We start from the raw sequence: 57,671 nt of genomic DNA on the forward strand, positions 1-57,671 counted from the left end.
GCCTTTTTACTCGGCAGTTGAGCCTTTTTACTCGGCAGTTGAGCCTTTTTACTCGGCAGTTGAGCCTTTTTACTCGGCAGTTGAGCCTTTTTACTCGGCAGTTGAGCCTTTTTACTTGACAGTTAAGCCTTTTTACTTGATAGTTGAGCCTTTTTACTTGATACAGCGCATTTCAAGGAAAGTGAGGTACACAACCAAAGTCTCAAACCCTGGTGTAAAAGCTGTTTTACTTCTGAATTCTGACCCCTGAATTCTGAATTCTGCTGTAGTTGAGCCTTTGAACTCCTCTCCAGTCCCCTGTCTTTGCCGAAGCTGAAGAATTTTTGGATTTTGTCCAAATGCGATCGCCTCTGGCAACTTCTGTAAAATGTTGGCAGAGAATAACACTAAATCAATTACAGAGAAAAGGTCAATATGCGATTACTACACACAATGCTGCGGGTGGGCAACCTTGAAGAGTCCTTAAAGTTCTACTGTGAACTTCTAGGAATGAAACTACTGCGCCGAAATGATTTTCCAGGGGGAGAATTTACCCTAGCTTTTGTTGGCTACGGTGACGAAAGCGACAACTCGGTGATCGAATTAACCTACAACTGGGGGGTGGAAAAGTACGAATTGGGTAATGCTTATGGTCACATTGCTCTTGGTGTTGATGATATTTACGCTAAGTGTGAAGAAATCCGCAATCAGGGCGGTAAAGTCGTGCGTGAACCAGGGGCGATGAAACATGGTTCAACTGTAATTGCTTTTGTGGAAGATCCAGATGGGTATAAAGTTGAACTGATTCAACTGGGAAGTCAACGGTCAGCAGTCAAACAGGAATCACAAGAGCAACTTGTAAGTCAGTAATTCTTAAATGTCACTTACTAAATTGCTGGATTTAGATCCCCGACTTCTTGAAGAAGTCAGGGATCTGGGGAGCAAGTTTTGCTTAAGAGCGATATCTTGAAAAGTTCAGCTACATACGGGGAGATTGATTCTTCGCGCAAACTGGTGTCTGGTGCCAGTAAACCCAGACACGCGAGACTTTTCGCTTTTTGCCTCCCTTTTTTAGGCGGGTTAGGTGATTTTCTGTGCGTAAACGACTTCTCATCCACCCCACTCCCTAACAAAAAAGACAATTGATATTAGTCGGGGGTGGAATCGTCGCCGTCCGCTCCCTATCTCCAAGAGTATGAGTACATTGAGGGTGGGGACTTCCGCGACACGTTAAATTAGAAAATAGGTAATAGATCAAACTATCATCAATTACTAATCCCAAATTGCCACCAGAGATACACGCGGATATACGCCGAGAATGTTTGGATAATTATCTGGGTACTAAGGAGTAGGGTTACAACCACTCCCCACTCCCCACTCCCCACTCCCCACTCCCCACTCCCCACTCCCCACTCCCCACTCCCCACTCCCCACTCCCTTAATAATCCCCAATCCTAAACTAAAAATCAAAATTCCAAAATTCTAAAGATGCAACCTACAGATCCGAATAAATTTACTGATAAAGCCTGGGAAGCAATTGTTAAATCTCAGGATATAGTCCGTGCTTATCAACAACAGCAACTAGATGTTGAACATTTAATTATTGCTCTGTTAGAAGAACCTACTAGTCTGGCAATACGTATCCTGGCTCGATCTGAGGTCGATCCAATCCGGTTGCAACAGCAACTAGAAGCCTTTACCCAACGTCAGCCGAAAGTTGGTAAAAGCGATCAGCTTTACCTTAGCCGCAATTTAGATGTTTTACTAGACCGAGCTGAGGAAGTTAGAACCAGGATGAAAGACTCCTACATTTCTGTGGAACACATCCTTTTGGCCTTTGCTGAAGACGATCGCATTGGACGAAAGATACTCAAAGGCTTTAGTGCGGATGCAGCTAAACTAGAAGCTACGATCAAAACCATTCGCGGTAGCCAAAAGGTGACAGATCAAAGTCCCGAATCCCGCTATGAAGCCTTACAAAAATTTGGCAGAGATTTGACAGAACAGGCAAAAGCTGGAAAACTTGACCCGGTAATTGGGCGGGATGACGAAATTCGGCGGGTAATTCAAGTCTTGTCTCGTCGTAGCAAAAATAACCCCGTATTGATTGGTGAACCTGGGGTGGGTAAAACTGCGATCGCTGAAGCTTTGGCACAGCGTATGGTAAATGGTGACGTTCCCGAATCTCTGAAAAATCGCCAACTCATCTCTTTAGATATGGGCAGTTTAATTGCTGGGGCAAAATTGCGAGGTGAATTTGAAGAACGCCTAAAAGCAGTCCTCAAGGAAGTTACGGAATCTAACGGTCAAATCGTCCTGTTTATTGACGAACTGCACACCGTAGTCGGCGCAGGCTCTACTCAACAAGGGGCAATGGATGCGGGAAATTTGCTCAAACCAATGCTGGCGCGGGGAGAACTGCGTTGCATTGGCGCAACTACTCTCGACGAGTTCCGTAAACATATTGAGAAAGACGCTGCCCTAGAACGCCGCTTTCAGCAAGTATTTGTGGATCAGCCAAGTGTGGAAAATACTATTTCCATTTTGCGGGGATTGAAAGAACGCTATGAAGTTCATCACAATGTCAAAATTTCTGATTCGGCTTTGGTAGCAGCAGCAACCCTGTCAGCGCGTTATATTAGCGATCGCTTCTTACCAGATAAAGCCATTGATTTGGTGGATGAGGCAGCAGCACAGTTGAAAATGGAGATTACCTCTAAACCAGCAGAATTAGAAACCATTGATCGCCGCCTCATGCAGCTAGAAATGGAAAAGCTATCATTAGCTGGCGAAGAAAAGGGTACCGCCCAAACCAGAGAACGTTTGCAGCGAATTGAGCAAGAGATCGCTAATTTAACCGAAAAACAGCACACATTTAATGAGCAATGGCAAGGTGAAAAGCAGCTATTGGAGGCGATAAGCGCCTTAAAGAAAGAAGAAGATGGGCTACGTGTGCAAATTGAACAGGCGGAACGTGCCTATGATCTAAATAAAGCTGCCCAACTGAAGTATGGCAAATTGGAAGGAGTACAACGCGATCGCGAAGCCAAAGAAGCGAACTTTTTAGAAATTCAAAACCAAGGTTCCACGTTACTGCGAGAACAAGTTACTGAAGCCGATATTGCCGAAATCGTCGCCAAATGGACAGGAATCCCCGTCAATCGCCTATTGGAATCGGAACGGCAAAAATTATTACAACTAGAAAGTCATTTGCATGAACGAGTCATTGGGCAAGAAGAGGCTGTAGAAGCGGTAGCAGCTGCAATTCGTCGCGCCCGTGCGGGGATGAAAGATCCCTCTCGTCCCATTGGTTCATTTATGTTCATGGGTCCCACAGGTGTGGGCAAAACCGAACTCGCCCGCGCTCTAGCTCAGTTTCTTTTTGATTCTGATGATGCCTTGGTGCGCTTGGATATGTCTGAGTATATGGAAAAACACTCAGTTTCCCGCCTTGTGGGAGCGCCTCCAGGATATGTTGGATATGAAGAAGGCGGTCAACTTTCCGAGGCGATTCGCCGCCGTCCTTATTCGGTGGTGCTGTTGGATGAAGTGGAAAAGGCGCACCCCGATGTGTTCAATATTTTATTGCAGGTATTAGATGATGGGAGAATTACTGACTCTCAGGGAAGGACGGTAGATTTTCGCAATAGCGTCATTGTCATGACCAGTAACATTGGTAGCGAACATATTTTGGATGTATCCGGTGATGATTCCAAGTATGAAACAATGCGGGTTAGGGTAATGGAAGCCTTGCGATCGCATTTCCGCCCGGAATTTCTCAACCGCGTCGATGATATTATTCTCTTCCATACCTTAAATCGCACAGAAATGCGGCAGATCATCCGTATTCAACTCAAGCGGGTAGAAAATCTCCTGCGCGAGCAAAAAATCTTCTTTGAGATATCCCAATCAGCCTGTGATTACCTTGTCGAATCAGGTTATGACCCCGTTTATGGTGCCCGCCCACTCAAACGGGCAATTCAACGAGAAGTAGAAAACCCCCTCGCCACCAAGTTATTGGAAAATACTTTTATCTCTGGAGACACGATTATCATTGACAAAAATGAAAACGGTCTGTCTTTTAACAAAAAAGCGCCTGTTAAGGCGTCAGTCCCGCGAAATACTGTCAAGTTGCTTGAGTCAGCACCCGAATCTTAACAATTCAAAATTCAAAAATAAAACTAGATCACCCTATTTTTCTGATTCATCAGGTGAGAATCAGTGATCTAGTTTTTACTCTAATAGCACTTACGCATTGACAGATATAACCAAATGTGAATTACCTCTCGTTACAAGGCTCTGCCTTGTAATGCTCTTGTGGGAGGGCTGCTGCCTCCTGTCAAACTGGGAGGCAGAGCCTCCCAGTGATCACATTCCCAGGCAGAGCCTGGGAACGAGGCATTCTGGATTCTGGATTCTGGATTCTGGATTCTGGATTCTGAATTCTGAATTCTGAATTCTGAATTCTGAATTCTGAATTCTGCTGTATATAACAAATTACAACAGTAGTTTATACAGCATTTTCGCTTGATGGTAGTGAAATCCGAATAAAATAAAGAGGTATTCCTGACCTCAAATAATTGAGAATAGGGGAAAATTGATCCTCAGAATTATCTCTGCAACTAAAACAGGCGGATAACCATGCTAGAACAAGGCACTATCAGTATTCATACTGAGAATATTTTCCCAATTATCAAGAAGTCGCTCTACTCAGACCATCAAATATTTTTGCGCGAACTGGTATCTAACGCTGTAGACGCCATCCAAAAGCTGAAAATGGTATCCCGCGCCGGAGATTATGCTGGAGATATCGGCGAACCGGAAATTGAAATTGCCATTGACAAAGATCAGAAGACTCTCTCCATCTCCGATAATGGTATCGGGATGACCGCAGATGAAGTTAAGAAATATATCAATCAGGTTGCCTTCTCTAGTGCTGAAGAATTTATTCATAAGTATGAAGACAAGTCAGATCAACCCATAATCGGTCACTTCGGTCTTGGCTTCTATTCCTCCTTCATGGTGGCGCAAAAGGTAGAGATTGATACTCTTTCATATCAAGAAGGAGCGCCGGCGGTTCACTGGAGTTGCGATGGTTCTCCAGCATTCACCCTAGAAGATTCGCCCCGAACAACTCGCGGCACTACTATTACTCTTAGCCTGCAAGGAGAAGAGGAGGAATTTTTAGAAGAAGCACGAATTAAGAATCTTGTCAAGACCTACTGCGACTTCTTGCCAGTACCGATTAAACTGGATGGCGAAGTATTAAATAAGCAAAAAGCACCGTGGCGAGAGTCTCCAAGTAATCTGAGTCAAGAAGATTATTTAGAGTTTTACCGCTACTTATATCCTTTTCAGGAAGAACCTTTGTTATGGGTACATCTAAATACAGATTATCCCTTTATCATCAACGGGATTCTGTATTTTCCCAAAATGAGGCCAGATGTAGATGTTACTAAAGGGCAGATCAAGCTATTCTGCAATCAAGTTTTTGTTAGCGACAACTGCGAAGAAATTATCCCGCAATTTCTGATGCCGATGCGCGGTGTGATTGATAGCACCGATATTCCCCTGAACGTATCCCGCAGTGCCTTGCAAGGCGATCGCACTGTGCGGAGAATTGGTGATTACATTGCTAAAAAAGTAGGCGATCGTCTCAAAGAACTTTTCCGCGATCATCGTGAACAATACATTAGCGCCTGGAAGGATCTTGGTACTTTTGTAAAATTCGGCGTTCTCAACGACGAGAAATTCAAAAAACAAATCGAAGATATCATCGTCTTCCGCACCACCGCCAAACTGACAGAAAAACCTGCTGCTGAAACTCCAGCAGTTGAGGTACAGTCTTCAGACGGCGATGCTTGGCAAGATGTGACTCCTCCCTCAACTAGTCTTGAGAACTCAGCACCCAGCGCTCCTTACACCACGCTGAAAGAGTATCTAGAACGTAACAAAGAACACCACGAAAACCGGGTTTTTTACAGCACCGATGGAGCAACCCAAGCTACCTATATAGAACTGCACAAAAATCAAGGCTTGGAAGTCCTATTTATGGACTCCTTCATTGACACCCACTTTATCAACTTCCTAGAGCGGGAATATCAGGATGTCAAATTTACGCGGGTAGACTCAGATTTAGATAATACCCTACTCGAACAAGACAAAGCTACGGAAATTGTTGATCCTAAGACAAACAAAACCCGGAGTGAGACGATCAAAGAGTTATTTGAGAAATCCCTCAACAAACCCAAACTCAACATCCGTACCGAAGCCTTGAAATCAGATGATCCTCAAGGTACACCACCTGCGATCGTGCTTTTACCAGAGATTCTCCGCCGCATGCGAGAAATGAACGCCATGATGCAGCAGCAGACAGTAGAGTTTCCCGAAGATCACATTTTGGTGGTGAATACTGCTCACCCACTGATTCAAAATCTGGTAAATCTTAACCAAGGTAGTATTATTCAAGGTGACGGTCAATCGCCTACAGATCAGTTAGTCAACTTGATTTGCCAACACGTCTACGATTTAGCGCTGATGTCTCAGAAAGGATTTGACGCTGAGGGAATGAAATCATTTGTCGAGCGATCGAATGAAGTACTCACAAAGCTGACGGAACAAGCTAGTAAATAGTGGTGAGTTTGGAGAGACGCGATTAATCGCGTCTGTACAAGAGTTTGGAGTCAGGATTTATTTCTCCCTCATCTCCCCCATCTCCCTCATCTCCCCACTCCCCACTCCCCACTTCTCTTGCCTAAGACCTAGAATGGAAAGGCTGTATTAAAATAACAATCTGGAGATACTTGCTATGTCCCGTCGCTGTGAACTAACTGGTAGGAAGGCAAATAACGCCTTTGCTGTTTCCCACTCCCACCGCCGTACTAAACGCCTTCAGCACGCTAATCTGCAAAACAAGCGTGTTTGGTGGGAAGGCGGAAATCGCTGGGTGAGATTAAAGCTGTCTACCAAAGCAATCAAAACCCTACAAATTAATGGGTTAGAAGCAATGGCAAAAGAAGCTGGCATTAACCTGAATCATTACTAAGTAATGTAGATTTTATAACCTGAGACTTGAGGGCAGGCAAGATGCCCGCCCCACAAGAGTCTTGGTTAAATTATTTTGGCAGTCCGCAGACCGAACAGCAGACCGACAGCCAAACCAAAGAACAAAGCTAAAAAGCCGATGTAAGCGACAATTGCAAACATTTATTTTTCTCCACAATACTTCCTAAATCTATTGAATCATTAGTTGTTGGGGATTGGGCATTAGTTGTTGGGCATTGGGCATTGGGCATGGGGCATGGGGTAAAACAGTTCCGAGTTCCAAGAAAAGAAATGAGATTCCCCACTTTTAACTCCTAACTCCTGTACAGACGCGATTAATCGCGTCTGTACTCCTAACTCCCCACTCCCCACTCCCCATTCCCAGATTGCGATACAATACAGCCCACGGGCGCTTGTTTGGGGTTGGGCAATGACTTTAATTAATGTAAATTTACCAGAGCAGTCTTATGAGATTGCGATAACTTCGTTGAGCGATGCGATCGCACCTTCGAGTTTAGATGATCTCGGTCAACAGATGGCCAGTCTCAATCTAGGCAAGAAGGTATTGCTGGTTTCTAATCAGACGATTTTAAAACATTTTGGCGAAAGAGCGATCGCATCCCTGACATCTGCTGGATTTGAAGTTGCTAGCTGCACCCTACCACCAGGGGAACGCTACAAAACCCTCAACTCTATCCAAAAACTTTACGATATCGCCTTGGAAAATCGCCTAGAACGTTCTTCTACTATGGTGGCTTTGGGCGGAGGTGTAATTGGCGATATGACTGGCTTTGCGGCCGCAACTTGGCTGCGCGGTATTAATGTTGTCCAAGTGCCTACCTCTCTGTTGGCGATGGTGGATTCGGCAATTGGTGGCAAAACTGGCGTAAATCATCCCCACGGTAAAAACTTGATTGGGGCATTCCATCAACCGCGCTTGGTTTTGATTGACCCAGATGTGTTAAAAACTCTTCCGATGCGCGAGTTTCGCGCAGGAATGGCAGAAGTTATAAAGTACGGTGTGATTTGGGATGCCGAATTGTTTGCCCAATTGGAAGCAAGTAAACGCCTCGACCAACTCCGCTATGTAAAACCTGAATTGATAAACAGCATATTAACACGCTCTTGTCAAGCTAAAGCTGATGTTGTTGGCAAAGATGAAAAAGAAGGCGGATTACGGGCGATTCTCAACTATGGACATACCATCGGTCATGCAGTGGAAAGTTTGACTGGTTATCGTTTAGTAAATCACGGTGAAGCGGTAGCCATTGGCATGGTAGCAGCCGGTCAAATTGCTGTGGATTTGGGAATGTGGCAAAAGGAAGACACGGAACGTCAAAATGCTTTAATTCAAAAAACGGGTTTACCGACTCAGTTACCAGCTGGGGTAGATATTGAAGCAATTATTGAGGCGTTGCAGTTAGATAAGAAAGTCAAAGCGGGGAAAGTACGGTTTGTTTTACCAACGGAGATTGGTATAGTGACAGTTACCGATGAGGTGCCATCGGATATCATTCGGCAAGTGTTACGGAAGATGTGAATAATTTGAAGAAGAATTCAGGAGTCAGAATTCAGAAGTCAGAATAAAAATTACTTGCTCTGTCCTTCAATTACGAATTACGAACTTGTACTGAGCGCAGCCGTTGGCGCAGCCTCTCGTAGAGAATTATTTATGATTCTGACTTTGAAGGGGCTAATTTTCGAGGAGCTGACCTAAGTTTTGCTGAATTTAGTCGATGTAATTTAAGGAATACCTGTCTGGAAAAAGTTATCTGGAATGATGAAAGTAGTTTGGATGGAGTGGACCTGACTGGTGCTATTGGCTTCAATCCTCGAAATGTTTGTGGATACCAAATTATTTTGCCTAATGGGGAAGAAATTGAATTTACAGAGAAACTCATTTCGCCTTAATAGTCATCTTCATAAGCCGATTATTTTTTGATAACCCAAACACATAATCTACTCTTATTTGAGACTCACCAGAAGACAGTAATTAAAAAACGGGTAACAGTAAAAGACTTGGAGCGAAGGTCGAGAAAGTTATGATTGGGGTCTGTCTTGAAAAATTGCTCTTCTTGGGGAAACCCTATTGTTAGTTCCCAGGTTGCTACCCAGTAACTATAATAACCTTGCTGGGATTAAGCGTTAGAAAACATTGTAAGCATTACTAACATAACAACTAATGCACTGATCCAAAGAGCTAATGATCCCCAACTAACTGAATCTTTTTGTACTCTTTGCCAGAAATTGGCGACTAAGTTATTCCGAATTGCCATTTTATAACCTCCAATTTTTATGAAACTTGTACTGACTCAATACATTAAGCCTGCATTGAGTAAAAAAAGTTGATCTTTGGGGATATCAGCCTTGATTTGCTGACTCCCAGAGATTAACCAACAGAGATTTAAATTAATCCATGCAGTGAGTGCCAAGGCATGTGCCTCAACGCATTACTGAAATCTCAAAACAAAAATTTACAAAAAGATATTTGTTGATGCTTAACTTGATTTTCTCATACGTAAGTATTTGCACTCCCAAATTTGGCGATTTTGAGAGAATTCTTAACGTTCTCTTAACCACGTATAAAAGTTAGTGTTCTTCAAATCACAAACTACTTAAATACTGACTCTGTTTCACTTTCACTTGTGATTTATTTAGACTTGAAAATAGACACAATTAACAGTGAAATGGCAGGTAAATAATGATGCAACAAATAAGACATAATGAAGCGCAATATATCTGTATCATTCCAGTTGAGAAAATTACAGCTAACCAAGACGAAGAAATCATGAGCTTTGGTGTATCTGCTGACGAGGCAAAAAAACAAGGCGAGGAATTATTAGCATCTACCTATGGTTGTAATCAATCGCAACTTTTGGAATTGATGCAACAAGCACGAATTGAACCAATAGCTCAGTGGTGTGCGCCTCAAGAGCGCTAAAAGTAGTTATGGCGGTCTTGGCAATAACAAGTATTAGCAACCAAAATGATATCTCCGTTTCTTTCAAGTAAGATTTGAATTGCAGTAAAGGGGGAATTGGGCATTGCGTTATTCCCCCCTGCTTATTACTTATGCGGCGTAGAAAACTAACGTCCGCAACTCGATACTCTCGCGTGGCGGGGCATCCGGCTGGCTTGTTGGGTCATCAAATGCGGTGTGGGCGGCGAACCGCGCCAAACCTGACTGTGCAGAGTCAAAGCACTTGATCAGTAGTGCCTCGTTCCGTTGCATTTGCGGAAAGTAAAACCACCGATGTTTCGGGTTGTACGTCACTGCGTAGGTTTCGCCGACGCGATCGCTATACACGAGGTCGGTAGCCACGAGGTCTGTCGGTGCGATACTTTGGGCGTCACACACCGCTAATGGAGACTCCTGCACTGGCCCCGCGATCGCTCGCCAGAGGTTAACTACACTGAATCTGTGCTGTAGAAGCTCATCGGGGTCTTCAGTACCGAGTGTTTCCAGCACGGCACGGGCGCGACTATAGCCAGATTTGGCGGTGAAGTCGTTGTGTACGCCCCTTACTGGCGTCTTTATGCCTTGCTCGCCCTGCTTCGCCCGTTCAGCATTACGGAGGTTGTGATCGAACACTATCACCCTTTGGGCACCTGTCAAATCCTTGAGGAATTGCTCGGCCTCTGGGTAGTAAACGCGGCGCACCTCATCTTGATCATAAAAGTCTTCAACAGTGCTGTGGTGTTCGGCTAAGGCGAATCCCTGTTGTTCCAAGGACACCTCTTGTGAGATCGTCCGCGCATTATAGATGGGGAGTGTATGTACCTCATACTTCCCGCTTCGCTGTGGAATACCTGGCGGTGGTTCGTAGGTGTAGTTGACAGGTTTTTCTGCTGTTGGGGTGAGGTAATTAAGTTCTCCCTCAACGTGCGGTAGTTCCTTGAACAATTGACTGTCTAAGCTCATGGGTTAAATCTCCCAGTGAATTCAACAATGTTTTACTAATGTCTACATAGGGTTTTATTCCCTACTCCCCATTCCCTGTACGGGTTTAGCATTGTGCTTTACCCCAACTCCCTACTTTTGAACAGAAGCAACGGCAGTGGGCGCACCCAGAATCTTGGCAAATCTTTCTATATAGAAACTTGCAGGATTTTCCACAGCCCGAATTGACTTGCGATCGCGTACACTATTCCACCATTTCTGCAAGCGAGGGGTTTCTGTTGGTAAGGTGAAATTGCGGAAGTGTTCCAGGAGGGGCAAGCGTTCAAACCAAGGATAGAAGCTGATATCCACTAAACTAAACTGATCCCCTAACCAATAAGGAGCATCACCAGACAGCTTACCTAGTCCTTCTTGCTCAATGTACAACAGAGATTCCAAAAACTCTCTTTGTCCCTGTCCCTGTTCTTGAGCATCTTTACCACGCAGGAGTTTGTTAAAGGCGGGTACAAAGCGAGTATTGGCATAGTCGATCCAAATCCGAGCGATCGCTTTAGCACCTGGATCGCGGGGTAATAAAGCTGGTTCTGGGAAGACTTCATCAAGATATTCGTTGATAATGGCAGACTCATAAATTTCGATATCCCCATGTTTGATCGCAGGGACTTTGCCGTAGCGCGAAATCTGTGTGTAGCTATCTGGTTTGTTTTGTAAGTCAATTTCAGTGGCGCTAAAGTCAATTCCTTTTTCCAGTAAAACCACACGGGTTCTTTGGGAGAAGGTGGAAGCTTTGGCAAAGTAAAGTTCTACGGTACTCATAAAATACTTTCCTTGTAAATATTGCGTAGATACACAGCCTTGAAGATGTCTCCGTTACTCCGGGCTTGTTGCTAGACATCGCCTAGCTTGGACGCAAGAGCGCGATCGCATACTATTAAATATACTACGATTTATCGCTCGGCTTACCGTATAACATCTCAGGAGTATTTCATAGTCTTTGTAAAAATACAAGTCCCAACAATTGTAGACAGCTTGGCAAAAGCAACCACAGCCAAGTATCGATATTCTTGATAACCACTGCTAAAGTTGATACAGCACACAACTATGATGTTATTAGTGCAAAATTTAAATCTCTAAGAACTGCAATCAAAATTAAGTCACTAAATCAGGATTTTCAAATCAATATTATGGAGCAAATTCAGCCACAACCGCGCCGCATCGCCGATCAGGTGCTTCAAGAATCCCTCGATCAGTTGGAGGATATCTTACAAGAAAATTCCATTGAGGAAGAAGAGATCCTCCAACTGCATACTAGCACTGGCACTGAAGTCGAACTCGATCAAGACTTGATAGATATTGATTTAGCGGCTCTTGAAGACGCAGTTGCTGATATTGAACAATTTCTCGAAGAAAAAAGAAAAACGAATTGAAGAAGAATTCAGAAGTCAGAAGTCAGAATTCAGAATTCAGAATTCAGAATTCAGAAACGGAGCGTCTCTGGCTCCGCTTCTGACTCCTGTACAGACGCGATTAATCGCGTCTCTCCAAACTCCAAACTCCTGTACAGACGCGATTAATCGCGTCTCTCCAAACTCATTTGCCGCCGTGCCTCGTACAACATTAAAGCGGCTGCGATCGCCACATTCAAAGATTCCACCCCAGGACTCAAAGGAATTCTAACTTGCTGATCTGCGATCGCTGCTAAATCTGCCGACAATCCAGCGCCTTCATTTCCCAGTAAAATCAGACTGGGTTTTCGCCAATCCACCTGCCAATAAGTTAAAGTCGCACTGGGTAAGGTTGCCACTACCTGCATTCCTGCCTGCTGACTTTGTTGCACTGTCGTTTTTAAATCTTCGGTTACGGCTGTTGCTAGGCGAAACCATTGCCCTGCTGAAGCCCGGAGAACTTTGGGGCTGTCTAAATCTACACTATCTCCACTTACCCACAACCCTGATGCTCCAGCAGCAGCAGCAGTGCGGATCATCGTACCCAAGTTGCCGGGATCTTGCACGGTTTCTAAAGCTAGGACTAAACCAGTAAATGGTAGTTGAGTTTGGCGCTTGCTTCGCTTTGCCGTTGCCACCACACCATCCGGTTGGACTGTGGTAGCGATCGCATCCAAAATTTCTCTACTGACTATTTCGGCGCGATCGCATCGGCTACAGGCTTCCTCCCACAGCGAAGGATGGGCTGCTTGCCATTCTGGGGTACAACACACTGTTTCTAGTGGGTAATTCACCGCACAAGCTTCCTTTAACAGGTGCGTCCCTTCCAGTAAAAATAACTCCTGCTTGTGCCGTTCCTTCGTGGAGTGGAGTTTGCGAATTTGCTTGACTAGGGAATTTTGTAAACTGGTCAACACGATTTTAAATTTTGGATTTTGGATTTTAGATTAATCCAAAATCGGCAATCTAAAATCCAAAATTGATATGCGGAACCCGGGACTTGAACCCGGAAGCCTTGCGGCACTAGAACCTGAATCTAGCGCGTCTGCCATTCCGCCAGTTCCGCAGGCATTTTGTCTTTATTGACAATTTCCTATTATTGCGTAATTTTTGACCTTTGTCAAGTGAAAACATCACGCCTCGTTGAAAATCTCAAACTGCAAACGAGTTTTTCAGGGGATTAGGTCAAATCAAAATATTAACTCAACACTACAGCCTTGATTTTTAGACGACACTTAAGTTATTTTACCGAGTATTTAATTTTGCTTAAATATCCTACTTGTTAGTGATTTTTTATTAAATTTTCAAAAGCTCAAAAAGCTTACTATTGCTTATTTTCAGCCTGTATTCTTCACCAAAAAAATTTTTTTTATCCAAGATGTTGCCCGAAAATGTGGATAAATTGAATCTTTACTGTAGAATCAAAACCAACTTCAAACATCTAAAATACGTATTACTTTTGGAGGTAGGCTTATTAATCCTTCTACCAGCTTACCAGATGCCAAATTTGCTCCAAAAGCAGACTCCTCAGTCTTGCAAATTTGGGGTGGGCATCCTTTGCGAGGTCATGTGAAAATTAGCGGGGCAAAAAATGCCGCACTGGTAATCATGGCTGGAGCCTTGCTGTGTCCGGGCGATTGTCGCATCCGCAATGTCCCTTTATTAGCGGACGTAGAGCGGATGGGTCAGGTGTTATTGGCTTTGGGTGTACGCTTAACACGGCAAGGCGACATTTTAGACATCAACGCCAGCGAAATTAAAACGTCGAAAGCTCCCTACGAACTAGTTACCCAGTTGAGGGCGAGTTTTTTCGCCATTGGTGCCATTTTAGCAAGATTGGGAGTAGCACAGATGCCCTTACCAGGCGGTTGTGCTATTGGAGCAAGACCAGTTGACTTGCATGTTCGGGGACTGCAAGCAATGGGAGCTGAGGTGCAGATTGAGCATGGCATTTGTAATGCCTATGTCCCTGGCAGCAGCCGGAGATTAAAAGGTGCGAAGATTTACTTAGACATTGCCAGCGTCGGAGCAACAGAAAACTTGATGATGGCGGCTACCCTGGCAGAGGGCGAAACGATCATCGAGAATGCTGCCAGAGAACCAGAAGTAGTTGATTTAGCTAACTTCTGTAACGCGATGGGAGCGAAGATTAAGGGTGCGGGGACTAGCAGGATTATTATTGAAGGAGTCGCCAAGTTGCATTCTGTTGACTACACCATTATTCCCGATCGCATTGAGGCCGGGACGTTTTTGTTAGCAGCAGCAATTACCCGCTCAGAACTTACCCTCTCGCCGGTGGCTCCAGAACATCTAGTACCAGTGATTGCCAAGCTGCGGGATATTGGGGTGACAATAATTGAGGACAAGCCTGAACACTTACGCATTCTGCCAGCGCAAACCCTCAGAGCAACGGATATTGAAACTCAATACCATCCAGGTTTTCCCACAGATATGCAAGCGCCGTTCATGGCTTTGCTGACATTAGCGGAAGGCGACAGCGTGATTAACGAATCCGTCTTTGAAAATCGCTTGCGTCATGCCTCAGAGTTGAATCGCTTGGGGGCAGATATTCGTGTCAAAGGCAACGCTGCTTTCGTGCGGGGAGTGCCAAAATTGTCTGGCGCACCAGTATTAGGCACAGACTTACGGGCATCGGCAGCGCTAGTCATCGCAGGACTGGCGGCAGAAGGACAAACCACAATTCAGGGATTGCAGCACCTCGATCGCGGCTATGATCGACTCGATGTGAAGTTGCAGCAATTGGGAGCTAAAATCCTCCGCGTGGGCGAAACATCAGCAGATGCAGAAATCGCTCCCACCATCAGTAGCCTATCAAGTTGAAATTGATCGGTTGAGACTGACGCAAAAACAAGGGGAATGAGGGAGACAAGGTAAAATTTTCTCCCCCTGCTCCCCGGCTGCCCTACTCTTTTAAGTAGAAGCAATTTTATCAGTGCGATCGCGGTTTCGATTTTGCCTAAATATGAAGGCGATGTCTGACAAGAAACCGCGCTGAATCTATGTTTTTGGTTGGAAGTAGTGTGAAAAAAGGTGGTTAGATTCTGCAAAGATTTATTCAGTAGTTGTTCGCTCTGGTAATAGTTGCTGTCCAAGTTTTTCCAGTTGTGGGTAGAGGGATTCAACCTTCTGCTTAAGTTTTAATGCGGTTTTAGGATTAAGATTCATACCTACATGGGCAATATCATTACGCAGTTCAGTCATTTGACTCCAAACTTTGACAAGTTCATCTGCTTCTGGTAAAGCGGTAAACTGTTCATCACAACGGCTAGGAGTAATAGGACGAGGTGATGATCTACCCTTTTCAACTGCATTGTTTATAGCATCTTCCACAGACTTTCGACCTTTTTTGTGATCGAACATTAGTTCACCAAATCGCAGCACCAATACAGAAATTAACCATTCACGCGCTAAGGTTACTGCTTGTACAACTCTATCTCGCTGAATATACCAGTTAATCATTTGTAGTTGTAGCCATAGATTTTCAGCTAATGCTGCTTTATCAGTTGGGTCTTCTAGAGCAAATTGTCCATACTCTTTAACAACCCTTTCTACCAAAAGTGAAAATGGTTTGGCACGTTGATCAAAGCTGAGTGCTGCTTGTTTTAAAGTCTCCTCCAATTGAGTAGCCGATTTCATCGTCTCAATTGGTCGAGTTACATTCAAAGCCAATGAAATACTCTCAATAGCTTCAGCAGCTTTGTTAAGTTGATTTCTTAATGGTCTGCTATCAGGATTATCGCGCAGTTCAACACCTGACGGGATAGCATTTTTGAGTAAATTAGCAAGTGCTTGTCCATCTCCTATTTCCACAAAACGCTCAGTTGCAGTTAACCAATCTAGCATTCCGATAAATTCTGATAAATCGATTACTGGTGCTATGCCATTATTTGAATTACCTAGTTCCCATGCTCCATAGTAAATAGCATGAATCGTAACGTTTTTAGCCGCTTTCAGATAAGCTGCAAATAAAAATACAAGAAATGGTAAAGAACGCAGTCCGTGAGTAATATCAAAAACTACAGAATCATTATCATTAACTTTGTCAGTGATAATTTTAAAAGTTTCCCACATTTCTTCAGTTGTTTCACCATTTGGTATTGGAACTGCTTGAATGCGTGCATCTCCTAAGCTATTAAGCACAGGAAAAGTTTTATCTTTAGCTTCAGTTGTGACACAAACCAACATGGAATCATAATCACAAAACTGGCGTAGTGCTTCCGCAAAAACTTTTCCTTTGTAATTTTTACCTTCAAAACTATATATAGTTTCTTTTGCGTTAATTCCCAAAAAAGTGATAATTTGTTTCATGACTATTTTTCTTTATTTTATTAATGTTTGTCCCATACCCAACCGTGTTTTCATCCCCGTACCTGCAAACCGCGCATATTGAACTAATAAATTAGCCACATTAGCCAGCAAGGGATCAGCACGGTTGAAAACTTGTAACGTAACATTACCGACAAATCCATTCACATAACCTTTGTGTAATTGCCAACTTCGCGTTTGAATTTTGTGATTTTTGAGTAAAATTGCATTACCAAGGTAAGCAATTAATTCATCACTTCCCAAATAGACAGGTGCAAAATGATTCCAACGTTCTAACCAACTGCGGAACATTAATGAGGGTATGGGTAGAGGTAAATTTGCTCCACCCTGAGCAAAAGTAGTGGGAGTAATAAACTGTAAGTCAAATCGTTTTATTGGTTCTGGTTCATTTGCCACCAAAGTTGTGTACAGTTCTTCATAACTGGTAATTTCGTCTTCACGGTTGATGACGTTAAACTTTGCTCCCAGAAATTCTAGAGATTCTGAGAGATTCAAGTGAGAAATCGCTTTGGCTGCAACATCTTGCAATCCACACAGAGATAATTTGTAAAATTCCTCTGGATGGAAGGTTAAAAATTCTCTAGAAACAGAATATAAACCGATTATTCCTGAGTGCGAAACAGAAGGAATCACCTCAGTTCCTATTTCTAATCCTAGTTGTTGATGTAGTTGCTTCACTAGTTCCAAGCCATAGGAACGAGGTAAAATTGTGGGTTCAGATACACTCAATGTCCAGTTAGAATGAATTAGCATTAGTATTATGAGTTCTTGAACTTAACCCATCCCGGTACAAATTTGATTTCACCATTGGGATTCATCACAGTTCGCCTAGATTTTGGTGCTTCAAAACCAGGTGCTTTTAAACCACAAGTATCACGGATATCTTCCCGCAGTTCATCGCCTAACAGCAAATTTATAGTAGTTCCAGTCATCCCACTACCCCACCCCAATCTCTGACTATAGGGAGATTTTTCTGATTCGTAAAATTCGCGGATATGATTAAAATCTAAATTTTTGCCTGATGCTCTAGGATTGTTCTTAATTTCTTCCCAGTAATCATGCTCATAATCCCATTGTTCTTGGGTAAATTCCTGACATATTGCCAATAGTTCATCTAGGTTGCTAAAGGGTAATTTCATCCCCTGTTTATGCTGAAACCATAAAAGCATTTCCGTATCTAAAGTGAGGGTAAATTCTGTTTGAACATTCCGCACCATTTCGGCATAAATAGACGCTTTATATTTGGCTAAGTAGTCAGGAAACCTACTAGAAACTATTACCTCAGCCACAACAGGCATATTAACAGGAATCTCTTGACCTTTCTTAGTTTTAATTTTGCTTTCTAAAAGTGGTTCTGAATCGGTAATTTTGAGCGCTCTTAAAAAGTCTGTATTTGGCCCTTTACCTGGAAAATTTCTCTCTTGATATGTGAGACTAAATTCTGAGAATAAACTATCCATGAATAGCTCATCATCTAAAAATTTATGCTGATATTGGTTAAGTTGTCCTAGTTTTTGCCTCAAAGTTTTCTCAATTTCGCTAACCCGCTTTGATGAAGGTATTTGATAGCGATCGCCATGTTTAAGTAAATGATATGCTATGGCAGTTCTAATCGCACCTTTAATGGAAGAACCAGGGATAAATAATTGTCCCATGCCATTGCGAATCATAGGACGTAAATCTGTAATATTCTCCCCTGTCAACTTTTGGCTGATGGCTTCTTTAGGAAAAATTTGATACCCATCTACACTTCTATTCCACCACTCGGAACCAAAGGCTTGTTTTAAAAGTCTGCTGATATCTTGACGTTCTTCAATTGCTTGAATATAGTCATCTAAAAATCTTCCTCCTTGTTTAATCAAAGCTTTTGCCAAGGCTTCTTGATTGGGAAGATAGACTTTTTTCTCTGTCTGCACATATTCAAAAGGATTCAATTTAGATACAGATGAGCCTATATGTAAAATAGGACTAGTCAACTGAATTCTTTTGGATTGATAGAAATCAGGTTTCTTAAGAGCAAATTCAGCAGAAACCACCATAATATTATTTATCCTTTGCTTTAATTGGCAGACTTAAGCTAATACCACTACGGTAAATGCGGTGTTTTTTAAAGCCTTGGGGTGTAACATCTACCAGCTTTCCTGCTGGTGGTGCGATAAAAACTGAACCTTCACTAAACATTCGCACCATTTTACGCCGGAGTTGATTTTCAGCTATCCAACCACCGCGTTCTTGAATGTCATAGCTAGCGTTATTTAAAAAATCAGTTGTTATGGGTATATCCCAAAATAAGCTCATAAGGGTGTGGTAATTTCCAGCAGAAAAATTCACTACCTTTTCCCAAGTATCTGGTAATTCTAACCACTCAACTTGAAATCTCCCAGCACCACTTGAACGTTCTCCGCCAAGTCCTTCTTCTCCTAACAAATGTAAAGCAGCTTTTAATTTATCTGCTAATTTCTCGCCTTCTGGGGAGAGTTGCAGGAGAAAATATAAACCAGATGGATTTTCACCTGACTTGAATTGAACAAAGCCAGTATGATAAAGATTTGTCGCTCTAGTAACTCGGTCTACTGCAATTTTCGGAATTTGGTCAATTTCAACAGCTTTTTTATCATCAAATGTTCCTACTTGGCGCAGATGTCCATTAGATTTACCTTTGGTTTCCGCAATTAATTCTTCAGTATCAGCGCCGATAAATCCCTCTCCTTGATACCATCTTTGCCATACTTCTAAAGGCAAGTAATTTAGCTTTTTATAGGTTTTGAAAAACTTTAGGTCTTCATTAGGGTAGTTGATAGGAAACTTGAGAGGACGGGGAAGATAGTAAATTGTGTGTTCGTTCTCTTGTCGATAGATGAATGTAGAACTTATCCGCAAAGGAGGTATTAGTTGCGATCGCTTTTCACAGGGAAATATCTGCAATAATTCTTCAACTGTATTTTTACCGAATAACCGCGCATAGACACTAACCCAGGCGCTAAATAAAGTATCAGAACGGACGCGATCGCTTGTTTGTTCAATCCCTATTCCCAATTCCCCAAAGTGAGCAGGACTACGCCCAAAATTGAGTTTAACTAATTTCCACATACTCATGATTCATTCCCCGGCAGTAATCGCTGTTCGATGTACTCGCGTAAGCTTCCGAAGTTATCTAAGAGTGCTTGTGTGTTGGCGATAGATTCCAATGGTTGTAAACCAGATGTACCCGCAGGTGTGCTGGTAATCTGACGATATTGTGCCAAGCTGCGATAGGAAAACTCGAAGTTTTGAAATCTGACTTTACCGTAACCTCTAGAACCGTGTCCGCCGAGTGCATCATCTTCTAGAATGGCCAGTGCGATCGCAATATTTTGCAAGTCTTCAACAGCTTGCTCCGCATCTTCTACGGTATAAACTAATTCAAACTGAAATTTTGACCCAGCTGGTACACGCTCTAACTGTCTGGGGTTCGCCGCCGCCGTCACGCGATCAATACCGTTTTCAAATTTCCACTCGGTCATGTATAAACCAGTGTCAACTTGCTTCAGCTTTGCTGCTGAATCTGGTAGCAAATGGGAATCTCGAATAATCAGGCGAGCTGGTGCATTACGTCCGCGATTAATTCTGACGCAGTTCTGACCTTGGATTGTCTGAGTAGGACTATTGTTTTCAAATAATCCTTCCTCTCTAGCAGTCTCAATTGGCATCCAAAATTTTGACCCGCCAGTAGAACCAAATAATCGGCTAATTTGACAGGTACTAGCGCCTTCATAGGCAATAAATCGTCCTTCTTCAACTTCGGTAAACCCATTTACCAAATCATCACTTTCATAGCGCCGAGTATCGCTTCCTCCTTTGCGATTTAGAGGTTTATTTAATAACCGTTCTAAAGTCGAACGTAATTTGCCTTTAATAGATGAACCAGGCAAGTAAGGATACTTTGTTAGAGGGTCACGAATAACAGGTTTATCCAGTCCACCAATATCCAGATTTTCATTACCATCACCAATGTGCAATCCAGTTTCAACAGAAAGTTGACTGGTGAGGGACAATTTACCAAGTAGGGGTTTTTGTGCGTATGATACTGGCATGATTATTTTCCACCTTCAGCTTTGTGATAAGCAATAATTGATTCAAGTAATTGAACTAGACGCTCAAAATCTTCTTTGCTGTGAACTTTATCAATAGCTGCTGACATGACCTCACCTAATGGTTTTGCTGCTCTCTGTCTAGCTGCGGCGTATGCCAATTTGGGTTTAAGCAGAATTATTTCTGTTTCAATTTTGGCAAATTCGCCTGTTTCAGTTAAGTCAGCTTTTAAGCGATTTACAGCATCTAAGAATTTACGAATTTGGTTAGTTTCTAATCTTTGTTGCTTAAGATAAGGGCCAAATTCTTCAGCATGTTTAACCAAGTCTCGGATAGGATATTTTTGCAATCCTTCCGTTAAGCCATTAATAGTTGTAACAATTTGCTCGACAATATTCTGTGTTTTAGTCGTATTTACTTGAGGTATTAATTGTCTGGAGTTTACAGGTGAGGAAGATGGTTTAGGTTTAATTGATTCTGGCATATAATTTATGAACGGTTTAAGAGTTCAATCCAAGTTGCGATCGCTCGAAAATAAGGCGCATTATACGGACTTTTTAAGGAAGTCCGAAAATCACTGTCATCTAATACATTTTTCGGTAATCTTGCTAGTGTATAAGCAATTTTTGGGAGATGCAAATAGTAGCGAGTACCTAAAGCCTCCTTTGATTGTTTATCTTCTTCAAACTTTTTCAAAGCCTCCTCTTGAATTTGTGCAGTTATGAGCAGGTTACGCACAAAATTACGTGAATAATTAACCCCAATATTTTGCTGTTCTAATCTCTTGACAAATGGTAAAATGCCCAACAAAACTGGCTTTGTTTCTGAATCCAGATATTGTTTTATTTCAGAATCAATTATGTTAATATCTTCTATCCCTAGCCATTCATCCCATTTAAATACTTGACCAAATAAGCCTAAACTATCTCTACCATTTCCTTTTGCTGCATCTTCAGCTTCGCCTGATGCATACGCTGCTTGGTAAAGCGGTGATTTATTATTATCAATACTAATTCCTGCTGATAGGGTAATATCTGGATTATTTCCTGTGTAAGCGCGGAAGCATTGATAAACATCAAAAGCAAATTCTACAATTTCATTCCATGCGCCACTGACAAATAAATCATCGCCTCCTGAATAGATAAACAGTAAATTTTTTCTCTCACCTGCTGTTAAATATTTAGCATTATTTAAAACTCCAATATTTTTACTTTCGCAATGAGCTATGAAATCCTCCTGACGTTTTTTTGCCAAACTGTTGAGATATACCTTAAAAAAATAACTCATTTGGCGAGAAAGTCCAGCTAGTCTGGGTAAAGTTTGCTTTCCTCCTAAACCTTTGGCAAATATTTGTCCTAGTCGGTCTACATCCATTCGTAAATAGCCTACTCGGTTAATACCTTTAGCTTCTTGTGCCATTTCACCAGCACGCATAAAGCCTATTGTCCCTTCTACCTCCTCTGATTCTTCTTGACTCTGCTGACCATAGTTGCCTAATAACAAGGGTAAAGCATTTCGGAAATGCTTGAATTGATAATGTTCTAAAGTCCAATCATTTACTAACAAAGCAGTGTCAGAGTCAGGAACTATTTGTTTCCAGTTTTGGAAAAGATGATAATAAACCTTTGTTCCTGAAATTTCAAATGAGAGTGTATCCAGTTTGTCTTTTATATCTTCTCTTGAGGAGCGTACAATTACTTTTATTCCAAACATTCGACTTCCTAAACGAAACATCCTGCAACAGGTTCCACAAGCTAGAGCCGAATTCGGCTCATTAGGATTAAGCGGTTTTAACGTTTCTACATCATCTCTATGGCAGACACCGCAAGGTTCATGACTCTCACGCGGTTCGGTAAAGTCGCTAATCTGGTTAGCAAATTTACGAGATTTATATGCAGCTAGCTGAGTCGTTGCATCTGACCAATGAGCAGAAAATTTTGCAGTTGCAACAGTTCCAATGTGCGCGATAGAAAATTTTAAGCAATCAAGTGCAAGAAATACTTTGCCTTCAAATTCTTTTAAAAGCCATTCATTAAACTGCTCACGTACTTGCTCTACAGTCTTTTTAGTATTTTCTGTTGCATCTGCCAAAATATACAAGTTTCCACCGCCAGCATAAATTATATTAGTACGTGGAAGCTTTAAGCCTATCAGCAATTGCTGTACTATTTCTTCTGTTACTAACTCTAGGTAAAAGCTCCTTGCCCTTAATGATTTAAGTGCGCCATCAGAAGAAATAGTATAGATAAACTTTTGAATACCTGATAAGTCACCTGCTATTAAACTTAATTCTGTTGCATTGGAATTGTTAGCAATCGCAGCAGCAACAGCAGCAGTAGTTTTGGCTATATCCACTAGAGCAACATCAGATTCACCCAAGCTCAGAAAGGAGCCGAATTTTTCTATAATTAAAGTGAGGAAAGAAAGGTTTTGCCAGTCATCATCATTCAAATGATCTATAGCTGTTTTAATTTCTGTTTTCAGGTTGCTGAAATCACTTGCCGCTTCTAATTGAGGATAGGGAATAGTGGGATTACTATCTTCAATAGCTTTTGGTTGCCAATAATATTGTTTATCTTGACCTTTATCTAATTTCACATAGTCAAATAACGAACGTAGAGTCTTCAGTTCGTACTGATCAGTCCAAGACAAAATTTGCTTGGCTTTTGTAACAATATTATCGTCAGTTAAGCGAGGACACTTATTAGCTAACTGTGGATCAGCCCACTTTGCCAACAAGGTAACGGCTTGTTGGGCAATTTGCAAGGCAGCATTGAAGGTCGCTGAGGTTTGTATCATGGGACATCTGTATTAAATTGTTTGTGAAGTTCTAGCGATCGCTCTAGTTTTTATTGGCTGTGTGAATTATATTCTGTGCTGGAAGTAGGGTCTTCCAAAAGTCACCTTGCTTACCCTAGTTGGAATTTGAATAAAACTGTCACATGAGCTATTCTCTGCATCCTATGCTTTAGGCATGGGTGATAGAAAGAAAACATTACACAGAACGCATGGAGGTAAATTTCTCCTATGCGCTCTGAATACTAGATTAGTTAGATCACTATTACTTAGGTGATTTTTCGGCTTTACTTGATTCGTTGCGGAAAGACACCAGGAACAAGTTACCAAGTTGAATAGTCCATCTGGTGCTAGAGCGTGTTGATTGCAGGTTTTGAAGCAATGCAGAGCCTACAAGGGTAAAAAATACCAAAAAAACTAGGAGCAAACCAAAGCTCTGCGTATTTGGGGGTATTTCCTTAAACTGTTCGTGCAGTGGGGTTTGGATGTTTCTGTCGAAGGATGCAGTTTGTGAAAGAGGCTCATTAGGTAAATAAGTGCTTGCTTTGGGTAAGTCGTTTCGCTTAGGTTTCATAAAAAACACCAAATTAAGTATATTTATTATATTGATTTGATTTTCTCTAATAGTAAAAAGTATCTTTAGAATACGTAACTTATCAAAAATTAATCTGTAGCGTTATTTTACTTGCTTGACTTGTAGAGAAGAATTTATGTATTCTTAAATGAACTAACAGAAATACTAATCAGCGCAAACTTCAAGCCTTTCTTCACAGGCTAGGCTGTTCCTAGTAACTCCCCGAAAGGGGATTGAAGTACGCAGTTTGAAGAACTAAGGCTGATTAGTTAAACCTTTTACTTTCTCCATCCCCTTAAGGGGACGCAAAGTTGAAAGCAGCTATATACTTAATTATCTAGCTTCCCTTGAGAACCTTCTATATATAAGGTTCTCAAGTATGGTTTGCTACTGGATTACAACTTAACCTCGTTTTGGGTCTTCTTAGAATTTTTCCCTACCCACTAATCAACCCCACCAACAACCGCGCCAACTCTTGCACCATCAGCGCCCTGAAACATCCTCTCCGCACTGCAAGCAGTCCGAGTTGAAAGATGTATTAGTTTGATTGGCATTTTTTTAGGCAGAGGAAGTGCGATTAATCCTATGCCAATACTCTTCAAGAGTTTAGCAGTTCAGGGAATTTGTGTAGGCAATCGAGAAATGCTTGAGGCGATAAATCAGGCGATCGCTCAACATCAACTTCAATATCACAATCACCGCCTGCACAAGCCTACACAAACAAATTATCCTTCATTTCTTCGCCTGTATCACTTGCAAACTACCACCTGCATATAAAGTTGGCTCACCCACTTTAAACCCAGTTTCAGTTAACAATCTAGGCAAATCAGTTTTTAATAATTGCCAAGCTGTTTCCGTCTCAAACAACAACAAAAACAGTGATACCCCAGGCCAAAATATCGGATTCGTAGGAGCATGAAAATCCACCAGCGTAAATACCCCTCCTGGCTTCAACACCCGATAAACTTCATTAATAATTTTTCGTAATTGCTGAGGCTGCATCTCGTGTAATGCAACGCTGGTATGCACCACATCAAACAGATTATCTGCAAATGGCATCTTTTCAGCAAAAGCTTCGACATAAGAAGCTAATGGTACATTTTGCCGCGCCCGTTGCAAAGACTTGGGTGAAGCGTCCAATCCTGTTACATTTTGTGAAAACTTTACCAAAAATTGCGTCGTTTGACCACTGCCACAACATAAATCTAAAACCTGAGTATCTGAGTGAATTGTTAAGTTTTGCAAAGCAAGTTCCCGAAAACGAGCTTCACCACCTACACTTAAGGCTGCTAAACGAGAGATCCCGTCATACAGCCATTGATAGCGGTAACTCCAATCCCTTAAAATTGTTGCCATTGCATATTTCCTTGCTATTAAGCTTTATATTTAATAAAGATATATTGTTAACATTAGTAAAAAATCTGAAAAGATTAGGGGAAAGTAACTGCTATGGGTCGTGTAGGCGTCTTATTACTCAATCTCGGTGGTCCCGATAAGCTAGAAGATGTCGGGCCGTTTTTGTATAACCTATTTTCCGATCCGGAAATTATTCGCCTACCGTTTCGCTGGTTACAAAAGCCCCTAGCTTGGTTTATTGCTACGCGGCGAACCAGAACATCTCAAGCAAATTATAAACAAATCGGTGGCGGTTCCCCACTGCGGCAGATCACAGAAGCGCAAGGGGAAGCTTTAAAAGAACAGTTGGGCTATTTGGGGCAAGAAGCTAAAATTTACGTGGGAATGCGTTATTGGCATCCGTATACAGAAGAGGCGATCGCACAGATCACCCAAGATAATATAGAACACCTGGTAATCTTACCACTATATCCCCAGTTTTCGATCAGTACCAGTGGTTCCAGCTTCCGGCTTTTAGAAAAGCTTTGGCAAGAAGATCCAAAACTTCAACCCATTGATTACACCGTCATTCCTTCTTGGTATAAACAACCAGGCTACCTGCAAGCAATGGCGGAACTCGTAGCCCAGGAACTCGAACAGTTTCCTAATCCAGACGAGGTTCATATATTCTTCAGCGCTCACGGCGTTCCTAAAAGCTACGTTGAAGAAGCTGGCGACCCTTATCAGCAAGAAATTGAAGAATGTACTGCCCTGATTATGCAGACCCTGAATCGACCCAATGCCCACACTTTAGCTTACCAAAGTCGCGTCGGCCCGGTAGAATGGCTCCAACCCTATACTGAAGATGCCCTCAAAGAACTAGGCGCACAAGGCGTGAAAGATTTGGTTGTCGTACCAATCAGTTTTGTCTCAGAGCATATTGAGACACTACAAGAAATTGATATTGAATATCGGGAAGTAGCAGAAGAATCAGGAATTCACAACTTCCGTCGCGTTCCGGCTCCCAATACCCATCCGGTATTTATTAATGCACTGGCAGACCTAGTAATTGATGCGCTGAAAAATCCCAGTTTCAAGCTTTCGCAAGCTGCCCAAATGAAAAAAAGGGTGAAAATGTACCCCCAAGAGCGTTGGGAATGGGGTCTGACTACTAGTGCTGAAGTATGGAATGGTCGGATTGCCATGCTGGGGATTATTGCCTTAATCATCGAGCTGATTACTGGTCACGGCTTCTTGCACATGATTGGAATTTTGCAGTAAAGGGCATTGGGCATTGGGCATTGGGCATTGTAAAACTCTTCCTTTGTTGCCCCAAAATTCTATACTCCGTTGGAGATAGCTACGCCATCTAAGGAAGCCTGAACTTTAGACTTCTCTCCTTGTCCCCCATGCCCCATGCCCTATGCCCCATGCCCTTTGTGATACCAGTCATACCACTGCTTGGCGCTACGAACTGCAAACCAGAGCAGAACTAAAGCAATTAATCCTCCTTGCCAGGGAGCACCAAAGGCAAAAAGTACTAGAGTAACACACAAGGTATCTTGAAGAAAGACTGCCCACAACGGTAAGCCACGTAACCGATAGAACCAACCAACTTGAACTAGCTGAAGTACCAAAGCTAACAAACCTCCAATTAAGGCAATCACCCAGTTTGGCGTTACTGTTGCCTTAGCTACTGCTAACCCCATAATTGCGCCCACGATGGGAGACATGAATAACTGAATCAGTTGGAGCAATCTTTGCCCCCTTAGCTTTTTTGAGGCGAATAATTCAACTAAAGACCAACAAATGAGGCAGCCTAATAAGATTGGTGGAGAAATGTGAGATAAAATTGGAACTTGTGACCACAAGTTACTACCCTGCAATAGTCCAATAATCAGCAGAGGTGTACCTATTCTCATTCCTGCTGCGGCAGAAGCTGAAAGTGTGGCTAGGATGTCAATCATTAAAGCACTCGAAGCACTAATAAATAAGTAGATGTTTGTTACTTATACTACCCAGTTCTGGCAAAAATTCCAGCACCAAACTGACAGTCTTTAGCAATGAAATATTAAAGATTTTTGGTATTTTAATATCTAGGACTTACGCAGTGTACAAATGCCTCATGATATGCACTAGCTAAAATAGGTTGTTTCAGGCTTTTATTAATTATCCTGTGATCGTAAATAGACCATGCTGTAGGGGCACAGCAATGCTGTGCCCTTACGAAAGATGTGGTTTTTAACCTTATGCATATTTGGTATTTCTTGTCAATGCGTAAGTCCTAATATCTTCTTTTTTTACAACATTTGCGTATTTTTTGGATAGCAGATTAGTAGTAAGCGCTTAAGCGCTCACTACAAGCAAATGAATCTTAAATACCCAACCTTTGATAAACCTCTTCTAAATGCGTCAGATGTTGCTGGGGGTCGAAACAGACCTCTAGTTCTGCTGGGGACAACTTTTGAGTAACGCGAGGGTCTTTGCTAATTAAGTCCTGGAAATTACCTTCAGGCTTGTTCCAAGCGGTGTGAGCGCTTTCTTGAACGATCGCATAAGCTTCTTCTCGGTTGCTTCCCTTGTCTATCAAAGCCAGTAGCACTTTTTGACTGAACACAACGCCGCCGTAACAGTTGAGATTTCGTTTCATGTTCTCAGGATAGACCAACAGGTTTTTCACCAAGTCGGTTATTTCTATTAACATAAAATGCGTTAAAGTGCAAGCATCGGGCAAAATTACCCGTTCTACAGAACTGTGGGAAATATCCCTCTCATGCCAGAGAGCAACGTTTTCCAAAGCTGCACCAGCATGACTTCTGACGAGTCGCGCCATTCCCGTCAGCCGTTCCGAACGGATGGGATTGCGCTTGTGTGGCATTGCTGAGGAACCTTTTTGACCTTTGGCGAAGAATTCTTCAACTTCCAAAACGTCTGTTTTTTGCAGATTGCGAATTTCTACAGCAAAACGTTCGATGGATGCCGCTACTAAAGCTAATTGTTGCACGTAATCGGCGTGGCGATCGCGGGAAATAACTTGGGTTGAGGCTGTATCGGGTTTGAGTCCGAGTTTTTGGCAAGCGATCGCTTCTATACGCGGTTCAACATTCGCATAGGTTCCCACTGCACCAGAAATCTTACCCACAGCGATCGTTTGGCGGAGTATTCTCAGGCGTTCTTCGTGTCGCAACACTTCTGCTAACCAGCCAGCTAGCTTGAAACCAAAAGTAATCGGTTCAGCGTGAATCCCATGCGATCGGCCAGCCATCACTGTATGACGATGTTCTCGTGCTTTTTGGCGAATTACCTGAATCAAATCTTCCAGACGTTGCAATAATATATCCAGGCTAGCAACCAATTGCAGTGCTAAAGCTGTATCCAAAACATCCGAACTAGTTAAACCCAGGTGAATGTAGCGTCCGGCATCGCCAACATATTCATTGACATTTGTCAAGAAAGCGATAACATCGTGGCGGACTACAGCCTCAATTTCCAGCACCCTATCGGGGTCAAAATCTGCCTTGGCCTTAATTTCCTCAACCGCCTGAGATGGAATGTAACCCAGTTCAGCTTGAGCCTCACAAACAGCAATTTCGACTTGCAGCCAAGTTTTTAGTTTATAGGCTTCACTCCACAGATTAGCCATTTCGGGCAAAGTATAACGCTCGATCACAGTTTGGCACAGAATACAACCGTCATATTCTACAGTCTAATTAATGTAGATCACTTTTTAGTGCTGCTTTTTGCTCAGGGACGGAACTAGTTTTTGAATCCGAGGTAATAATACTAATCCTACCGTCAGCCTCCATATATGCAAACTTCACATCTGCTAAAAATTCCACACCTTGCTGACGTAACTTGCTCATCAACTCATCGTCTGTAATTAACTCTCGTTGCAAATGGCGCTGAATCATCCGACCATTTTTTACCAATAGCAGTGGCGGTTGATTCATAAAACGTTGGAACTGTGGTATTTTATAGCCTAACCAGTTCAGCAAGTAGCTCCAAAAAATCACTGTTCCTACCAGGATAGCGCCTTCAGTAATCGATGTATAATTACTTGCCATAGCATTTTGGGCAGCTTCAGCAAATAGCACAACTACGAGTAAATCAGTGATTCCTAGAGTTCCTAGTTGTCGGCTAGGAAGCACGCGTAGCACTGAGAACAGCGCTAAATAGACCAGCGACCCACGGATAATCAACTCAAAGACGCTGATGCTAGGAATAAAGATTGCTTGCCAATTGATAAAAAACCATTTTTCCATTAGCACTGATTTTCTCGCTTTTTCAATATATTTCTGGAAAAAATCCAGTCTAAGGCTATTTATAAACACAGAGTAATTATCTATAATTATATGTGATTTATCGAACAGCAATATTGGCGCCAGTTGTCAGAATACAAGAAGGGTATTCTGAACGAAAAAGCGGATGAATAATCGGCGTTTTTGCACCCCCACCAAAAATTCTAGTTTTGTGGTTTTCAATTCCTGCGCGGTCACAATCCCCGACTGAAAGATTGGGACTGGAGCTTGTCGTTTGTCTCCGGCTCCGCTCCTGAATTCAGAATAGCTGAATTCTTCTTCAATTCATATAAGTGATTTTCATTAGAGGTTAAATACTTAAATCTATATCAGATTTAAAAATATAAACCAGGAGTCAGAATACAGAATTCAGAATACTCTACCTATAAAGAGATAGAGTTTTAAGGCGAGAATATTTTAATTTTTTCGCGCCACTTGCGGGCAAGGTTTTAAACCAATATTCATTACCCAGTCGTACAGAATTAAATTCTGAATTCTGACTCCTGAGTTCTGAATTCTCCTTATAAACCTCCAACAATTAGGTGATTAAAATCGCTGATTTTTTCTTTTCTGTTTTAAGCGCTTGGGCTTTTTGAAAGACTGGAATAAGCGATTAATAAAGCTAGAAGATGGCTTTTTTGCTTGCCCCGTTGGATTCGTATCATTATATTTTGTGTTATCAGACAGAGGTATGGCATTCTTCGTTGGGGTTATACCGCTTCCGTACCTTCTGGCATAAACTTGGGTAAACTCTGCACCGAAGAAAAGAATCTGCGCCGCATAGTTAACCCAAGCTAAAATCACTACCAGTGAACCAGCAGCACCATAAGCTGAACCAAAACTGCCATTACCTAAATACTGTCCTAATAAAAACCTCCCGATAGAGAACAAAAATGAGGTGAGAATAGCTCCAATTAAAACATCACTCCAAGCAATTTTGACATCTGGTAGAACTTTAAAAATGAGTCCAAACAGGAATGTAGTGATGGCAAAAGAGACGATGAAATTGAGAATCTGCCAGAGGAAATCTACACCGGGTATCAAGTTGCTAAAGTATGTTACTAATGCTGCTAACGCCGTACTAATTACCAGAGAAACTAAAAGTAAAAAGCCAATCCCAATCACCATTGCAAACGATAAAAAACGTAGGCGAATCATGTTATTTACGCCGCGTCCGGGTTTCGGTTTCACCTCCCAAATCGTGTTGAGGGAATCTTGCAACTCGGTAAATAGACCAGTAGCACCTAATAGCAAAACTACAACACTAATGATGGAAGCGATCGCACCTGTTTGTGGTTTGTTAGCATTCTGAATGGCTGTTTGGATAAATGCTGCGCCATCTTTGCCAACTAAACCTTGAATTTGTCCAACGATTTGACCCCTTGCCGCCTCTTCTCCAAATACTGACCCTGCGATCGCAATTACAATAATCAGCAAGGGTGCGATCGAAAAAATCGTGTAATAAGCTAACGCCGCCGCTAACCGTGAGGCTTTATCCTCACTCCATTCTTTGAATGTCTCTTGTAATAACTTCCAAATCGCCTGCAAATTCATCCAATCAGTCTCCTTAAGGAATGCCGCTTAGTTCCTGATATATTGGATACTTATTTCTTAAGTAGCCACATCCACCCAAGGGAGTTTGTGCAGTGTTCTTGAGGAGGAATTTAGAATTTTAACGCGGGGAACTAGTGCTGGATGATGGGGAGGAAATACTGCGCGGACGGATTGACGTTTTAGTGCTACAAAATCAGTTGTGGGTGATGGTGTTAGAGTCGAAAAAAACCACGCTGTCAGTTTGGGCGGCTGTACCGCAAGCCCTAGCTTATATGATGGCTAACCCCAACCCCAGCTTTCACTTTGAAAATGCGATCGCTTGCTCTTGGCGATAAACCTAATTTTTGGCATTTCTAACAACTATTGCTTCTCAGTAGCATCCAATTCTTGACGATACTCTTGAATATACTGCTGAACTACGTCAAAGTCTGGATCATCTTTAAATACTCCTGCAAATTTCATCCAAGGTTTTTGAAAAAAATCAGTACAGGCTTCTTCCCCACTCCCTACTCCCTACTCCCTGTCTACGCAAATAATTTCAAAAATCAAATACTAGTCCTATAGCTTTAGTCCGTGCTACTTTGAAAATGCGATCGCTTGCTCTTGCGGATAAACCTAATTTTTGGCATTTCTAACAACTATTGCTCCTCTCTAGAAAAGAGAAATGCTATGAGTAACGATCATAAATGGAGGATTTTTTATGACTCAAGATAGACCAGATAGATTAGACCGGATAGAAGCGACATTAGACCGAGTAGCACAGCAACTTGACAATCAGGTGGTGGTGAATGCTGAATTGAGGCAGTCAACAGCTCAGTTGGGACACTCAGTAACTGAGTTAACTAATACAGTCAATGGTTTGACTAATAGAGTTAGCGATCTAACTAATAGAGTTAGCGATCTAACTGGGGCAGTAGATGGATTACTGCAAATAGTGGAAATACATCAGCAAAACTTTGAGCAAATTGCAGCCCGTGAACGCCGACGAGAAGAATTTGAGCGCACTACCAGCGCTGCAATTGATCGCATCAGCACTGTACTGGATTACTTAGTCAGGCGAAGTCCTTACGGAAACGAGCAACCATGACGATCTCACCCAAATATCGCCTTGCACAGCGAGTAAACAAGGCGAAATCACTGGAGTAGTCCACGGAAGTGGACTATAAAAAATCAAGAGTTTTTAACGAACCGCAAAGGACGCAAAGGAGAGGCAGCGCGTTGCGGGGGTTCCCACCGTTGTAGCGACTGCCGTCGCAAAGAAGAGAAGGAAGAAATGCTTAACTGAACTGTATTGGTTTTTACAGCTATTTTCAGGTAAATAGACCACGCGGGTAGGGGCACAGCAGTGCTGTGCCCCTACGACGGATGTGGTTCAAATACATGATTTCTGCTGTAATCTACGGAGGTGGGTAAAGCCTCGTGTAGACAAGCCAGGGCTGTGCGTATTTTCCCCCCGTTGAGGCGACTGTTCTAACTTTCACTGCATTCTATCGATTGTGCGATACTGAATTGCTTCCGCTACATGATTGGTCTTTAACTCATCTTCTCCCGCTAAATCTGCAATAGTTCGTGCTACTTTGAGAACGCGATCGCTTGCTCTTGCCGATAAACCTAATTTTCTAATTGCTACTTCTAATAAATTGCGACTAGCATCATCTAATTTGCACCATTTCTGGAGATGACGACTTTGCATATGGGCATTGCAACGCAGATTTGGTTCTTCTTGGAAGCGGGTAATTGCGCGATCGCTTGCTTGTTGCACCCGTTCCCGTACTGATGTTGATGCTTCTCCCGTAGGTTGTTGGGTAATTTCTTCTGGTTTCAAGCGATTCACCGCAACTTGTAAATCAATTCGATCCATTAACGGCCCAGAAAGTTTTGCCCAATATTGCTCGCGTTGCCGTGGAGAACAAGTACATTGTTGAATGGTATCGCCATAGTAACCACATGGACAGGGATTGGTACTCGCCACCAAAGTAAACTGCGCGGGAAAGGTTACTGATAGTTTGGTGCGCGAAATTGTCACATAGCCATCTTCCAAAGGCTGGCGCAGAAATTCTAAAACATCTCGTTTAAATTCCGTGAGTTCATCCAGAAAAAGTACGCCCCTGTGAGATAATGATATTTCTCCAGGACGAGGGAAGCTACCACCACCAACAAGAGAAGGCCCGGATGCCGAGTGGTGGGGACTGCGAAAAGGGCGATCGCGTACCAACGAACCACGATTTTTCAATAAACCAGCTACCGAATGGATGCGAGTCACTTCTAAAGATTCGGCAAAACTTAGGGGCGGTAAAATTCCTGGTAAGCGCCGTGCTAACATGGTTTTCCCACTACCAGGCGGCCCGACAAAAATTAAATTATGCCCGCCAGCAGCAGCAATTTCTAAAGCCCGACGCGCATGAGCTTGTCCTTTGACATCATGCAAATCTGCGCCAGGGTAGGATACTGTTGCTATCTCCCTTGTAGCATCTATCTGCACAGGTTTGTAACGCCCCGGATGATTTAAAAAATCTACCACATCAGACAGATGTTTGCAGCCGTAAACAGCCAAGCCTTCAACCACAGCCGCTTCTTGGGCATTATCAGCAGGGATAACTAAACCTGCAATTCCCATCTTTTGGGCTGCTGCTGCGATCGGTAAGACACCAGCCACCGGACGCAAACTGCCATCTAAAGAGACTTCGCCCAAAAATAGATAATCTCCCAATAAATCAGCGCTAACTTGCTCAGAAGCCGCCAAAATTCCCACACTAATAGGCAAATCGAAACAGGGGCCTTCTTTGCGTAAATCTGCTGGGGTTAAATTGATCACAATTTTTCGCATGGGAAAGGCAAAACCTGCATTCTTCAGCGTTGCTTTGACTCTTTCTCTTGATTCTTGAATCGCTGAATCTGGCAGTCCCAAGACAACAATTCCCGGCAATCCCCCTGACACATCGACTTCTACGCCTACTTTGACGGCATCGATGCCCACAATTGATGCACTCCAGACTCTAGCAAGCATTTCTTATATAACAGTAAACCTTTCAAATCTCTAGCAGATGAGTCGGTAGATTGGCATTAGTGAAACCACAGAGACAATTTTTCGATCAAATTATCTGGTTCTTGTTTGTTGGAAAAGTTGACAAGCCTTTTTAACGAGGGTTAGGGAGGATGAAGTATAAAAACTAATAATTAATTAGCAACAATATTTTTCAACAAAATTGGCAAATTCCTGAAACCTATTTACGTAATATTACAGAAGCTATAAATACAAACAAGCAATAAAATAACAGGCATATAAATAACAACTAAAAAATTTTACATTTGTAATATTATTCAGAACTATGAAACGGCGCAACTTTCTTTGGTATTCGCTACTGTTTGCTGCTGGTTGCACAACAGGAGTAAATTCTACTAGTAATAGCTCAGATCAGATGGCAACCACTACACCAAAAAATCTCAAATTTGCAGTTACAGATATTACTGGAATTAAAGACTTGCAACGAGATTATGGACTTTTTCGCACCACATTAGAAGAGATATTAGGCATAAAAATTGAGTTTTTTCCTGTAGAAAATCCCACAGCAGCAGCACCAGCACTGTTATCAGGAGAGGTAGATATTGTATTTGCAGGTCCTTCAGAATACTTGATTTTAAACTCTAGGGCAAAGGCTATTCCGATAATTGCCATTGAGCGGACTAACTACCATTCTATTATTGTAGTTCGTGCAGATAGCAAAATTAAATTATTATCTCAATTGAAAGGCAAAACAATTGCCATGCGAGAAATTGGCTCAACTGCTAGTCATCTTGCTCCCACAAAGCTACTAATAGATGCTGGATTAAATCCAAAAACTGACTTCAAAACTGTGATGTTGGGTGATCGGGGAGTGCAAGCCTTAAAAAAAGGTGATGTAGATGCTTGGGCGACTGCATCTGACAGATACAAAAACATTCTGGAATCTGAGGGCTTACTTGAGAAGGATTTCTCTATAATTTTTAAAGGCCCATTACTTCCTGGTGATGTATTTGTTGCTAGTAACCAGTTGCCATCTAACTTTATAGCAGATATGCGATCGCGCATGATTAAGGATCGGGATAAACTAATTCAAAGTTTGCTGACTGCTAAAGCGAACCAAAAGTATAAAGGAGGCAAATTTGTTCTAGTAAATGATGCTGATTATAATCTGATTCGTGAAGTTTATAAAAAAATCGGACAAGGAGATTTCTTGTAATAGGATAAGTAAGTTAATCTAAAAAAATCCAGGTTTTTAGTAAGCGGTTACTAATAGCTAATTGCACAGGTTGAATTTTATTTATATAGTTTGGTTTATTTCGGAAAACTGACTTAGTTCATAAATGAATGATAATTAATACGACAAACTATTTTAGAAGATTTTTTAGCTCGCTTACTCACTTAAGCGATAACTGGAGCATTGCTAAAAAAATTAGTTATGGCTATACTGTGGCAATTAGTATTGCTTTTATTGGTACGACAAGTGGCTTGTTAATTGCATACCACTATGAAATAATTGCCCAGCAACAGTTGAATTTATCTTATCAACAACAATTTCTCTTAAAAGATTTAGAAAATACAATAACTAGAGTGAGGCTACATCCCCAAAGGTTAGTTACTGTATTAGAAAATTCTATTTGGTTAGAATTTGAAAAAGACAGATTTTTAGACGAAATGAGTCAAGTAAATAAGCGTTTATCTGAGCTAAAAATATTTATAAATAACCATCCTAATGATTCGACAATAAATAATATAGATGTGTTGAATTTATTAAAAAAGTATAAAAATAATACGGAAATATATACTCAAATAGTAAAAAAGTTTTGGCGGCAGATTGAAAAAAATAAATTATCAGCAAACGCCACAAAAGCTGATCAGGAACAACTATTAGTGTTTTTTAAGGAAGAAACTAAGATATCAGTTGAGTTTGAGAAACTTTCAGACGATTTAATTGGAATTATACGACATGCTGAAATTCAACAAAAGCAAGCAAATGCTAGTTTTGATAGTGCCCAGAAATTGCGAATTCAAGTTATTATTGGAAGTATGCTGTTATCAGCTGCGATCGCAGCTATACTAGCAATATATACCAGTAGGTTAATTGCCCGTCCCCTACAAATAGTTACTAACGTTGCCAGAAAAATCACGCAAGAGTCAAATTTTGAACTCAGAGCTAATATCACAAGCAACGATGAAGTCGGGACATTAGCTACTTCCCTGAATCAATTAGTGGAATGGGTAGGAGATTATACCCAGGAACTAGAGCTAGCTCGCCAAAGTTTAGAGCAACGGGTAGAAGAACGAACCCAAGAACTTCAAAAAACCCTACAAGACTTAAAAGAAGCTCAAGGGCAGTTAATTCAAACCGAAAAAATGTCTTCTCTTGGACAGATGGTAGCAGGGATAGCTCATGAAATTAATAATCCTGTTAACTTTATTTACGGTAACATTCAATGCGTCACTGACTATACTCAAGATTTATTTAGCCTTGTGAGTTTATATCAGGAACAATACCCAGATTCTATCTGGAGCATTGAAGAAAAAATTGAAGAAATTGATTTAAATTTTATTAATAAAGATTTACCACTTTTACTTTCTTCTATGAAAGTCGGCGCTCAACGTATCCGGGAAATTGTGTTATCTTTGCGTAACTTTTCCCGATTAGATGAAGCTGATATGAAAGAGGTCGATATTCATGAAGGAATTGATAATACATTGTTACTTTTAAATCACAGACTTCAGCCAGAAATTGAAGTCATTAAAAAGTATGGAGATTTACCCTTAGTTGAGTGTTATCCAGCACAACTCAATCAGGTATTTATGAATATTATAAGTAATGCGATCGATGCTATACTAGACCAGAAAGCTGATTCAGATAAAAGTAAACAAATTATTATAGATACATTAAAGATAGATGATGTTTATATTAAAGTAGGAATCAGAGATAACGGATCTGGAATTTCACCAGAGATTCAAAATAAACTGTTTGACCCTTTTTTCACAACTAAACCAGTGGGTAAAGGTACTGGTTTAGGTTTAAGTGTTTGCTATCAGATAATTGACAAACACAAAGGTAAAATAGAAGTAATCTCAGAATTTGAACAAGGGACAGAGTTTGCAATCATTTTACCTATTAAAACACAAACAAACTAGTACCGCTATTTTTGAAGAAGAATGCAGAATTCAGAATTCAGAATTCAGAATCAAGACGCTCTCTACGAGACGCGCAAGGGACGCGGACTCGTTGGCGGAGCCTCGAAGATGGAATATTCATAATGTGCCGTTTACTTGCTTACCTCGGTTCGCCTGTTTCTTTAGAACATCTTCTGTATAAACCAGAACACTCGCTGGTAGTCCAGAGTTATCAACCGCGCGAAATGACCTCTGGAGTACTAAATGCAGATGGCTTTGGTGTGGGTTGGTATCATAGTCAAAAAGATATCGAACCTTTTATCTACAAAAATACCCTACCTATTTGGAATGATATAAACCTACCCAGTCTCAGCCGTTACGTTGAATCCAAGTGTATACTTGCTTATGTCCGCAGTGCTATACCAGACGAAGCCTTAAATTTTGCTAATTGTCAGCCATTTAACCATCAACAACAGCTATTTATTCACAATGGAGGAATCGAAAATTTCCGCAAAACATTACACAGAAAAATCCGCAGCACTTTAACCCAAGATTTTTACGAAAAAATTAATGGCAGTACTGACTCTGAACACATTTTTGCATTGTTACTTTCACAAAGTCAAATTAACAAACATCGACCTCCAGAATATGCTTTACGCACCACATTATTAACGCTTTTAGAGATGGCAAAACGCTATCAAGTTGAAGCCTCACTCAATGTAATCTCTAGTGACGGACATCGCCTGATAGCGTCTCATTTTGCTACCACTTCACCGCCTCCATCTCTTTACTGGATTCGAGATGATCCGACTTTCCCAAAATCTGTAATTATTGCGTCTGAACCTCTATTTAAAGGTAATTGGATTGCTTGCCCAGAAAATAGCATCATTAGTGTGGAAGCAGACGGTGAGATCCAAATTGATAAAATCTAGTGCGAAAGAGGCTAGCAATAGTACTTAAGCGCTTACTTGCTGTCATTTGAATAGGGAAATGCCTACAAATAACTTTAAAGATTGAGTAATATAGCTCAGGCATGATTTTATTAGCTACGGCTATGTGTTTCACTGATTGGGGTAAAGGTCTGCCGACAGGTAGCCTATTACGCCAAGCAAACGGAGGTTTCATGTCGATATCTAAAGCTGTCACCAGCAATCTTACTTCTGAAAACAGCGTTCAAAAACGCTTGCAGATAGAGCGTTTGGTAGGAGCAACTCAAATAGTTGCATCTAGTGCTGGGAGTGATGTGGTTAAGGGATTAACTCAAACACCTAAATCTCTACCCCCCTGTTACTTTTATGATGACCGTGGTTCTGATCTGTTTGAGCAAATCTGTGATTTACCAGAATATTACCTCACACGCACAGAAACAACGATTTTACAGCAGTTTGCTGGCGAAATTGCCAAGATAACTGGCGCTTGTGAATTGGTAGAACTTGGTAGTGGCAGTTCTAGCAAAACCCGCATTTTACTAGATGCCTACCAGCAGCTAGGCTATCCCCTGCACTATCTACCAATTGATGTCTGTGCAGGTATGTTGGAAAGTAGTGCGAAGCAGTTATTAGAAGATTACCCCTTACTGCAAGTTTATGCGCTAGCGGGAACCTATGAATTAGCCCTTGCACAACTCCTACCGACGCAATTACCCAGTCGAATGATTTGTTTTATTGGTAGCAGTTTAGGTAATCTTAGACCTGATGAGTGTGATGTGTTCTTCTCTCAAATTACAGAAGCCCTACAAGTAGGTGAGTATTTCTTGTTGGGGATAGATTTGCGAAAGCCGAAACAGATTTTGGAACCAGCTTATAACGACAGTCAAGGAGTGACGGCAGCATTTAACCTGAATATGCTGGAGCATTTAAATCAGCGCTTTGAGGGGAATTTTGACACCACGCAGTTTGAACACTGGGCGTTTTACAATGAAAGTGAGCATCAAATAGAAATGCATTTACGCAGCCTGCGATCGCAAATTGTAGAATTACGCGCTCTTAATCTCAAGGTTAATTTTGCACTAGGTGAGACTATCCTCACTGAAATTTCTCGCAAATTTGACCTTAATACTATCAAGCAGCAACTCACAGCACAGGGTTTATTACCTCTTCATGTGTGGACAGCTCCAAATCAATGGTTTGGTTTACTGCTCTGTCAACTCCAAGCATAAAGCAAATCAGGGTATAGCGGTTCTTGTTTACGTGGTATACCCGTAGGGGCACGGCAGTGCCGTGCCCCTACACCTCGCAATATCATGTTGTACCGCATCTGAGTGGGAACCGCTATATGTCTCACATACAGCAGAATTCAGAATTAAGGAGCGGAGCCGGAGACGGTCTGGGGCTTGGCGTCAGAATTCAGAAGTAAAACAGGCCACCACAACAAGAGAGAACAATTAGAATCTCTCTAAATGTTTAGCGGCTAATTATTGCCGCATCGAAGCTGTGGGAAAAATTCTGCTGAATATAGGAATCCTTGGCTGAGGCTTAGTTGCAGTTATATTGGCATTAGCAGCAGAAGAGTTATTAGCTGCTTCAGCGAGAATAGCTGGTTTGCTATTAGTAGAATTGGCAAAATCAGTCAACTGGATAGCAGAAGGTGAATTTGAAGATATGGAACTAATATTATCAGTATTTTGACTTTTGGTTTTTACCGGAGTTTCAGCTTGAGATGGAGTAACGATGAAAGTTGAACTTGTTCCTAATGCCAGTATGAGCAAATGAGAAATATATTGTTGCATGGGGATTGGTAAAATTGGTTGATAAATATTCAAAGCTTAAAGAAGTTGTGATTGTTCTGAGTTAGAAATAAAACCGCAAATTTCCCAGGATAAATCATGACGCTGTTGTTCAATACAACCTGAACACAGCGATTTAGAAATGAATAGACTACCAGCGCTTAGTACATTAACGTGAGTTCGATGAACCTCTCCCGGACAGCCTCCCTCTCCGAAACGGAAAGGGAGGAGCAACAATTCAGCTTTTTGCTCCCCTCTGGGCGTCGGAGAGGGGCTGCTCTTGAGAGGTCAAATAAAACTTGTCGAACTCACGTTACATTAATTTGCTAACAATAACCGAACCTTTCTCAATCACCTTTACTACAAAGCAAGGGGAAAATAACCGTTCTCTTTCGTAAAAAAAATAGAACGGTTATTTTAAGACTACTGGATCGGTTTTCTAGAGAATTGGTAAATAGATACACCTGGAATAATTGAAGTTTTTTCATCAACTAAGCCAGCACAACTATTAGTATTTTAGTTATATTTAACTTGTTACTAAAAGAGGGATGTTACTGAACTTTTTCAAAAAGCTGATTTAGAGAAAATCAACTCTTAATTCGCATATTTAACTAACTAAAGCAGAAAGTATATGAAGTTTTAATAAAACCTGAGTTTGATCCTGACTTTTCACGGGATCTGGAAAACCTCACTTCCATTCCTCTCTCCTGCAAGGAGAGAGGCTTTGAATTCTCCCCATTCCCTTGTAGGGAAGGGGGCTGGGGGGTTAGGTTTCGCGTTAGCTTTTCCACATGACCTGAATTGTCAGAGTTTGATCAAGTAGCTTCTGTAAATAAATACGTGTATACGTTCAGGAATAGATACTAATGTGACTATAGGACTAGTATTTGATTTTTGAAATGCACGTAGTGGACCCTTAAGGCTTTAATAGTGCATTAGACGTAGGTTGGGTGGAGCGCAGCGCAACCCAACTGATTATCAGGATGTTGGGTTACGCAAAGCCTCCAACGCCACTTGCTACAACGCGGGAAACCCGCGCAACGCAGTGGCTCCCCAACAAAGCAATTTTTTTGCAACCATTTTAGCCATGACAGGCTACTACAAGACTACCGAGATTTTTTCAGAAATCAAATATGATTCCTATATATGCCCAGTTGCGATCGCGCCCCGTGGCGCAACTGGGCAACTACTGGCGGGTAGGCGATCGCAACTGCAAAACTTGGGTATTATCGTTGTCAGTATTAGAAAACTTTAAACAAAATCTATTCAGATATAGCGTGCAAGCTTTTTGGGATTGGCGTAAGGGGGTCGCAGTCTTGGCGCTTGGCGTCGATTGCGAACCCGTAGGGCTTGTCGTCAGACATCGCTCTTTCAACCGCAGATGTTGTATATTTCAGTGTATTAGTATAACCCTGGACTTTAACAGATAGCGGGTTGACACTTTATAGACTGGCTGAAAATTCACAAATCTATGCGGAATTGATACCAGAGGCACTGAAGTTGATAGCAGCAACATCACTTATCAGCAAATTTATGAATACAACCGAGAGATATTTTTTACCCCTTATTTTTGTGACAATGATTGTCAGCCTCAGCAGTTGTAGTTCTAACCCCACTGCTCGTAATATTGACAGTGCAACGCCATCCCCCACCACAACACCGGCGAATAGCCCATCGTCTGAGACTCCCAGCCAAATTTCTAGCGTTGCTCAGTTGAGAGAAAAATCTCCTAATCAAGAATCTCCTAAGGAAAATACGCCTTCCTCATCAACTCCTAAAGCTGTCACTAGCAAAACTACCAACGTCACACTATACACAAGTGATAGCCAATGTCAAGAACTCATTCCAGAAAAGGTTTCAGTACCAGCCGAGGAACCAGTGACAAATGTAGTGAGTAAAATTTTAGAAAAACGAGATACAAGCGACTTTAGCTTGTCTGGGTATCGTGTCAATATAAAAAATGGCATCGCTACAGTTGATTTGCGAATATCTCCTGGGTCAAAGCGGCAAATAACTTCTCTTTCTAGTTGTGAACAGTTTGCTCTGTTTGGCAGTCTCCGCAAAACTCTAACGAGTAATACCCAATGGAATATTAAAGAGGTTCGTTTCACCGAGCGAGGTGAGGACATTGTTCTTTAGAATCTGAACAGCGACAGGACTCATGCATCAGCAGTTGCGAAAACTGTGTATATTCTAGTCAATTGAAAATAGCTGTAAATAGTGGTATTCTTCATCTTAGCCATAAGTTTATGGCAGCAACTCGCGGGTGTAATTCAGTGGTAGAATCTCACTTTCCCAAGGTGATCGTCGTGGGTTCGAGTCCCATCGCCCGCTTTAAGTACATATACAGCAGAATTCAGAATTCAGGAGTCAGAATTCAGAATTCAGAAGTAAAACAGGCTTTATACGTGGCTTTTAGACGAAACCTCTCTCAATACGGTTCGGATAAGAGTTGATCCCCCCAACCCCCCGATAAATTGGGGGGCTAATAATGGCTCTATTTCCCCCTTTTTAAGGGGGATTAAGGGGGATCTTTAAGGACTATGCACCTTAACCGAACCGTATTGAAACCTCTCTCTAAATCTCTCTCCTAAAAGGAGAGAGACTTTGAATTTCCCCCCTTCCCTCGTAGGGAAGGGGGTTAGGGGGTTAGGTTTTTCGTGGCTTTTCCACATAAGTGAAAAGTGATTTATCAGCAGTTGCATCAAAAGTTGGATAAAAATTAAGGCTCTTGTTACAAAGCAGACACCAGAGTGCTTTAAACTGTTACAACTATTGGGATGCGATCGCCTACTATACTGGCAACATGAATCACACGACACACAACACTATTGTTAATTTTATCTGGAATATTGCCGATGATGTATTAAGGGATGTCTATGTACGCGGTAAATACCGGGATGTAATTCTGCCAATGACGGTACTACGGCGTTTGGATTGCTTATTGGAACCAACTAAGGAAAAGGTTCTTGAGCGTTACAAGTTGCTGGAAAAAGACAATTTTGGACAGAATGCTGTCGCACAACAGCTTCCCAGAGCATCTGGCTATGTATTTTTATAATACTTCTCAATTTACATTTAAAACCTTACTCAATTTTCCTAGTCAAATTCGGGCGAACTTTGAAAACTATCTCGATGGCTTTAGCGAAAATGCCCAAGAAATTATCGCTAAATTTAAGCTGCGGAATCAAATTGAGACTTTAACTGAAAGTAATCGGCTTTATGCACTGATTGAGAAATTTGTTTCCAATCATATTAACCTCAGTTCGGAACCTGTTAAAAACGCTGAAGGGAAAATTATTCTTCAGGGATTAACTAACCTGGAAATGGGTTATGTGTTTGAAGAGTTAATCCGCAAGTTTAACGAAGAGAACAATGAAGAAGCCGGGGAACACTTCACACCGCGCGACATTATTCAATTGATGCTGAATCTGATATTTATCCCGATTGAAAATCAGATTCAAAGTGGTACTTATTTGGTATATGACGATGCTTGTGGCTCTGGAGGAATGTTAACAGAATCAGAAGCGTTTATTCAACAGCTTGCTGAAAAAACAGCCAAAAAGGTGAAGATTGAGTTATACGGTCAGGAAGTCAACCCAGAAACATACGCCATTTGTAAGTCGGATATGTTGATTAAGGGTCGTGACCCGGAAAAAATTTGGTTTGGCTCAACAATTTCTCATGACAAGTTTGCCGATTTACAGTTTGATTTTATGCTTGCTAATCCTCCCTATGGTAAGTCTTGGACTGTAGATCAGGATGCTGTGTTTGATGGCAAAAAAAAGGAAGTTAAAGACTCGCGTTTTGCTGTAGAACATCCGGGTTTAAAACCAGGAGAAAAGCTGACTCTTTTACCGCGTAGCAGTGACGGTCAATTGTTATTTTTGGTGAATATGCTCTCCAAAATGAAGCAGTCAACTGCTGTGGGTAGTCGGATAGCAATTGTTCATAATGGTTCGGCTTTGTTTACTGGTGATGCAGGTGGCGGTGAAAGTAATATTCGTCGCTGGATTATTGAAAATGATTGGTTAGAGAGCATCATCGGTTTACCTTTAAATATGTTTTATAACACGGGTATTGCGACTTATATTTGGGTGCTATCTAACCGCAAACCTGAACATCGTCAAGGGAAAGTGCAGTTAATTGATGCAACCGAATGGTATGGGAAGTTGCGGAAGAATTTGGGTAAGAAAAATTGTGAGTTAAGACTAGCAGATATTCAGCGAGTCACAGAAACATTTTTGGCGTTTGAGGAAACAGAACAATCTAAGGTTTTTGATAACGAAGATTTTGGTTATCACAAAATCACTGTTGACCGTCCTTTACGGTTGACTTTTCAAGTTACGCCGGAACGAGTAGAGCAGTTTCAGAGTGTAGCTAATGCCAAGTTATATGCAGTGTTGGGGATATTAAAGGATTTGTTTAGCAGCGAACCTCACAAAGATTTTAATCGAGTTAAGCAGGAATTTGAAAAAGCTCTGAAGGCAGAATCAATTAAACTTGCGGCTAAAGATTTAAAGTTGGTTTATGACACATTCACAGAGAAGGATGAAACGGCGGAACCTGTAATTAAGAAGAAAACGAAGGATGCTGTAGTTTATGAGTCTGATTCTGAGTTGCGCGATACTGAGAATGTGCCATTGAAAGAAGATATTGAAGATTATTTTCAGAGGGAAGTTTTACCCCATGCACCGGATGCTTGGATAGATTACGAGAAAACGGCGAGAGGTTATGAAATTTCTTTTACTAAGTATTTTTATAAGTTTAAGCCGTTGCGGAGTTTGGAAGAGATAACGGCGGATATTTTAGCCTTAGAAGCGCAGACAGAAGGAGTTTTAAAAGCGATTATTAGCGAGTAATAATTTAAAAAGCTAGTAGGGATATGTCTGTAGAAGCTTTGCTTAAATTTTATATCGGACAAGGTTTGTGGCAAGATATAGCTAAGTTATTTTAAGAGGTGAAAAAATAAGCAGATTAGTTATAATCCGCTTTCTAATGATCTGGTTTTTAGTTATTTGCGTTCGGTAGAGGATTTGGCATAGCAGTTATTCATTATGGTGAGGAGTACAGAGTGAAGCGTTATCCAAAGTATAAAGATTCGGGTTTGGCTTTTGTCGAAAAAATTCCTCAGTATTGGGAAGCAAAACGAGCAAAGTATTGTTTTCGTGAAGTAGACGAGCGTTCGGAAACAGGGAATGAAGAGTTACTTTCTGTTTCCCACATCACCGGAGTAAGTCCTAGAAGCGAAAAAAATATAACTATGTTTATGGCTGAATCCTATGAAGGCTATAAAACTTGTGTTCCTAATGACTTAGTTGTAAACATTATGTGGGCTTGGATGGGAGCATTAGGAGTCTCTAAGCATCAAGGAATTATTAGCTCTGCATACGGTGTTTATAGGCAAAAGATTAAAAATAACTTTTATTCTGACTATCTTGAATATCTCGTAAGAATACCAGAGTATATTGCTGAATATACCCGCAGTTCAAAAGGTGTTCGCTCCTCAAGACTGCGTATGTATTCTGATGATTTTTTTCAAATTCCTATTATTTGTCCTCCACTTGAAGAACAAAAAACGATCGCACGCTTCATCGATCGCAAACTAGAACAGATAGCCCACTTCATCAGCAACAAGCAACGGCTGATCGAATTACTCAAAGAGCAGAAAACTGCGATCGTTAACCGTGCAGTTACCAAGGGACTTAACCCTCATGCAATCATGAAACCTTCTGGTATTGAGTGGTTAGGGGAAATACCGCAGAATTGGGAAATTCTACCTCTTAAACATATTGCAAAAATTCAAACGGGAGTAACTCTTGGTAAAAGCTATATAGATGTAACTTTAGAAACACGACCATATTTAAGAGTTGCTAATGTTCAAGATGGATACCTCGATCTTTCAGACATCAAAAATATAGACTTACCGAAAAGTGAAATTAATAGATATATTTTAAAAGTAGGCGATGTACTAATAACTGAGGAGGAGATTTTGACAAATTAGGAAGAGGCTATGTATGGGAAGGACAACTTGAAGATTGCCTTCATCAAAATCATATTTTTGCTGTTAGACCAGATTTAAGCTACTTGAAATCATATTTCCTTGCTTCTCTTATGAAGTCGTCTTATGGAAGAAACTATTTTAGTTTTACTTCAAAACAAACAACCAATCTTGCATCTACAAACAGCACAACGCTTAAAAATTTAAAAATCATTCTGCCCTCAGTTGACGAACAGACTAAGATTTTGAATTTTATAGAAGATGAATCAGCCAAAATTCAACTAGCGATCGCTAAAATAGAAAAAGAGATCGAACTCATCCAAGAATACCGCACCACCCTAATTTCCGACGCTGTGACTGGAAAAATAGACGTGAGAGAATTGACCCATAGTAGTTAACTCATCCCAAAGATAAAATAAATAAAATACCAACTCATCCTCATAACTCAGCCATGACACAATTCAACATTTCCTTACCCCCAGCAGTAGAAGAATACCTACACCAACAAATTAGCCAAGGTGACTATAAAAACCTGGAAGACTATATATATCACCTAATTCTAGAAGACCAAAAACGCAACACCCAAGAAAAGCTAGAAACCATGTTAATCGATGGCTTAGACAGTGGCGCACCCATCCCCATTACAGAAGAATGGTGGCAACAAAAAAGAGCCGAGTTAGTCAAAAAACTGCCCTAGCCAGCAAGATGAACCAACGCATTTTTATTACTCCCAAAGCCAGCCAAGATATAGACTTAGAAGCCCTCATAGAAAAAAGCCTACTCACAGAAGCAGCTTACATAAAAGGTGAATCTGGGGACTATGACCGCAACTATTGCATAGATAAAACTCAACTTCTGCAATTCCTCCGCCAAACCCAACCCACCCAAGTCACCAAACTAGAAACCAGCTACGGCAAACGCTTTGAAGAAAGACTGTTTCAACGCATATCCGACCAAATAAAAACCAGAGGTATTGTTGATGTTTTCCGCAACGGTATCAAAGCCGGAGAAGTCAGCCTCACTCTCTACTACAACTTACCCACATCCCAACTTAACCCCCAAGCCAGCCAACGCTACAAGGATAATATTTTCTCCGTCACTCGCCAAGTATACTTCAGCAACGATCAAAAAAGGCGATCGCTAGATATAGTAATTTTCATCAACGGCTTACCCCTCATCACCTTTGAACTGAAAAACAACCTGACTACGCAAAATGTCCAAGATGCCATAAAGCAGTATAAAACAGACCGTGACCCCAAAGAAACCCTGTTTAACTTAGTCACCAACTCGTAGAACTTACCGACACCAGCGACACCAACCCCATATTTGACTCAATTATTGTGGTTACAGACCGGAATGTTTTAGATAGACAAATCCGCGATAACATTAAACAGTTTGCCCAAGTCAAAGGCGTAGTTGAAGCCATCACCGAAGGTAGTAAGCAACTCAAAGAGGCGCTAGAAGAAGGCAAAAAAATTATTATCACCACCGTTTTTAAATTTGCATATATTGTTCGAGAAATCCAATCATTAAACAATAAAAAGTTTGCGATTATAATTGATGAAGCCCACTCCAGCCAAAGTGGTAGCAGCGCCGCTAACATGAGTGCATCCCTGAGTAAAGAAGCTGGTGAGGAAGAAGAAACCACCGAAGATAAAATCCTTCGCTTCGGTAATATTCAATGGACAGAAAAAGATAAAGTGCGGCGCTTCCTATTTGAAGAATTACCCGCCGAAGTCAGCAAAGACGAAGAATATCAGAACGCCAAGAAATACTCAGACCGCCAAAACGCCAGAATCACCTTCGAGAAAAAGCTAGTCGATAAGTTTCAAGAGTTCATCTTCGACCATACAGAAGCATACCGTAAATTTACTGATGAACCTGAGTTTAAAACATGGTTAGCCAATACCCTGTTCGATAATGATTATGACCAAGATGCAGCCTAAAGCAGGAAGGCGATCGCTGTTTTAGGAGCAAGCAAAAAGTAAAAGTACTTTTATATACTGAGGATTCGCTACGAACTTGCTCCCATTCTGCACTAAGCGAATGTTACCGTGAGATCGCCGTAGTTTGGCATAATTACTACCATTAGTATTGCAGGTTACTACAGGTACTGGTTTGGGACTGACGCCGATCAAGAAGTTGGTGGAACAAATCGCTGGCACGATTGCGGCCCAAAGCGCCAACCAATGTACCTGTTTCACTGTCAAATTGGCGATCGCGACTCAATTAAAAAACTATGAAAATTCCTGAATTGCTACTTGATTCCATGCTCTCCTGCACAACGATGCCCTGCACCAACGAACTGACACGACTCAAAGCAGTGTATCAGTTTCAGGGTTTGGATACTACACCCAATCAGGCATTGGATGACTTGACAGCACTGGCGGCTGATCTGTGCCAAACTCCAATGGCGCTGGTGAGTTTTATCGGAGCCGATCGCCAGTTGGTTAAGTCTAAGGTCGGAATCACATTGATAGAAATTCGCCGAGACCTTGCGTTTTGTAACCACACCATTCGCCAGTCAGATGTCTTTGTGATTCCAGATACCCTGGCTGACTCCCACTTTGCCACCCATCCCTTTGTCATAAATGCTCCTAATATCCGGTTTTATGCCGGAGTCCCCCTCGTAACGGCTGGCGGTTGCGTCCTGGGTGCGCTCTGCGTCATGGATTCCGAACCGCGTGACCTGAACCAGAAACAACGGAAGGGATTGCAGACACTCAGCCATCAAGTCGTAGCGCAATTGGAGCTAAAGCGCAACACCACAAAACTGCGTCAAATGATCCCGGAAATCAAACAACTAAAACAGCAGTTGGTGACTCAGGAATTGCTTGGTCAACAAGATTCAATTCTGTTTAATCTGGCAAATCAAATCCGTAATTCTTTGGATCTGGACACGATTTTACAAACGGCGGTGAATGAGATTCAGACTCTGTTGCAAGTCGATCGCTGTGACTTTGTGTGGTGTCTGCCCAACAAAGATCGGTTGAACTTTATGGTGACTCACGAGGCGACTAACCCAGAGATCCGGATGGCGCTGGGGGAACTTTCCCTTGGACATGGCTCAGTTCTGGCAGAAACTATCTTAAATCTAGATATGCTAAAAATTGAGGATGTTTCTGCTACCTCAGAGGCACTCACCCCGGAAGATCGCGCCCTGCTGCGCCAACTGGCAGTAACCTCGGTGCTGTTGCTGCCACTCAGAACCCATTCTGGTCAATTGGGTGCGATTATTTGCCATCACTGTCGCGGTTCTCGCCAATGGACTGATAGCGAAGTCCGGTTACTTAAAGCTGTCACCGATCAAGTAGCGATCGCCCTTGATCAGGCAGAACTGCTTGCCCAAACACAAGCAACCGCCTTTGCTGCCCAAACTCAAGCCACCTATCTGGGGAACGCACTCAGCCAGTTGCAGCAAACCCAAATGCAACTGGTGCAGCAAGAGAAAATGTCGAGCCTGGGGCAATTGGTTGCCGGAGTTGCCCACGAAATCAACAACCCGGTCAACTTTATTAACGGCAATATTACTTATGCAACCAACTATGTCCAGGATTTGCTGGAACTATTGCATCTTTATGAAGCAACCTATCCCAATGGGACTACTGCTATTCAGGAAAAGATGGAGGCGATGGACCTGGATTTCTTAAAGCAAGATTTGCCCAGTCTATTGTCCTCGATGCGAATGGGTGGAGAACGAATTCGGCAAATTGTCCTGTCTCTGCGGAATTTCTCGCGCCTGGATGAAGCCGAGATGAAACCTGTGGATATCCATGAAGGGATTGAAAACACGTTGTTGATTTTGAAGAGTCGCTTGAAATTAACCAGTGCCAAGTTTGAGATTCAGGTGATTAAAGCATACGAAAATTTACCGGTTGTTGATTGTTATGCGGGACAATTGAATCAAGTATTTATGAATCTTTTGGGTAACGCGATCGATGCCTTAGATCAAACGCCTAATCCGATTATTACTATTGACACAGAACTTATTAGTAGACAAAAATCGAGTAGTTCTCATCTATCCCACGCAGATAGTGTAGTGATTCGGATTCGGGATAACGGTTCTGGGATGACAGAAACAACCCAGCAAAAACTGTTCAATCCATTCTTCACCACCAAACCCGTTGGCAAGGGAACCGGGCTGGGACTGTCCATCAGCTATCAAATTGTGGTTGAAAAACATGGCGGCATTTTGAAATGCTCATCAGAACTGGGGAAAGGCAGCGAGTTCTGGATTCAAATTCCGGTTGAGCCTGTGGTTAAAAGTACTTGAAGAGGGTTTGACATACTCCCCCGTTTAGAAAACGAGGGATTCTGGGGTCAAACAATGATTGCAGGTATAACCCGTCTGATATCATCTAGCCCAATGGACTTGTGGCCATGCCCACTTAATTGTTTCATACCATGACCAATTTATTCGGTTACTCGCTTATATCCCCTGCATGAATGACAGGGGCTTTACACATCAGGAGTCGTAAAGTATGTCAAATGGTACGACAAGCTCACCGATCGTTCTCGCACTTGATGATAGCCCGGTCATTCATCAACTGATTAAACGAGCGTTAGAACCTGGCTATCAGGTGATGACAGCCGCTAACGCGGTTGATGCCCTGTCGATCATTTATCATCAACGGATTTCAGTGTTGCTATTGGATGTGCAGATGCCGGATGTAAACGGGTTGGAGTTTTGCCGCACAGTGCGGAGTCTGCCCCAGTTTCAGCATTTGCCCGTGATTATGGTGACATCTCAAGATTCACCCTTTGATCGAGTGAAGGGGCATCTGGCGGGTGCAACAGAATATCTGATCAAACCTTTTGATGCTGAACAACTGCGAGAAGCTGTACGAAAATTTATTGACACCTGATTATAGATATTACACAGACGAAAGATGTCTAAGGATGTCTAGAGTTCATGTAGCAGATTCGATTCAAGAGCATGGGAGCAATTTCGCTGATTGGCAAAATGTGTTGGGCGGCTCCCAGAGCGATCGCTTCTTTGGGCATCCCGAAGACAACGCAGGTTTGTTCATTCTGGGCAATGGTGGTGCCTCCGGCTTGGGCGATCGCTTGTAATCCATCTGCGCCATCCCGTCCCATGCCAGTCAACAAAATGCCAACCGCCGATCGCGGGTAGCAGGTGGCAACGGCTTGAAACAACGCTGTGACGGAGGGACGATGCCCAGAAACGGGAGGGGTGCCAACGGTGATTAATCGCCCTTGAGTGTCGAGTTGCAGGTGTTGTCGTTCGGGGGCAAAGTAGATAGTACCCGATTTGGGGAATTCTCCCGCTTGGGCGATCGTCACCCGCAGAGAACATTCTGCTGCTAGCCAATCTACCAATCCTTGCAAAAATCCTTCGCTGATATGTTGGACACAGAGAATGGGTACGGGAAAGTTTGCCGAGAGTTGTTTCAGGATCGTGTATAATGCCTGGGGTCCGCCTGTAGAGGCTCCGATCGCTACAACTTTGGGCAGGGGGAATTGCGAATTGCGAATTACGAATTGCGAATTGCTGACAGGTTTCGGGCTAAATGCTTCTGGCTGAATTTTGGGGCTAACAGGCTGCGTTCTGGCTTCTGGCGTCGTACTTCTAGAAGTGTGGCGAGTAAAGACTGTAACCCCCGCCAGAACTTTGATCCGGTTGATTAATTCGTGTTTGACCTGTTCATAGTCTGAAAGGGAGTCGATACTGGGTTTGGGGAAGACATCCACGGCACCCGCTTGCAGCAGTTTAAAAACATTGCGGGAATCTTCTTGGGTGTTGACGGAGGCGCTGATCACCAGAATGGGACGGGGATAGTCTGCCATAATCCGGCGGGTTAGTTCCAGTCCATCCATTTTGGGCATGTGCAGATCGGTGCAGATTACCTGGGGCTGTGCGGCTGGAATGCGCTCCAATGCTTCCACGCCATTGGGAGCAGTTCCCACCACATTCACTTCCGGGGAACTCGCCAGAATCCGTTTGAGGATGGTTAAGGCGACAAGCGAATCCTCCACCAGAAAGACGCGAATCGGGGCAGAGTTTTTCATCGGTTGACAGTAAGTTCATATCCTACGATAAAATTGTTTTTCAATGATCCAAAAACCGTTACACTAAGCGTTTGAGAGTTGATAGTAAAGCTTCTTGATTAAAGCTGCCTTTGATAATGTAGGCATTGGCTCCGGCTTCCGCACCCCGACGTTTATCTTCATCGCTGGCAAGGGAAGTCACCAGGATAATTGGTAAATCGCTATATTCATGATATTGGCGGATTTTGGCAGTTAACCCCAAGCCATCGAGATTTGGCATTTGCACATCGGTGACAACGGCATCCACGGTGTGCGATCGCAGTTTGTTCAATGCATCCAGACCATCCACAGCAGTAATCACTTGATAACCTGCGGTTTCTAAAATCCGCTTTTCTTGAGTGCGTGTGGCAATAGAATCTTCCACTAATAAGATGGTTTGTTTTGTGGGCGCAAATTGACGAGTTTGGGTAGAAGAGATGGACTGCGATCGCGATCGGGCTGACTTCACCAAATCTTGGGGATTCAACACCATACACACATCTCCAGTGCCTAAAATTGTTGCCCCAGAGACATTGCGGACTCGTTTAAGTAACTGACTTTGGGGTTTAATCACTACATCTTGCTCATCCACCAAGGCATCTACCACCACACCCAGTTGTGCTTGCCCAACCTGAAGAATAATACAGGAAAGCGCCGTTTCTTGAGTTAACCCAGATGGCATCGGGGGCAGTTCTAATAGATCAGCCAATTGCACAATCGAAATGGGTTGGCTATCCCGAATTACTGTATCATGTCCCTCTAAAGGAAAAATCTCTTCTGACTTGATCAAGCAGGCGGTTTGCACAAACTCGACTGGGATGGCGTAGGGCATTTCGTTCACTTGCACAATCAAGACATGGGCGGTTGCCAAGGTGATACCGAGATTGACGCGCAGCGTACATCCCCGTCCAGGTAACGATTCCACCTCAATCGAGCCTTTCAATTTCTCAACATTGGTTTGCACCACATCCAGCCCCACACCCCGTCCTGATATTTCTGTAACCAGGGGTGCTGTTGAAAACCCCGGTGCGAAGATCAACGCCTGGATCTGGCTGGGAGTCATTGTCGCTGATTCTTCCTCCCCGCAAATGCCCCGTTTCACCGCTATTTGTTTGATTTTATCCAGGTCAAGTCCCCGTCCATCATCACTGATTTCCAGCACAATGTTAGTGGGAGTCTGGTAAGCCCTAAGCCGAATCGTTGCCGTTGTTGGTTTTCTTAGCCGTTCCCGTTCCTGTGGTGGTTCAATCCCGTGATCGATCGCATTCCGCAGGATGTGCATTAGCGGATCTTTCATTTCTTCCAACAGGCGTTTGTCGGCAAGGGTGTCTTTGCCTTCTGTGATCAACTCCACCAATTTTCCCTGCTGCTGCGCCAGATCGCGCACCATCCGGGGGAAGAGATTGAAGATCGTGGCAAAGGGCAGTAATCGCAGAGTCCGAATCCCTTCTTCTAGATCGCCACTCAGTTGTTCCAGTCGGGTTGTGTCTTCTGAAAGGGAACTCCGCAGGGTTTTCACCAAATGACCCAGTTGCTCTAATCGTTCTTCAGAGTGATGATGAAAAGTTTCCAGACGCTGGAGGGCGACCTTACCCTCTTGCTCTCGGCTGAACGCAAACCGATTAGTGAACAAATCTCGGTTCCATTCTTCCCACAGATTAGCGATCGCCTCAATTTCTCCCAGCCGATGAGCAATCCGAATTTTGGTCACGGTTAACTCCCCTGCTTGCGTCATCAACGTATCCAGCTGGCGAGTGCCAACGCGGATGGTTTCGATGCGGTAGGAGGGGGATTTTGGATTTTGGATTTTGGATTTTGGATTTTGGATTTTGGATGTTAGATTTTGGATTGATCCGTTTTCCTCTTGCTCTTGATTTCTATCAAAGGTATTGTTTTTTACTGTATTTGTGAATTCAATACTGTTGACTTCTGGCTCCTGACTCCCACTCTCTGCCCCTTCCCTCTTCCCCGCTCCCATCAATTCTGCCAGAGCATAAAAGGTATCAACCCTGGCAGGTTCTCCGGTGACGGCTTCGTGAACGAGTTTGCGGATAGCGGCGATCGCATGAGCGAGGCGTTCATAGGGTGTGTCTGTCGCAGCATTGCCCGGTGCGGAGATCGGGTTTTCTTGCCGCTTGAGTTGAATCAAAACATGCTCAATCTGATGTGCCAGAGTGCCCACATCTTTGACTCCCAGCATATTGGCATCGCCTTTCAGAGAATGCGCCTCCCGCATCAAGGCTTCCAGGACAGCCAGATCATCGGGATGGTTTTCCAGATGCAGCAATCCATCATCCAGGTTTTGCAGGTGTTCTTCGCTGGCTACTTTGAAAACATCTCTCAGTTCTTCATCATCGATCATCATGGTGTTATGGCAGGGGTGAGGGAATTTTAGATTTTAAATTTTGGATTTTAAATTTTGGATTTTGGATTTTGGATTTAAAAGCGTTCGACTGACTTGTACTGAGCGTTGTCGAAGTAGCGTTTTTGCACTGAGCTTGTCGAGTCCAAAATCTAAAATTAAGTGACAAGCGCCTGACTTGATTGCTGGTTTCAATCTAAAATCTAAAATCTGTCTTGAAAAGTTTGCTCAACGGGGGGAACCCCCGCACGCAACTTTTCGCAAAATCCAAAATTGGCTGACTAAATGGTTGCCTTGAGTGCTTGCGCTGACTCGTTTAGTTGTTGAGTACCAGAGCGGATCTGGCCAATGCCACTGGCAGTTTCACGCGCCGCAATATTCAGGTCATTCATGGCAGAGACAATTTGCTGAATGGCGATCGCTTGCTGGTTGATATTGAGTGAAATCTGTTGACTGTTGAGGACAATGTTATTCACTGCACCTTCTACACCTGCAAAGGACTCTGACGTTTCCTCGGCAATTCGTGCCCCTTCTTCCACGGTTTTAGTGCCTTCATGGGTGACGACGACGGTGGTATTAATGGCAGATTGAATGTCGCCCACCAGGGTGTTGATCTTTTCGGTTGATTTTTTGCTCTGGTCTGCCAGTTTGCGAATTTCGGCAGCGACGACGGCAAAGCCTTTACCGTGTTCCCCTGCCCGGACTGCTTCTACAGCCGCATTTAACGCCAGCATATTGGTCTGACTTGCCAGATCGCCCACCAGACCAGAGATACTGCCAATCTGTTTGGTTTGTTCATTTAGGCGTGTGATGTGATCGGCAATGGCTGCCACTTTCTGCCGTAGGGTTTCCATGCCCTTCAGTGTGCGTTTTACAGCTTCAGTACCTTTGCCTGCAAGGGTCAACGCCTGCCGTGCGCCTGCCGCCGCCGATTCTGCTTGTTGGGCTGACTGCTGCGATGAGGCTCCCAATTCATCGATGGTGATGGTGGTTTGATTCACCGAAGCTGCCTGCCGGGTAGCAGTCCGTTCTTGTTGCTCAACTGCCGCGGCAATTTCATTGGTGGAGGCAGCCATTGTTTGCACAATTTCAGCAATTTTGCCTGTCAATGGTTTAGCAATTTTGTTGCTCAGAAAAAGTCCTAGTAAGATTGCCCCCAGAGGTCCGGCAATGATACCAGTAATCACCCAACTTGTCGTCAGTTGAGAATCCTGACTGGCGGCTTTTATTGCATCTTCAGCAGTATCCTGATTCATTTTGACGAGTTGCAACAATGTCTCATCTGCAACCGTAAAGGAAACATCATTTTCTCTAACAGCATCTTGTCTGATTTTTGCGAGTTGAGCGGCAGCAGCGATCGCCACCTTCATTTCTGGAGAATTCTCCAGCTTCTGACTGATCAATTCAAGCTGTCTGGCAGTGGGGTTGGGAATACCTAACCGGGCAAAGTCCTGATAAGCCTGAAAATAGGCAGCATCATCCTGCTTCCACGCCTGCCACTGTTGCTTAAACGTCTGGTAGAGTTTGTCCTCGTCGGGAGTGCGGATCGCGGCATCATATTCCTCAAAGCCTGCGTCAATCTGCTTCCAGGCTGTCTGCATTCGATTTAGCTCAGACTGTCTGGCTGCGGAGGTTAGTTCGGGGTTGCTAATCGCTCGCTCTATCGACTGGATCTGGCTCTGCCCTTGATTAATTCTCCACAACCCGTCGATGCTGGGTAGGCTATTAAGGCTGAGGGTGTCGATATGGCTGCTTAATTGATGGATACCCCACCAGCCGACAGAGCCGATGACCAAAACGACACCGCCCATGAGAAAAAATGAACCCATCAATCTTCCGTGCAGAGAGATATTCTTCAACATAGCTGTAACTCCAAGACATTTTTAGACAACGGCTTTTAGTTCCTGAGCGGCATCGTTGAGCCGTTGCGTGCCGACTTTAATTTGACTGATGCCAGAGGCGGTTTCTCTAGCGGCAATATTCAGCGAGTTCATAGCTTCTACCACTTGTTGCACGGCGATCGCCTGTTGATTGGAAGTCAGGGAAATTTGCTGACCGTTTAATGCGATCGTTTTGATAGCATCCACAATCTTTTCCACGGTTTTCGTGCCTTCACCTGTCACCATGACGGTGGAATTGGTCGATTTTTGAATGTCTACGACCAGTACATTAATTTTTTCAGCCGATCGCTTACTCTGGTCTGCCAGTTTGCGAATTTCGGCAGCGACGACGGCAAAGCCTTTACCATGTTCCCCGGCTCGCACCGCTTCTACTGCCGCGTTGAGTGCCAGCATATTAGTTTGACTTGCCAGATCACTAACCAGGGTGGAGATCATGCCGATTTGATTGGTTTGTTCGCTCAGGTGAAGAATTTGGATCGCAATGTCGCCTACTTTTTCTCGTAGGCTCGATTCGCTAGTCTGCCCCTCTTGAGTGCGACCGTCTACCAGCAACAACACCTGCCGCGCTCCTGCGGCTGAGGCTTCTGCTTGTTCGGCAGACTGGCGCGAAGAAGCCCCCAATTCATCCATTGTGGTGGTGGTTTGGTTGACAGAAGTGGCTTGTTGGATGGTGGCGCGTTCTTGCTGCTCGATCGTCGTGACAATTTCAGTGGTGGAAATGGCGATCGCGCTGGCAGAGGCGTTCATCTGGCGGGAAGTGCGGCTAATCACCCAGATGCCAATTAAAATAGATAGCACGAGGGAGAGTCCACTTGCTAACATCACCGTTAGCTTAAGGGCATTGAGCGCCTCTTGTTGCTGTTTTGCGGCAATTGCAAAAGTCTGATCTTCTCGATTCTGCATTTCTTCAATCATGTCTACGACATCCTGCCCTTGATTGCGGGAATTTCCCTTACTCCAGCTTTCAACGGCTTCTTTGACTTTGCCCTGATCCACCTTTGCCATCAGGTTATCGTCAAAAGCAATCAGTTTATTCAGCAGTTCCTCCAGTTTGGTTAAAGACTGTCGTTCCTGTTGCGATCGGGTAAGTGCGATCAGTTTTGCTAGAAATTCCTTGGAATCCTTTTGAGTCTTTTGGTAGCTCTCAAGCGATTGCT

Annotated in this window: 53 protein-coding genes, 2 tRNA genes and 1 pseudogene (1 of these 56 running past the window's edge); 30 read left to right on the forward strand and 26 right to left on the reverse strand. The window is 42.7% G+C overall.

Annotated features, from left to right (window positions below):
• Both V7K27_RS13705 and gloA read left to right on the forward strand, forming a co-directional pair.
• On the forward strand, nt 1-250 hold a 250-nt coding region (locus V7K27_RS13705), incomplete at its 5' end, for a hypothetical protein (protein WP_334947990.1).
• A gap of 164 nt (nt 251-414) precedes the next feature.
• Nucleotides 415-849: a lactoylglutathione lyase gene (gloA, locus tag V7K27_RS13710; protein WP_334947992.1), complete on the forward strand. Its 435-nt coding sequence runs from the start codon at nt 415-417 to the stop codon at nt 847-849.
• A 395-nt stretch (nt 850-1,244) separates the two neighbouring features.
• Here gloA and V7K27_RS13715 read toward each other — a convergent pair whose 3' ends face one another.
• Nucleotides 1,245-1,406 carry a hypothetical protein gene (locus tag V7K27_RS13715; RefSeq protein ID WP_334947994.1) on the reverse strand — a complete coding sequence of 54 codons (162 nt, stop codon included), beginning with the start codon at nt 1,404-1,406 and terminating at the stop codon, nt 1,245-1,247.
• 61 nt (nt 1,407-1,467) lie between these two features.
• Between V7K27_RS13715 and clpB the strand changes: the two genes are divergently transcribed.
• From clpB to rpmB, 3 genes are all read left to right on the forward strand, one after another.
• Nucleotides 1,468-4,137: an ATP-dependent chaperone ClpB gene (clpB, locus tag V7K27_RS13720; RefSeq protein ID WP_334947996.1), complete on the forward strand. Its 2,670-nt coding sequence runs from the start codon at nt 1,468-1,470 to the stop codon at nt 4,135-4,137.
• Between the two features lie 483 nt (nt 4,138-4,620).
• The gene (htpG, locus tag V7K27_RS13725) at nt 4,621-6,612 is read left to right on the forward strand and encodes a molecular chaperone HtpG (protein WP_334947998.1); all 1,992 of its coding nucleotides are present in this window, start codon (nt 4,621-4,623) and stop codon (nt 6,610-6,612) included.
• A gap of 175 nt (nt 6,613-6,787) precedes the next feature.
• Nucleotides 6,788-7,024: a 50S ribosomal protein L28 gene (gene rpmB / locus V7K27_RS13730; protein WP_334948000.1), complete on the forward strand. Its 237-nt coding sequence runs from the start codon at nt 6,788-6,790 to the stop codon at nt 7,022-7,024.
• 65 nt (nt 7,025-7,089) lie between these two features.
• On the opposite strand, the gene petL is transcribed toward rpmB, so the two are convergent.
• Together petL and V7K27_RS13740 are read right to left on the reverse strand one after the other, a co-directional pair.
• A complete protein-coding gene (gene petL, locus V7K27_RS13735; RefSeq protein ID WP_100899295.1) occupies nt 7,090-7,185 on the reverse strand; it encodes a cytochrome b6-f complex subunit PetL in 96 nt (31 codons plus the stop codon).
• Nucleotides 7,186-7,245: 60 nt separating this feature from the next.
• Nucleotides 7,246-7,395, reverse strand: coding sequence for a hypothetical protein (locus V7K27_RS13740; RefSeq protein ID WP_334948002.1), 150 nt, complete (start codon nt 7,393-7,395; stop codon nt 7,246-7,248).
• Between the two features lie 58 nt (nt 7,396-7,453).
• Between V7K27_RS13740 and aroB the strand changes: the two genes are divergently transcribed.
• The 3 genes from aroB to V7K27_RS13750 all read left to right on the forward strand — a co-directional run bounded on the left by aroB (nt 7,454) and on the right by V7K27_RS13750 (nt 9,964).
• Complete coding sequence (gene aroB, locus V7K27_RS13745; protein WP_334948004.1) at nt 7,454-8,563, forward strand: 3-dehydroquinate synthase; 1,110 nt, start codon at nt 7,454-7,456, stop codon at nt 8,561-8,563.
• A 128-nt stretch (nt 8,564-8,691) separates the two neighbouring features.
• A complete protein-coding gene (locus V7K27_RS36485; RefSeq protein WP_442947616.1) occupies nt 8,692-8,934 on the forward strand; it encodes a pentapeptide repeat-containing protein in 243 nt (80 codons plus the stop codon).
• Nucleotides 8,935-9,724: 790 nt separating this feature from the next.
• Nucleotides 9,725-9,964, forward strand: coding sequence for a hypothetical protein (locus V7K27_RS13750; protein ID WP_334948006.1), 240 nt, complete (start codon nt 9,725-9,727; stop codon nt 9,962-9,964).
• A gap of 129 nt (nt 9,965-10,093) precedes the next feature.
• Here the strand turns inward: V7K27_RS13750 and V7K27_RS13755 are convergent, their stop codons facing one another.
• Together V7K27_RS13755 and V7K27_RS13760 are read right to left on the reverse strand one after the other, a co-directional pair.
• The gene (locus V7K27_RS13755) at nt 10,094-10,945 is read right to left on the reverse strand and encodes a CmcJ/NvfI family oxidoreductase (RefSeq protein WP_334948008.1); all 852 of its coding nucleotides are present in this window, start codon (nt 10,943-10,945) and stop codon (nt 10,094-10,096) included.
• A gap of 111 nt (nt 10,946-11,056) precedes the next feature.
• On the reverse strand, nt 11,057-11,740 hold the full coding sequence (locus V7K27_RS13760) for a glutathione S-transferase family protein (RefSeq protein WP_334948010.1): 684 nt from the start codon (nt 11,738-11,740) through the stop codon (nt 11,057-11,059).
• Between the two features lie 368 nt (nt 11,741-12,108).
• On the opposite strand from V7K27_RS13760, the gene V7K27_RS13765 reads away from it, so the two are divergent.
• Nucleotides 12,109-12,351 carry a hypothetical protein gene (locus tag V7K27_RS13765; protein WP_334948012.1) on the forward strand — a complete coding sequence of 81 codons (243 nt, stop codon included), beginning with the start codon at nt 12,109-12,111 and terminating at the stop codon, nt 12,349-12,351.
• A gap of 143 nt (nt 12,352-12,494) precedes the next feature.
• Here the strand turns inward: V7K27_RS13765 and V7K27_RS13770 are convergent, their stop codons facing one another.
• Both V7K27_RS13770 and V7K27_RS13775 read right to left on the reverse strand, forming a co-directional pair.
• Nucleotides 12,495-13,286 (reverse strand): TrmH family RNA methyltransferase, encoded by a 792-nt coding sequence (locus V7K27_RS13770; protein WP_334948014.1) that lies wholly within the window; start codon nt 13,284-13,286, stop codon nt 12,495-12,497.
• 68 nt (nt 13,287-13,354) lie between these two features.
• Nucleotides 13,355-13,435: transfer RNA gene (locus tag V7K27_RS13775), tRNA-Leu, on the reverse strand.
• 407 nt (nt 13,436-13,842) lie between these two features.
• Between V7K27_RS13775 and murA the strand changes: the two genes are divergently transcribed.
• Nucleotides 13,843-15,210 carry a UDP-N-acetylglucosamine 1-carboxyvinyltransferase gene (murA, locus tag V7K27_RS13780; protein ID WP_334948132.1) on the forward strand — a complete coding sequence of 456 codons (1,368 nt, stop codon included), beginning with the start codon at nt 13,843-13,845 and terminating at the stop codon, nt 15,208-15,210.
• 231 nt (nt 15,211-15,441) lie between these two features.
• On the opposite strand, the gene csx2 is transcribed toward murA, so the two are convergent.
• From csx2 to V7K27_RS13820, 8 genes are all read right to left on the reverse strand, one after another.
• Nucleotides 15,442-16,698: a TIGR02221 family CRISPR-associated protein gene (csx2, locus tag V7K27_RS13785; RefSeq protein WP_334948016.1), complete on the reverse strand. Its 1,257-nt coding sequence runs from the start codon at nt 16,696-16,698 to the stop codon at nt 15,442-15,444.
• 12 nt (nt 16,699-16,710) lie between these two features.
• The gene (cas6, locus tag V7K27_RS13790; RefSeq protein WP_334824753.1) at nt 16,711-17,469 is read right to left on the reverse strand and encodes a CRISPR system precrRNA processing endoribonuclease RAMP protein Cas6; all 759 of its coding nucleotides are present in this window, start codon (nt 17,467-17,469) and stop codon (nt 16,711-16,713) included.
• Between the two features lie 5 nt (nt 17,470-17,474).
• Nucleotides 17,475-18,755, reverse strand: coding sequence for a type III-A CRISPR-associated RAMP protein Csm5 (gene csm5, locus V7K27_RS13795; RefSeq protein WP_334948018.1), 1,281 nt, complete (start codon nt 18,753-18,755; stop codon nt 17,475-17,477).
• Between the two features lie 4 nt (nt 18,756-18,759).
• Nucleotides 18,760-19,812, reverse strand: coding sequence for a type III-A CRISPR-associated RAMP protein Csm4 (gene csm4, locus V7K27_RS13800; protein WP_334948020.1), 1,053 nt, complete (start codon nt 19,810-19,812; stop codon nt 18,760-18,762).
• Nucleotides 19,809-20,789 carry a type III-A CRISPR-associated RAMP protein Csm3 gene (csm3, locus tag V7K27_RS13805; RefSeq protein WP_334948021.1) on the reverse strand — a complete coding sequence of 327 codons (981 nt, stop codon included), beginning with the start codon at nt 20,787-20,789 and terminating at the stop codon, nt 19,809-19,811. Before csm3 ends, csm4 begins: the two co-directional genes overlap by 4 nt.
• Nucleotides 20,790-20,791: 2 nt before the next feature.
• A complete protein-coding gene (csm2, locus tag V7K27_RS13810; RefSeq protein ID WP_334948023.1) occupies nt 20,792-21,271 on the reverse strand; it encodes a type III-A CRISPR-associated protein Csm2 in 480 nt (159 codons plus the stop codon).
• A gap of 5 nt (nt 21,272-21,276) precedes the next feature.
• Nucleotides 21,277-23,586: a type III-A CRISPR-associated protein Cas10/Csm1 gene (cas10, locus tag V7K27_RS13815; RefSeq protein ID WP_334948025.1), complete on the reverse strand. Its 2,310-nt coding sequence runs from the start codon at nt 23,584-23,586 to the stop codon at nt 21,277-21,279.
• Nucleotides 23,587-23,848: 262 nt separating this feature from the next.
• Nucleotides 23,849-24,157, reverse strand: a complete 309-nt coding sequence (locus V7K27_RS13820) for a hypothetical protein (RefSeq protein WP_334948027.1) — start codon at nt 24,155-24,157, stop codon at nt 23,849-23,851.
• 585 nt (nt 24,158-24,742) lie between these two features.
• Between V7K27_RS13820 and V7K27_RS13825 the strand changes: the two genes are divergently transcribed.
• On the forward strand, nt 24,743-24,934 hold the full coding sequence (locus V7K27_RS13825; protein WP_334948029.1) for a hypothetical protein: 192 nt from the start codon (nt 24,743-24,745) through the stop codon (nt 24,932-24,934).
• On the opposite strand, the gene V7K27_RS13830 is transcribed toward V7K27_RS13825, so the two are convergent.
• Entirely contained in the window at nt 24,890-25,513 is a 624-nt protein-coding gene (locus tag V7K27_RS13830) for a class I SAM-dependent methyltransferase (RefSeq protein WP_334948031.1), read from the reverse strand. The two genes, V7K27_RS13825 and V7K27_RS13830, sit on opposite strands and share 45 nt — an antisense overlap.
• 93 nt (nt 25,514-25,606) lie before the next feature.
• Between V7K27_RS13830 and hemH the strand changes: the two genes are divergently transcribed.
• Nucleotides 25,607-26,773 (forward strand): ferrochelatase, encoded by a 1,167-nt coding sequence (gene hemH / locus V7K27_RS13835; protein ID WP_334948033.1) that lies wholly within the window; start codon nt 25,607-25,609, stop codon nt 26,771-26,773.
• Nucleotides 26,774-26,913: 140 nt separating this feature from the next.
• Here the strand turns inward: hemH and V7K27_RS13840 are convergent, their stop codons facing one another.
• From V7K27_RS13840 to V7K27_RS13855, 4 genes are all read right to left on the reverse strand, one after another.
• A complete protein-coding gene (locus V7K27_RS13840) occupies nt 26,914-27,459 on the reverse strand; it encodes a DUF4126 domain-containing protein (RefSeq protein ID WP_334948035.1) in 546 nt (181 codons plus the stop codon).
• 407 nt (nt 27,460-27,866) lie between these two features.
• Nucleotides 27,867-29,162 carry an adenylosuccinate lyase gene (purB, locus tag V7K27_RS13845; RefSeq protein ID WP_334948037.1) on the reverse strand — a complete coding sequence of 432 codons (1,296 nt, stop codon included), beginning with the start codon at nt 29,160-29,162 and terminating at the stop codon, nt 27,867-27,869.
• A gap of 40 nt (nt 29,163-29,202) precedes the next feature.
• Nucleotides 29,203-29,754: a DUF421 domain-containing protein gene (locus V7K27_RS13850; protein WP_334948039.1), complete on the reverse strand. Its 552-nt coding sequence runs from the start codon at nt 29,752-29,754 to the stop codon at nt 29,203-29,205.
• 582 nt (nt 29,755-30,336) lie between these two features.
• On the reverse strand, nt 30,337-31,344 hold the full coding sequence (locus tag V7K27_RS13855; protein ID WP_334948041.1) for a YihY/virulence factor BrkB family protein: 1,008 nt from the start codon (nt 31,342-31,344) through the stop codon (nt 30,337-30,339).
• Nucleotides 31,345-31,472: 128 nt separating this feature from the next.
• Here V7K27_RS13855 and V7K27_RS13860 point away from each other — a divergent pair.
• Nucleotides 31,473-31,634 (forward strand): annotated as a pseudogene (locus V7K27_RS13860) (type I restriction endonuclease subunit R); the annotation flags it as partial.
• Nucleotides 31,635-32,044: 410 nt separating this feature from the next.
• Nucleotides 32,045-32,431, forward strand: coding sequence for a hypothetical protein (locus V7K27_RS13865; protein WP_334948043.1), 387 nt, complete (start codon nt 32,045-32,047; stop codon nt 32,429-32,431).
• A gap of 390 nt (nt 32,432-32,821) precedes the next feature.
• On the opposite strand, the gene V7K27_RS13870 is transcribed toward V7K27_RS13865, so the two are convergent.
• Nucleotides 32,822-34,351, reverse strand: a complete 1,530-nt coding sequence (locus tag V7K27_RS13870) for a YifB family Mg chelatase-like AAA ATPase (protein WP_334948045.1) — start codon at nt 34,349-34,351, stop codon at nt 32,822-32,824.
• Between the two features lie 322 nt (nt 34,352-34,673).
• Between V7K27_RS13870 and V7K27_RS13875 the strand changes: the two genes are divergently transcribed.
• The 4 genes from V7K27_RS13875 to egtD all read left to right on the forward strand — a co-directional run bounded on the left by V7K27_RS13875 (nt 34,674) and on the right by egtD (nt 39,635).
• Nucleotides 34,674-35,564 carry a phosphate/phosphite/phosphonate ABC transporter substrate-binding protein gene (locus tag V7K27_RS13875; protein ID WP_334948046.1) on the forward strand — a complete coding sequence of 297 codons (891 nt, stop codon included), beginning with the start codon at nt 34,674-34,676 and terminating at the stop codon, nt 35,562-35,564.
• Nucleotides 35,565-35,692: 128 nt separating this feature from the next.
• On the forward strand, nt 35,693-37,498 hold the full coding sequence (locus V7K27_RS13880) for a sensor histidine kinase (RefSeq protein ID WP_334948048.1): 1,806 nt from the start codon (nt 35,693-35,695) through the stop codon (nt 37,496-37,498).
• A 122-nt stretch (nt 37,499-37,620) separates the two neighbouring features.
• Nucleotides 37,621-38,409, forward strand: a complete 789-nt coding sequence (gene egtC / locus V7K27_RS13885) for an ergothioneine biosynthesis protein EgtC (protein ID WP_334948051.1) — start codon at nt 37,621-37,623, stop codon at nt 38,407-38,409.
• Between the two features lie 191 nt (nt 38,410-38,600).
• A complete protein-coding gene (gene egtD / locus V7K27_RS13890) occupies nt 38,601-39,635 on the forward strand; it encodes an L-histidine N(alpha)-methyltransferase (protein WP_334948134.1) in 1,035 nt (344 codons plus the stop codon).
• 255 nt (nt 39,636-39,890) lie between these two features.
• Here egtD and V7K27_RS13895 read toward each other — a convergent pair whose 3' ends face one another.
• A complete protein-coding gene (locus V7K27_RS13895; RefSeq protein WP_334948053.1) occupies nt 39,891-40,238 on the reverse strand; it encodes a hypothetical protein in 348 nt (115 codons plus the stop codon).
• Nucleotides 40,239-41,148: 910 nt separating this feature from the next.
• On the opposite strand from V7K27_RS13895, the gene V7K27_RS13900 reads away from it, so the two are divergent.
• From V7K27_RS13900 to V7K27_RS13955, 12 genes are all read left to right on the forward strand, one after another.
• On the forward strand, nt 41,149-41,457 hold the full coding sequence (locus tag V7K27_RS13900) for a hypothetical protein (protein WP_334948054.1): 309 nt from the start codon (nt 41,149-41,151) through the stop codon (nt 41,455-41,457).
• Nucleotides 41,458-41,735: 278 nt separating this feature from the next.
• The gene (locus tag V7K27_RS13905; protein WP_334948056.1) at nt 41,736-42,341 is read left to right on the forward strand and encodes a sporulation/spore germination protein; all 606 of its coding nucleotides are present in this window, start codon (nt 41,736-41,738) and stop codon (nt 42,339-42,341) included.
• 123 nt (nt 42,342-42,464) lie between these two features.
• Nucleotides 42,465-42,536 (forward strand) — tRNA-Gly (locus V7K27_RS13910).
• Between the two features lie 397 nt (nt 42,537-42,933).
• Entirely contained in the window at nt 42,934-43,263 is a 330-nt protein-coding gene (locus V7K27_RS13915; RefSeq protein ID WP_334948058.1) for a type I restriction-modification system subunit M N-terminal domain-containing protein, read from the forward strand.
• On the forward strand, nt 43,250-45,064 hold the full coding sequence (locus V7K27_RS13920) for a class I SAM-dependent DNA methyltransferase (RefSeq protein ID WP_334948060.1): 1,815 nt from the start codon (nt 43,250-43,252) through the stop codon (nt 45,062-45,064). The genes V7K27_RS13915 and V7K27_RS13920 overlap by 14 nt, the downstream gene beginning before the upstream one ends.
• A gap of 212 nt (nt 45,065-45,276) precedes the next feature.
• Nucleotides 45,277-46,206: a restriction endonuclease subunit S gene (locus V7K27_RS13925; protein ID WP_334948062.1), complete on the forward strand. Its 930-nt coding sequence runs from the start codon at nt 45,277-45,279 to the stop codon at nt 46,204-46,206.
• Between the two features lie 53 nt (nt 46,207-46,259).
• Nucleotides 46,260-46,601 (forward strand): restriction endonuclease subunit S, encoded by a 342-nt coding sequence (locus V7K27_RS13930; protein ID WP_334948136.1) that lies wholly within the window; start codon nt 46,260-46,262, stop codon nt 46,599-46,601.
• A 53-nt stretch (nt 46,602-46,654) separates the two neighbouring features.
• Complete coding sequence (locus V7K27_RS13935) at nt 46,655-46,900, forward strand: ribbon-helix-helix domain-containing protein (protein ID WP_334948064.1); 246 nt, start codon at nt 46,655-46,657, stop codon at nt 46,898-46,900.
• A gap of 8 nt (nt 46,901-46,908) precedes the next feature.
• Complete coding sequence (locus tag V7K27_RS13940) at nt 46,909-47,496, forward strand: type I restriction endonuclease (RefSeq protein WP_334948066.1); 588 nt, start codon at nt 46,909-46,911, stop codon at nt 47,494-47,496.
• 47 nt (nt 47,497-47,543) lie between these two features.
• Nucleotides 47,544-48,149: a DEAD/DEAH box helicase family protein gene (locus tag V7K27_RS13945; RefSeq protein WP_334948068.1), complete on the forward strand. Its 606-nt coding sequence runs from the start codon at nt 47,544-47,546 to the stop codon at nt 48,147-48,149.
• A gap of 293 nt (nt 48,150-48,442) precedes the next feature.
• Nucleotides 48,443-50,476, forward strand: coding sequence for a GAF domain-containing sensor histidine kinase (locus V7K27_RS13950; protein WP_334948070.1), 2,034 nt, complete (start codon nt 48,443-48,445; stop codon nt 50,474-50,476).
• Between the two features lie 208 nt (nt 50,477-50,684).
• The gene (locus tag V7K27_RS13955; RefSeq protein WP_292767998.1) at nt 50,685-51,068 is read left to right on the forward strand and encodes a response regulator; all 384 of its coding nucleotides are present in this window, start codon (nt 50,685-50,687) and stop codon (nt 51,066-51,068) included.
• A 28-nt stretch (nt 51,069-51,096) separates the two neighbouring features.
• On the opposite strand, the gene cheB is transcribed toward V7K27_RS13955, so the two are convergent.
• From cheB to V7K27_RS13975, 4 genes are all read right to left on the reverse strand, one after another.
• Nucleotides 51,097-52,233, reverse strand: coding sequence for a chemotaxis-specific protein-glutamate methyltransferase CheB (gene cheB, locus V7K27_RS13960; RefSeq protein WP_334948072.1), 1,137 nt, complete (start codon nt 52,231-52,233; stop codon nt 51,097-51,099).
• Between the two features lie 58 nt (nt 52,234-52,291).
• A complete protein-coding gene (locus V7K27_RS13965; protein ID WP_334948074.1) occupies nt 52,292-54,616 on the reverse strand; it encodes a hybrid sensor histidine kinase/response regulator in 2,325 nt (774 codons plus the stop codon).
• A gap of 278 nt (nt 54,617-54,894) precedes the next feature.
• Nucleotides 54,895-56,475 (reverse strand): HAMP domain-containing methyl-accepting chemotaxis protein, encoded by a 1,581-nt coding sequence (locus V7K27_RS13970; RefSeq protein ID WP_334948075.1) that lies wholly within the window; start codon nt 56,473-56,475, stop codon nt 54,895-54,897.
• A gap of 21 nt (nt 56,476-56,496) precedes the next feature.
• Nucleotides 56,497-57,671, reverse strand: partial view of a HAMP domain-containing methyl-accepting chemotaxis protein gene (locus V7K27_RS13975; RefSeq protein ID WP_334948077.1) — the 3' portion only. It continues 232 nt past the right edge of the window; 1,175 of the gene's 1,407 nt are visible here — the last part of the coding sequence; its start codon lies beyond the right edge, outside the window; its stop codon occupies nt 56,497-56,499.

The sequence above is a fragment of the Nostoc sp. genome, assembly GCF_036919575.1.
In the GTDB taxonomy this organism is placed as follows: Bacteria; Cyanobacteriota; Cyanobacteriia; order Cyanobacteriales; family Nostocaceae; genus Nostoc.

Excerpts from the sequence above, each read along its gene's own strand:
- gloA (WP_334947992.1), top strand. The coding sequence starts at position 415 with ATGCGATTACTACACACAATGCTGCGGGTGGGCAACCTTGAAGAGTCC.
- clpB (WP_334947996.1), top strand. The coding sequence starts at position 1,468 with ATGCAACCTACAGATCCGAATAAATTTACTGATAAAGCCTGGGAAGCA.
- htpG (WP_334947998.1), top strand. The coding sequence starts at position 4,621 with ATGCTAGAACAAGGCACTATCAGTATTCATACTGAGAATATTTTCCCA.
- rpmB (WP_334948000.1), top strand. The coding sequence starts at position 6,788 with ATGTCCCGTCGCTGTGAACTAACTGGTAGGAAGGCAAATAACGCCTTT.
- petL (WP_100899295.1), bottom strand. The coding sequence starts at position 7,185 with ATGTTTGCAATTGTCGCTTACATCGGCTTTTTAGCTTTGTTCTTTGGT.
- aroB (WP_334948004.1), top strand. The coding sequence starts at position 7,454 with ATGACTTTAATTAATGTAAATTTACCAGAGCAGTCTTATGAGATTGCG.
- V7K27_RS13750 (WP_334948006.1), top strand. The coding sequence starts at position 9,725 with ATGATGCAACAAATAAGACATAATGAAGCGCAATATATCTGTATCATT.
- V7K27_RS13755 (WP_334948008.1), bottom strand. The coding sequence starts at position 10,945 with ATGAGCTTAGACAGTCAATTGTTCAAGGAACTACCGCACGTTGAGGGA.
- V7K27_RS13760 (WP_334948010.1), bottom strand. The coding sequence starts at position 11,740 with ATGAGTACCGTAGAACTTTACTTTGCCAAAGCTTCCACCTTCTCCCAA.
- V7K27_RS13765 (WP_334948012.1), top strand. The coding sequence starts at position 12,109 with ATGGAGCAAATTCAGCCACAACCGCGCCGCATCGCCGATCAGGTGCTT.
- csx2 (WP_334948016.1), bottom strand. The coding sequence starts at position 16,698 with ATGAAACAAATTATCACTTTTTTGGGAATTAACGCAAAAGAAACTATA.
- cas6 (WP_334824753.1), bottom strand. The coding sequence starts at position 17,469 with ATGCTAATTCATTCTAACTGGACATTGAGTGTATCTGAACCCACAATT.
- csm5 (WP_334948018.1), bottom strand. The coding sequence starts at position 18,755 with ATGGTGGTTTCTGCTGAATTTGCTCTTAAGAAACCTGATTTCTATCAA.
- csm4 (WP_334948020.1), bottom strand. The coding sequence starts at position 19,812 with ATGAGTATGTGGAAATTAGTTAAACTCAATTTTGGGCGTAGTCCTGCT.
- csm3 (WP_334948021.1), bottom strand. The coding sequence starts at position 20,789 with ATGCCAGTATCATACGCACAAAAACCCCTACTTGGTAAATTGTCCCTC.
- csm2 (WP_334948023.1), bottom strand. The coding sequence starts at position 21,271 with ATGCCAGAATCAATTAAACCTAAACCATCTTCCTCACCTGTAAACTCC.
- cas10 (WP_334948025.1), bottom strand. The coding sequence starts at position 23,586 with ATGATACAAACCTCAGCGACCTTCAATGCTGCCTTGCAAATTGCCCAA.
- V7K27_RS13820 (WP_334948027.1), bottom strand. The coding sequence starts at position 24,157 with ATGAAACCTAAGCGAAACGACTTACCCAAAGCAAGCACTTATTTACCT.
- V7K27_RS13825 (WP_334948029.1), top strand. The coding sequence starts at position 24,743 with ATGCCAATACTCTTCAAGAGTTTAGCAGTTCAGGGAATTTGTGTAGGC.
- V7K27_RS13830 (WP_334948031.1), bottom strand. The coding sequence starts at position 25,513 with ATGGCAACAATTTTAAGGGATTGGAGTTACCGCTATCAATGGCTGTAT.
- hemH (WP_334948033.1), top strand. The coding sequence starts at position 25,607 with ATGGGTCGTGTAGGCGTCTTATTACTCAATCTCGGTGGTCCCGATAAG.
- V7K27_RS13840 (WP_334948035.1), bottom strand. The coding sequence starts at position 27,459 with ATGATTGACATCCTAGCCACACTTTCAGCTTCTGCCGCAGCAGGAATG.
- V7K27_RS13850 (WP_334948039.1), bottom strand. The coding sequence starts at position 29,754 with ATGGAAAAATGGTTTTTTATCAATTGGCAAGCAATCTTTATTCCTAGC.
- V7K27_RS13855 (WP_334948041.1), bottom strand. The coding sequence starts at position 31,344 with ATGAATTTGCAGGCGATTTGGAAGTTATTACAAGAGACATTCAAAGAA.
- V7K27_RS13865 (WP_334948043.1), top strand. The coding sequence starts at position 32,045 with ATGACTCAAGATAGACCAGATAGATTAGACCGGATAGAAGCGACATTA.
- V7K27_RS13870 (WP_334948045.1), bottom strand. The coding sequence starts at position 34,351 with ATGCTTGCTAGAGTCTGGAGTGCATCAATTGTGGGCATCGATGCCGTC.
- V7K27_RS13875 (WP_334948046.1), top strand. The coding sequence starts at position 34,674 with ATGAAACGGCGCAACTTTCTTTGGTATTCGCTACTGTTTGCTGCTGGT.
- V7K27_RS13880 (WP_334948048.1), top strand. The coding sequence starts at position 35,693 with ATGATAATTAATACGACAAACTATTTTAGAAGATTTTTTAGCTCGCTT.
- egtC (WP_334948051.1), top strand. The coding sequence starts at position 37,621 with ATGTGCCGTTTACTTGCTTACCTCGGTTCGCCTGTTTCTTTAGAACAT.
- egtD (WP_334948134.1), top strand. The coding sequence starts at position 38,601 with ATGTCGATATCTAAAGCTGTCACCAGCAATCTTACTTCTGAAAACAGC.
- V7K27_RS13905 (WP_334948056.1), top strand. The coding sequence starts at position 41,736 with ATGAATACAACCGAGAGATATTTTTTACCCCTTATTTTTGTGACAATG.
- V7K27_RS13920 (WP_334948060.1), top strand. The coding sequence starts at position 43,250 with ATGTATTTTTATAATACTTCTCAATTTACATTTAAAACCTTACTCAAT.
- V7K27_RS13935 (WP_334948064.1), top strand. The coding sequence starts at position 46,655 with ATGACACAATTCAACATTTCCTTACCCCCAGCAGTAGAAGAATACCTA.
- V7K27_RS13940 (WP_334948066.1), top strand. The coding sequence starts at position 46,909 with ATGAACCAACGCATTTTTATTACTCCCAAAGCCAGCCAAGATATAGAC.
- V7K27_RS13950 (WP_334948070.1), top strand. The coding sequence starts at position 48,443 with ATGAAAATTCCTGAATTGCTACTTGATTCCATGCTCTCCTGCACAACG.
- V7K27_RS13955 (WP_292767998.1), top strand. The coding sequence starts at position 50,685 with ATGTCAAATGGTACGACAAGCTCACCGATCGTTCTCGCACTTGATGAT.
- cheB (WP_334948072.1), bottom strand. The coding sequence starts at position 52,233 with ATGAAAAACTCTGCCCCGATTCGCGTCTTTCTGGTGGAGGATTCGCTT.
- V7K27_RS13965 (WP_334948074.1), bottom strand. The coding sequence starts at position 54,616 with ATGATGATCGATGATGAAGAACTGAGAGATGTTTTCAAAGTAGCCAGC.
- V7K27_RS13970 (WP_334948075.1), bottom strand. The coding sequence starts at position 56,475 with ATGTTGAAGAATATCTCTCTGCACGGAAGATTGATGGGTTCATTTTTT.